The organism is Exiguobacterium sp. RIT341 (assembly GCF_000632205.1).
GTDB lineage: Bacteria > Bacillota > Bacilli > Exiguobacteriales > Exiguobacteriaceae > Exiguobacterium_A.
This window is the reverse complement of sequence record NZ_JFYW01000013.1, coordinates 1-55256: the sequence shown is the minus strand read 5'-3', so window position 1 is coordinate 55256 and position 55256 is coordinate 1. Positions and strand designations below refer to the sequence as shown.

Below are 55256 nucleotides of genomic sequence, written 5' to 3'. Positions count from 1 at the left end.
GACGTGTTTCGATTCCCATCATGTCTGGAACACTAAAGCCGTAGATATCGGCGTCGATCAACCCGACTTTCTTCCCTGCTCGTGCGAGGGCGACTGCTAAGTTAACGGAAACCGTCGATTTCCCGACGCCCCCTTTACCGGAAGCGATCGCGATGAACGTCGTACCCGATTCTGGTTTGAGGATCGACGGTGTCGTCGCTGCTTGAATCCCATGATCACCAAGTGCCTCAAAACGGAGTCCAACCGTCTTGAATCCTTTTTCTTTTAGTTCCTTGACGATTTGCTGTTGGAGCACGAGTTGCTCCCCAGAACCAGATTGAGCTAAAGCGATTTTCAGACTGACATAATCACCTTTAATCCGGACGTCACGAATGCCGTTCGTATCTGCAAGCGGGCGGTCAATCGTCGGATCGACGAGCGTTCCGACTACCTCGCGAATTTCTTGTTCATTCAACATAGTGCCTTCCCCCTGAAAACGTTCGATTTAATCCTTATTAGTATAACAAAAATAAGAGAGCGCTTGCACATTTCGACACCGGAAAGGATGACTTTTCCATGTCCAGTGTCGGTTTTCATCATTTCACTCGATCATTCGCTCGTTTTAGAACATTCGGTTCCATGTACTAGGACCCACGACACCATCGACATCAAGTCCTTGACGTGTTTGATAGGCGCGCACCTTCTGAGCAGTCTCTGCATCAAAGCGCCGAGTCACGGTTGCTTTGACTGCACGCTGAATTCGTTCAATATCCCGCGGACTCATATTGGCTGCACCTTGATACAACGGACGACCTGGATACGGAACGATCGCACGAGAGCGATTCGGCGTTTCTTCAGACACTTCTAGTAATTCAAAGTGTGGATAGTCCTTAAAGCTCGTCCAGTCCCCACCCCAAGAAAAGCCACGTCGTTTCATCGCAGCAACAATCTTTTGAAAGCTTTGATCGTTTCGAAACAGCGCTTGTGTACCGTCTTGGGAATATTGAAAGAGGTCGACGGCAATTCCGCGGTTATGACTCGATTGTCCCCCACGTGCATTCGTTACGATTGGTCCCGGTAGTGTCCGTCCCTGTGCGTACAACCGATTCTGTTCTGCAATGGATCGGTACCCTTGTGCGACGCCCACATAAATCCCTTGCGCATGCATCTCCCGGATGACCTCTTGCGTCCGTTTGGCGACTTCTCGTGAAAGTCCCGAAGCATTCAACTTCCGATTCGCTCGCTCGAGTAACCAGCTGATCGATAATGCCATCTATGCTCACTCCCTTTGTCTCCTGTTCCCGAAAACAAAATCCGCTATACTTATGGAATGCAGAATGATTTTAACTCATATCAAAAGGAGCATCATATGAAAAAACGCATCATTTGGACACTTGGCGTCACCTGTCTCTTACATCTTAGCTTCGTCCTGTATCTGACGCTGCAACCGACCGTAGCTACCAAGACGGAGTTACCGGACAATGCAACCGTCTTGAGTGAAGAAACCTCTTTTACGGGACATGTCGGTCAAGCGACGACACATACACCTATCGCATTCATACAATCTCTCTTTGTTTGGAGCATCCCGCTGACGATCGTCATCCTCTATATTCTTCTGACGATATTGCACCGATTACGCTCCACTCCGTCGTCTTGACTTGAATCGCTGTTCTGACACTTCGTCAGGAGAGCGGTTTTTTAGTGCACAAAAAAACCTCCCACCACGAGGGTGAGAGGGATTCGAAAAGAATTAACGTTTCGAGAATTGTGGTGCACGACGATGTAATTTATTACACTTTATAAGCTAATATTTAAAAATTTAGCTATAGTCGCTAAAGAGGCTACAGTTCCAAGAGAGCTTTTTAAGAACCCAAGAAGCCTTTTAGCCTTTGAAGTATCTTCTTTCTCAATAGCTTCTCTAAGTTCTTCAGCATTATATTCTGCTTGTTCTTTTTTTGCTTGATCTTGAATTTTATTTATTTCGTTAAATAGCTCTTTAAAGGCCTCTTCAGTTTCATTTTGAATAACATTCTGTGATTGAACCACATTATCAGCCTGAATGGCACTGTTCCCACTAAAGTTTGAGTCATTAAAACTTCCTTTAATAATTCTTTGATCCATAGTCCCATCCCCCATATTATTTTGAGTGATTTGAAAGAATTGTTGAATAATACAAGGAGCTGATTGAGCTTTAATTTTTGCTGCCGCATTCTCAGATATACTTACTTCTATCGGAAAAATATCTACTAAAGACTCAGGAGATCCACTATTAATCTCTAAACTAGATTGGTTATCTAATTTAGTCACACTAGACTCTTTCTCACACAACTTTTTTTTTACATGAGCTAATACATATTCTTTATACTCTGAATCGATTTTAAAAACCGGGAAAAAATCGGAAGCATTCAATTCAAATTCTTCTCCACAGTTACAATCGTATTCTTTTAGCGATTGTTTATCTTTAGTTAAATCAAGAGTTCTAGAACAATTTGGACATCTTAATTCCCAAATTAGATGAAGTTCATCTTCTGGACCAGATCTCTCTGATAAATGATTAAACGCCTCAGCAGATGAGATACTCAAATGCTTAGCTAATGCAGAAGGATAAAATCTATCTACCCTGTTAATAGCTAGAGTTTCAATATATAGATTGATAGTATCCCTAATTTCATAAGCTTTTGCCATTTGAGCACCTCCCCTATATTTAAATAAATTCAATTAAATAATAACACGCGACCTTACAAAGTCAATAACGTCCTCCGTTACTTGCGAAACAAATACTACACTTTTAGAATTTATGCCTATTCGTATAGTAAAAGTGTCTTCCACATTTTCGATTACGTAGGGAAACTTAATGAATCCACCTTGATGTTGCAAATACGGATTTAGATAGCTGAATAGAGGAAGTGATCTTATTTCACTACTTCCAGCCATACCTACTGTTTCCATTCCAGACAGCACTAAATTAGCAAAAGGCACTATAGCCTCTCCTTGCATAAAGGAATCACTTGCGTTTTGTAAATGGGTTTCTAAAATTGTAGTATCTTTAGTTTGCATATATTCATCTAAAGCTTTTAATACATTTACAACTGACACCATTTCATCTTCACTAAAGTCCTTAAAGTAAAGTTCCGGTTTGGAAGTAGCTTCAGTTAATTGACCATTTAACTGATCAGCTATAGTTCCCATCTCTTGTTCAAAAGGAGTCTTTATTGGTTCCATCGTAATTTGTAATCTTAACGAATGAGCTACCTTCCTTACCACTTCAGGTGCTTTTCTTGTATCACCACGTATTTCTAGAATCCCCTTATCTGAATCAAAATAAACAGTAGCGATAGCGGTTTTAGTAGCAGTTTTTATAGTGGTCGTAGTGGGTTCATATCTAACTCCACTTTTATAAATATACCTTAGAAACGTTCCATTAGCTGAGAGACCGGTCGATCCGAAAAGCAGTTCTGGTATGGTCGTGACATCATTTTCTTGAATAGGATTCGTTTCTGTAAAAGGATCAAACGAACTAGATTGTCGAATTAGTTGACGAAACTCATCAGTAGTAAGTCCAGAATCTAATTTATACCAAGAAACAGCAGTTGCTTTAGTAGACAAAATTCTATTTTCAATTTTAGAAATGGTTTCTAAATTAAAACGATTTTTTTCAAGATAAATTCTCATTACAAGTTCATGTTTATTTAAGGTAGTATCATCGATATCAAGATCTGTAGCAATGTCTTTTAAAGTAGATATATTCATCTTGAATAGATCTTGAATCAACATAATGTCTTTAATTGTATGCATACCTATCCCCCGTGTAATTATTTTCCATATATAAAGTTTATCTTATAATACACTGAATTGAAAGCATAAATGACAAAAAAACCTCCCACCACGAGGGTGAGAGGGATTCGAAAAGAATTAACGTTTCGAGAATTGTGGTGCACGACGAGCTGCTTTAAGACCGTATTTTTTACGCTCTTTCATACGAGCATCACGAGTCAAGAAGCCTTTCGCTTTGAGTGCGCCGCGGAATTCTGGATCCGCTTGAAGAAGAGCACGTGAGATACCGTGACGGATAGCGCCTGCTTGACCAGTGAAGCCGCCGCCTTTGACCGTTACGATTACATCGTACTTGCCTTCTGTTTCTGTGATTACGAGTGGTTCTTTTGCAGTCATGATCAATGTCTCATAACCGAAGTATTCGCTGATATCGCGACCGTTAACTGTGACTTTACCGTCTCCAGCAACGAGGAAAACGCGCGCTGCCGCGTGTTTCCGGCGACCAGTGCCGTAGTAACGTACATCTGCCATCGTGTAGTTCCTCCTAAATTCGTATTAACCGCGAAGTTCGTAAACTTCTGGTTGTTGTGCTTCGTGCTTGTGTGCAGCTCCAGCGTAGACGTGGAGTTTGTTGAACATTTGACGACCGAGGCTACCTTTTGGAAGCATCCCTTTGATCGCGAGTTCAAGCATGCGCTCAGGTTTGTTAGCAAGCATATCGCGTGCAACAGTCTGCTTTAAGCCGCCTGGATGACCAGAGTGACGGTAGTAGACTTTTTTGTCGAGTTTGTTACCAGTTAAAACGATTTTCTCAACGTTGATGAGGATAACGTTATCCCCACAGTCAACGTGTGGTGTGAACGTAGGCTTGTGCTTACCACGGAGAAGTGATGAAACTTCGCTCGCAAGGCGACCGAGTGTTTTACCTTCAGCGTCGATAAGGAGCCATTTGCGTTCTACATCAGTAGCTTTCGCCATGAAAGTTGTGCGCATGTAAAATACCTCCTAAGGAATTAAAAGTTCTGTTTTTGATTTTTCATTTATTCACTAGGTGAATCTATCATAATCTTAGGTGTACGGGGCTAAGATTGTGGTTTCATAATAAATGAAATGCCAATAAACATTGTATGTTTTTTAATAGCCAATGTCAATTGCCTTTTTTCACTCCGGATAGAAAACTTCCCATAGATAGAGTCCATGGGGAGGCGCTGTCACGCCTGCGACGTTCCGGTCCTTTGCCAGCAACATTTTTTTAATGTCCTCTGGTGCAAAACGACCGCGTCCGACGTCAAGTAACGTCCCGACCATAATCCGGATTTGATTATAGAGAAACCCACTGCCCTGGAACCGAAAGATGAGTTCGTCACCGACTGTCATCAACTCTGCCTCGTAAATCGTCCGGACCCGGTTATCCGTTTCCGTCTTCGCGACACAGAACGAACTGAAGTCGTGCGTACCGACGAGATGTGCCATTCCTTGACGGATGCGCTCGAAATCGAGCGGATACGGGATATGAACCGACAGATTTCGACGAAACGCATTTTCTTCGCGGCGGACAAAATAGCGGTATTCCTTCCCTACGACATCGTAACGTGCTTCAAAGGTCGATTCGACCTCCTCGCAGCTCCGGACACGAATATCCGCTGGTAAGAGCGTATTAAGTGCCTTAACGACGTTCTCCGGGGGAATCGCTAGTTCCGTATCAAAATGAATGACTTGTCCGTAGGCATGCACCCTCGCATCCGTCCGTCCCGACCCGATGACCTTGACGGGATGTTTGTGCATCCGCGCAAGCGTCGTTTCAATCACTTCTTGAATCGTCAAACCGTTTGGTTGCACCTGATACCCGGCGTAGCCGGTTCCATCATATTGAATCGTACATTTTAAACGACGCATTACCCGATCCCTCGCAATCCTACTAAACTGATCGTCAGGAGGACGAGCAAGATCATCAGACCCGTATCCCGCATCGTCCACTTGGACTCCCGTAGACGTGTCCGTCCCTCTCCTCCACGGTATCCCCGCGCTTCCATCGCTGTCGCAAGATCCTCTGCCCGCTTAAAGGCGGAGATGAACAAGGGAATCAATAACGGAATGATCGCCCGTAAACGTTCCTTAATCGGTCCTGCTGACAAATCGACACCACGTGCTTGCTGTGCCTTCATGATTTTCTCTGTCTCCTCTGCTAAGGTTGGTAAGAACCGAAGTGAGATTGATAACATTAAGGCGATCTCATGCGTCGGGACACGGACGACCTTGAACGGCTTCAATAACAATTCAATCGCATCCGTCAATTCGATCGGTGAGGTCGTCAACGTGACGAGTGTCGTGATCGAGACGAGATAGAAGAAACGTAATGAGACGATGATCGCGAGTCGCAGTCCTTCTTCATAGATCCGAAGCCAGCCAAACTCAAAGAGGACAGCCCCTTCGCGCGTGAAGAACAGTTGGATGACGAACGTAAAGACAATCAGGAAAAGAATCGGTCGCAGTCCCTTTAGAACATAACGAAGCGGTAAGCGACTACTCATGAGTGCTAAGAACGTAAAGATGAGTAAAAAGATGTTCGTTGCTGCATTGTTCGCGAGAAAGACGAGCGGAATGAAGCAGAAAGCAAAGATGATCTTAGCGAGTGCTGACGAGCGATGCAAGTACGACTGACCGGGAATATGTTGTCCAACGATCATTCGCTCACCCCCTTCGTCATCAACCACTCGATCAATTCGGTTTCCGTCCGGATGTCCGGACGTTCCAGCCCACGCTGATCGGCGACTTGCCAGGCAAGCGATAAGACGTGCGGGAGATCGAGATGGAATTGCTCGAGCAAAGTCTCTTCTTTAAACAGATCAAGCGGTAGTCCGTCAAACGCCACCTGTGCATCTTCCATGACGATCACGCGCTCGGCATACTCAAGCACCTGATCCATGTCGTGCGTGATTAGGAGCAACGTCATACCGGTTTCTGCATGGAGCCGGGCAAACAGACTCAGCATATGCTTGCGTCCTTGCGGATCGAGTCCTGCCGTCGGCTCATCGACGATCAACACGTCTGGTTGACTAGCGAGTACGCCGGCAATTGCAACACGCCTCATTTGCCCACCAGACAGGTCAAACGGCGAACGACTCCAAAAGACTTCATCGAGTCCGACAGTCCGTAATGCCTCTTTTGCTAATTGCTCAGCCGTCGCACCATCATGACCGAAGTTCATCGGACCGAACATGACATCTTTTAAAACCGTCTCTTCGAACAATTGATATTCCGGATATTGAAAAACAAGCCCGACGCGACGTCTTAATGGCTTGAGGTCCTGTTTTTTCTTCGGTTCGACGATGATGTCATCGACTTGTACCTTCCCCGCTGTCGGCTTGAGCAATCCATTGATGTGCTGCACGAGCGTCGATTTTCCGGATCCGGTGTGCCCTACAAACGCAACAAGCGCCCCTGACGGAATCTCAAGATTCACATCACGTAGCGCGACTCGTTCGAACGGACTATTGAGTTGATACGTATAATTTAATTCCTGGATTAAGATTGGCATAAACGGTTCACCAATTCTCTTTCATCTAGTATCGTCTCCTCGAGTGAGAGACCTTGCGCCCGTAAACGTTCTTGTACCCGAACAACGAATGGAACATCGAGTCCGATGTCTTCTAAGAACGATGCATGACGAAAGACTTCCTGAGGGGATCCTTCTAATACGATTTTCCCGGCATCCATGACGATGACACGACTAGCCCGTAATACTTCGTCTAATTCGTGTGTAATCGCGATGACCGCCATTGGGTGAGTCGCATGGAGTTCTTGAACGGTCGACATGACCTCTTGTCGTGCTAATGGATCAAGCATCGATGTAGCTTCATCGAGCACGAGAACATCAGGGCGCATCGCAAGCGCCGAAGCGATTGCGACACGCTGCTTCTGTCCGCCGGATAGTTGATGGGGTTCCCGATCAACAAAATCCGTAAGGCCAACGCGCGCTAGACTGTCGTCGATACGACGAACCATTTCCTCGCGTGGCACACCCCAGTTTTCTAGAGCAAATGCCACGTCGTCGCGCACGGTCGTGCCAACGAATTGATTATCTGGATTTTGGAAGACGATGCCGATCGCTCGGCGCATCTCCCACAGTTGCTCCGGATTTGCACTTGAAAAGCGCTCAGCAACCGTAACGGTCCCTGTCTCCGGTAACAACAATCCATTAAACAATTTCGTCAGCGTTGATTTTCCAGAGCCGTTGTGACCAACGATAGCAACCCATTCACCTGAACGAATCGTCAGAGAGACCTCTTGTAAGGCTGCTTGTTCCTGTTCCGGATACCGATAGGTGACCTGTTCCAGTTCAATCAGCTTGTCCATGATCTCTCCTCCTTCATCAAATCAATACTTTCATTTTGTAGCAAAAGGGCAGAAGCGGGATACGCACTGCCCTTTTATGGCGAATCATTTAATGAGGATTAAACGAGTTCGATGATGACCATTTCTGCGCCGTCACCACGACGTGGTCCCATTTTCATGATGCGTGTGTAACCACCTTGACGCTCAGCAAAACGTGGAGCCACATCAGCGAATAATTTTTGGATCGCGTCTTGTGCTTTGCCCTCTGCGTTTTGACCAGCAGCTTCACGGCGAACGAACGATGCAACTTGACGACGAGCGTGGAGATCACCGCGTTTACCTAAAGTGATGAGTTTCTCTACGACTGGACGAAGTTCCTTCGCTTTTTGTTCTGTAGTTTGGATACGCTCATTGATGATGAGATCAGTCGCAAGGTCACGCAAAAGTGCCTTACGTTGTGAGCTTGTACGGCCTAATTTCGAGTATGCCATGGATGGATTCCCTCCTTCGTGCAATTAATAGTATTAGTCTTCTTTGCGCAAGCCTAGTCCGAGTTCGTCGAGTTTCGCTTGAACTTCCTCGAGTGATTTACGTCCGAGGTTACGGACTTTCATCATCTCGTCTTCGCTCTTGTTTGCGAGTTCTTGAACCGTGTTGATACCAGCGCGTTTCAAACAGTTGTACGAACGAACTGAGAGATCGAGTTCTTCGATCGTCATTTCGAGTACTTTTTCTTTTTGATCTTCTTCCTTTTCGACCATGATTTCAGCATGGAGCGCTTCGTCTGTAAGACCAACAAAGATGTTTAAGTGTTCTGTCATGATTTTCGCACCGAGTGACACTGCTTCTTCAGGGCGGATTGAACCGTCCGTCCAAACATCAAGCGTCAATTTATCGAAGCTCGCATCTTGACCAACACGTGTTTTTTCAACTTGATAATTTACACGTTGAATTGGCGTGTAAATTGAGTCGATTGGGATGACACCAATTGGCATATCGTCCCGTTTGTTATCTTCAGCCTGAACATACCCACGACCACGGCGTGCTGTAAGACGCATATGAAGTGATGCACCTTCTGCAAGCGTTGCGATGTGAAGTTCTGGGTTGAGGATTTCGACGTCGCTGTCATGCGTAATGTTCGCAGCAGTGACAACACCAGCGCCTTGAATATCGATCTCAAGCGTTTTCTCTTCTTCCGAGTACACTTTGAGGGCGAGTTTCTTAAGGTTCAAGATGATTTGGGTAACGTCTTCTACAACGCCATCAATCGTCGAGAACTCATGAAGAACGCCATCGATTTGGACTGCAGTGACTGCAGCACCCGGAAGTGAAGACAATAGGATACGACGCAATGAGTTACCAAGCGTTGTACCGAATCCACGTTCAAGCGGCTCAACTACGAATTTACCAAACGTAGCGTTCTCGCTTAACTCGATCGTTTCAATCTTCGGTTTTTCGATTTCGATCATCTGAACCCCTCCTTGAATATCGTCATGTTGGCCATCGCGTTCAATCGCCAACCGCCTTGTGTACGTTTCTACTGCCTTGCTTGGTCAAACGATCAACAAAAGTCTACTCGAATCCCCGCTCTGCAGTACAAGACGGGTTACACGCGACGACGTTTTGGAGGGCGGCAACCGTTGTGTGGTACTGGAGTAACGTCACGGATTGCAGTGACTTCGAGACCGATTGCTTGAAGAGCACGGATAGCTGCTTCACGACCTGCACCAGGACCTTTAACGTTAACTTCTACAGTACGCATACCGTTATCCATTGCTGTTTTAGCAGCTGTTTCAGATGCCATTTGTGCAGCGAAAGGAGTCGATTTACGTGAGCCTTTGAAGCCCATGTTACCTGCAGTTGCCCAAGAGATTGCATTCCCTTGCATATCAGTGATCGTAACGATCGTGTTGTTGAATGTTGAACGGATATGCACGATACCAGATTCAATATTCTTTTTGACTTTACGTTTACTACGAACGTTCTGTTTGCGTTTTGCCATCTTAGTTTACCCTCCCTTACTTCTTCTTGTTCGCTACTGTACGGCGTGGGCCTTTACGAGTACGCGAGTTGTTTTTAGTGTTTTGACCACGAACTGGAAGACCACGACGGTGACGAACACCACGGTAGCAACCGATTTCGATCAAACGTTTGATGTTGAGTGAGATTTCACGACGAAGGTCACCCTCAACTTTGATTTTATCTAAACCATCACGAAGTTGGTTCAATTGTTCCTCAGTCAAGTCGCGAGTACGAGTATCTTCAGAGATACCAGTTTCTTTCAAGACTTTTTGAGCAGTCGTTTTACCAACACCATAGATGTAAGTGAGTGAGATGACGATGCGTTTCTCACGTGGAATATCTACACCAGCAATACGTGCCATGTGTGCACCTCCTTGTTTAATTACCCTTGTTTTTGTTTATGCTTAGGGTTTTCGCAAATAACCATTACTTTGCCTTTACGGCGGATAACTTTACATTTTTCACAGATCGGTTTAACCGAAGGTCTTACTTTCATTGTGAATACCTCCTCCTGAAAAAATCGGAGTTTTTATTTGAAACGGTATGTGATCCGTCCGCGAGTCAAGTCGTATGGTGACAACTCAACCGTTACTTTATCTCCTGGCAAGATCCGAATGAAGTGCATCCGAATTTTTCCTGAGACGTGCGCGAGGACCGTGTGGCCGTTTTCTAACTCCACCTTAAACATCGCGTTTGGAAGCGGCTCGATAACCGTACCTTCCACTTCGATTACATCTTGTTTCGCCATCAATTATACCCCTTTCTCTATAAAGTTGATTGGGAGCCCAGACGATTTGTAGCGCTAGGGGCTTTCTACAAGAGCCATTGAGAGATCATCGGTCACAAACACGAGTGGATACTGGCTTATAGAAAGGTGACACCAATAACGCGCACAGCTCACTCTGCATCGACCGTTAAGATCTCGTAGCCGTCGTCTGTGATGGCGATGGTGTGCTCAAAGTGGGCGCACATGCTACCGTCCACCGTCACTACCGTCCAATTGTCGGATAGTGTGCGAACATAGCGTTTCCCGACGTTGACCATTGGCTCAATTGCCAGTGTCATGCCGGTTTTCAGGCGCGGCCCTTTCCCCGGTGGTCCATAATGTGGAATTTGCGGATCTTCATGCAAATTTTGTCCCACGCCGTGGCCCACATATTCGCGGACTACAGAAAAATTCGCTGCTTCAACATGTGACTGAATCGCATGCGAAATATCTGTCAGGTGCACGCCAGCTTTGGCGCGCTCCAATCCTTTATACAGAGATTCTTCAGTTACGTCAAGTAACCGCTTCGTCTCTTCAGAGATTGTACCTACCGGATATGTCCAGGCTGAATCTCCGTGATACCCATTGTACTCTGCTCCGATGTCAATCGAGATGATGTCACCGTCCTGAAGTACACGATCTCCCGGAATACCATGGACAAGCTCTTCGTTCACGGAAGCACAGATGCTACCCGTGAAACCATTATACCCTTTAAACGATGGTGTTGCCCCTTGACTTCGAATATAGCGTTCAGCGATCGCGTCGAGTTGCCCCGTCGTGATACCTGGGCGAATGTGAGCTTGAAGCTCCTTATGCGTCCGGGCGACGATTTGTCCTGCTTTACGCATGATGTCGATTTCACGCGGCGCTTTCGTGATGATCATTACTGATCACCAAGGAGTGCCTGAACATCGGAATATACATCGTTGATTGGACGATCACCGTCCAAATTACGAAGATACCCTTTTTCTGCGTAAAAGTCAATCAAAGGTTGCGCTTGAGCGACGTTGACTTCCAAGCGACGACGTACTGTCTCCTCTTGGTCATCTTCACGTTGTACAAGTGCTGATCCGTCGATATCACAGATCCCCTCCACTTTTGGTGGGTTGTAGAGAACATGATACGTTGCTCCGCAAGTTGGGCAAATCCGGCGACCTGTCAAACGAGGGACAAGTTTCTCCGGGTCTACACCGATGTGGATGACGTGATCAATTTGTTTGCCCAGATCTTCAAGTAATGCTTCAAGAGCATCTGCTTGTTTCACTGTGCGTGGGAAACCGTCAAGGAGAAAACCATTTGCACAGTCTTCTTTGGCGAGACGCTCACGTACGATGCCGATTGTGACTTCGTCCGGAACGAGTTCCCCTTTATCCATGTATGATTTCGCTTCTTGTCCGAGTGGCGTTGAATCTTTGATCGCCGCGCGGAACATGTCGCCTGTCGAGATGTGGGGGATCGCATAGTCTTCGATGATTTTCGCAGCCTGCGTTCCTTTACCAGCACCCGGCAAACCCATCAATACTAGATTCATGTCGGTAGCCTCCACTTCTATAGCTCTATAGACACAACAGAAAGGAAAGGGATGGTCCCCTTCCTCCCGCCTTATCGGATAAAGCCTTTGTAGTGTCGTTTAACCAATTGACTTTCAATCTGTTTCATCGTCTCTAGTCCTACACCGATGACGATCAACAAGCTCGTTCCACCAATCTGCACCGAGTTCGGTAAGCCAGCAAACTTAATGAAGAATGTCGGCGTCACCGCGATGACAGCGAGGAAGAGTGAACCGAAGAATGTCAGACGGTATAGAATCTTTGTGATGTACTGCTCCGTTTGCTTACCAGGACGAATACCAGGAATGTATCCGCCTTGTTTTTGAAGGTTCTCTGCCATTTGTTCCGGGTTAACCTGAACGAATGTGTAGAAGTACGAGAACGCGATGATCAGTGCCACATAGATCGACATACCGATTGGACTCGTATAGTCGAAGATGTCACGGATCTTCGTTGCCGTCTCCGGACTTGCAAAGAAACTCGCAATCGTTGGTGGCGTCACCATGAACGACACCGCGAAGATGACTGGAATAACACCGGCAGCGTTCAATTTGATCGGCAAGTGTGCCGATTGACCGCCAACTGGTGTCCGGTTCACCGTACGCTTAGCGTACTGAATCGGAATCTTACGTGCAGCTTGCTGGACATAGATGACTCCGACGATGACCGCGATGATGATTAAAAGTAAAAGTACGATATAAAGCACGTTTACAAACAAAGCATCCCCTGCATTTTGGAGCTTCGTTTCGTAAATCTGGCGGAATGCATTCGGGAAGCCCGCGACGATCCCAGCGAAGATGATCATTGATATCCCGTTACCAATGCCCTTCTCCGTGATGAGTTCACCGATGAACATCAAGAATGCTGTTCCCGCTGTCAATACGAGTGCAATCATAACGTATGTCCAGGTGCCGAACTGTTCGTCGACAAGACCTGGGTAGATACGGTTAAATCCAAGCGCGATTCCAAACGCTTGGACTAAGCCGAGTACGATCGTTCCATAGCGCGTTACCGTTGCTAACTTCTTACGGCCCGCCTCTCCTTGTTTTGCCCATTCGGCAAACTTTGGAACAACGTCCATCTGTAAGAGTTGGACAACGATCGAGGCCGTGATATACGGCATGATTCCCATCGCAAAGAGTGAGAAATTCTGCAAAGCATTCCCACCGAACGAGTTCAAGAAACCAAGAATACCATTCTGGTCGATCTTGAACACTTCCGTGTTTACCATCGGCACCGGGATATGTGCTCCGATACGGAACACGATGACCAAGGCCAAGGTAAAGAGAATGCGCCGACGAATGTCAGCTACGCGCCACATATTGGAGATCGCTTGAAACATTAGATCACCTCAACCGTACCGCCGGCAGCTTCGATTGCTTGCTTCGCAGCGTCGGAGAACTTATGAGCTTTAACTGTTAGTTTCTTTTCGATCTTACCGTTAGAAAGAATTTTCACGCCGTCTTTCATGCCTTTGACTGCACGAGTCTCGACAAGAAGTTCTGGAGTGACTTCAGTTCCTTCTTCAAAACGGTTGAGTGTGTCAAGGTTAATGACCGCGAACTCTTTACGAGTTGGGTTGTTGAAGCCGCGTTTTGGTAAACGACGGTAAAGTGGGTTTTGTCCACCTTCGAAACCTGGACGAACACCACCGCCTGAACGAGCTTTTTGACCTTTGTGACCACGGCCAGAAGTCTTACCGTTACCAGAAGACATACCGCGACCTACACGGTTGCGTTCTGAACGTGAACCAGCAGCTGGTTTCAATTCATGGAGTTTCATAGTGGGGCACCTCCTCATAAAATTATATCGAACTATTACTCTTGAATTTCTTTTACTGTCACTAAGTGTGACACGTGGTTAATCATCCCACGCATAGCAGCGTTGTCAGGTACGACAACAGTCTGGTGCATCTTACGGAGACCAAGCGTACGAGTAGTAACGCGTTGGTTCTCCGGACGACCGATCATGCTGCGTGTGAGGGTAACTGCGAGTTTCGCCATCTGTTTTCCCTCCCTTTCTTAACCGCGAAGTTCTTCGACGGTTTTACCGCGGAGTTTCGCAACTTCTTCAGCACGTTTGAGTGATGTGAGACCTTCGACAGTCGCACGAACCATGTTGATTGGAGTGCTTGATCCAAGTGATTTTGAAAGAATGTCGTTGATTCCCGCTAATTCGAGAACCGCACGAACTGGACCACCAGCGATGACTCCAGTACCTTCAGAAGCAGGCTTCAAGAAGACGTGACCTGCACCGAATACACCGTTGACTTCGTGTGGAATTGTTGTGTTAACGATTGGAACGTTAACCATGTTTTTCTTAGCATCTTCGATTGCTTTACGGATCGCTTCAGGCACTTCCTGAGCTTTACCCGTACCGAAACCTACGTGACCATTCTTGTCACCAACGACGACGAGGGCAGCAAAACGGAAGCGACGGCCACCTTTTACTACTTTCGCGACGCGGTTTACGGTAACAACGCGTTCTTCGAGTTGATCCATGTTAATTTCTAACTGGCGCATGTAGAGGTTCCCTCCTTTTCTATTAGAATTTGAGACCAGCTTCACGAGCTGCTTCAGCTACAGCTTTGATACGTCCATGATAGAGATATCCTCCACGGTCGAAAACGACTGTTTCGATACCTTTTTCAAGAGCGCGCTCAGCTGCGAGCTTACCAACTGCTGCCGCAGCGTCAGTCGTGTTGCCTTTTTCAAGGTCGAGTGATGATGCAGATGCGAGTGTTGCATGTGTTGCATCGTCAATGACTTGTACGTAAATGTTCTTGTTCGAACGGAATACGTTCATACGTGGACGTGTTGCAGTCCCGATGATTGTACGACGGACACGACCATGACGTTTTTTACGCGTAGCGTTTTTATCTGCCTTTGAGATCATTTATGCCACTCCTTTCCGGTCAATTCGCATGTGCGAATTACTTACCTGTTTTACCTTCTTTACGACGAACGACTTCATCACTGTAACGAATACCTTTACCTTTGTACGGCTCAGGTTGACGGTACGAACGGATCAATGCAGCGACGTGACCAACACGTTCTTTGCTGATTCCGCGAACGATGAGTTGCGTATTCGTAGGAACTTCGACTTCGATGCCTTGTTCCGGAGTGTACTCGATTGGGTGTGAGTAACCGAGGTTGAGTACGATTTTGTTACCTTGCTTTTGTGCACGGTAACCAACACCTTGGATATCGAGTGTCTTAGCGAAACCGTTGCTTACACCTTCGACCATGTTCGCGATAAGCGCACGAGTCGTTCCGTGGATCGTACGGCTTGCTTTCTCGTCGTTCGGACGAGTGACAGTCAATTCATTACCTTCTACGTTGATCGCCATAGCTGGGCTGAACTCGCGTGAGAGTTCCCCTTTAGGACCTTTTACCGTAACCGTGTTGTTTTCAACTGTTACTGTAACGCCTGCTGGGATGACGACTGGCTTTTTACCAATACGTGACATTTAAGACACCTCCGTTCTTTTTATGCGTGTATTACCAGATGTATGCGATCACTTCGCCGCCGACTTTTTGTTGGCGAGCTTCTTTGTCAGTCATTACACCTTTAGATGTTGAAACGATAGCGATTCCGAGACCACCGAGTACTTTCGGGATTTCATCAGCTTTCGCGTAAACGCGAAGACCTGGTTTCGAGATACGTTTGAGTCCAGTGATAACGCGCTCGTTGCTTGCGCCGTATTTAAGGAATACGCGGAGCGTACCTTGTTTGCTGTCCTCGAGATATTCAACATCGCGGATGAAACCTTCACGTTTGAGGATTTCAGCGACTTCACGTTTGATTGTAGAAGCTGGCATTTCCAACTTCTCATGGCGAACCATGTTTGCATTACGAATGCGTGTAAGCATATCTGCAATCGGATCTGTCATAACCATGCGATGTACCTCCTTTCACAACTTTAATGAATTACCAGCTTGCTTTTTTAACACCAGGGATTTGACCTTTATGAGCAAGATCACGGAACTTAATACGGCTGATACCGAATTTACCAATGTAACCGTGTGGACGGCCAGTGATACTACAACGGTTGTGTAAACGAACCGCTGAAGAGTTACGTGGGAGTTTGCTCAAGCCGATGTAGTCGCCTTGTGCTTTCAATTCTGCGCGTTTTTCTGCGAAGCGCTCAACGAGTGCTTGACGTTTTACTTCACGTGCGATCATTGATTTCTTAGCCATGTTGTCGACCTCCCTTATTTTTGGAATGGCATGCCGAGTGCAGTGAGAAGCTCACGTGACTCTTCATCCGTGTTAGCAGTAGTTACGATAACGATGTCCATACCACGGACTTTCGATACGCGATCGTAGTCGATCTCTGGGAAGATCAATTGTTCCTTCACGCCTAGCGTGTAGTTACCACGGCCATCGAAAGATTTTTTCGATACGCCACGGAAGTCACGTACACGTGGAAGTGACACGTTGATCAACTTGTCGAGGAATTCGTACATGCGCTCGCCACGAAGTGTAACCTTCGCACCGATTGGCATACCTTCACGAAGTTTGAAACCAGCGATTGATTTCTTAGCTTTCGTGATGAGTGGCTTCTGACCAGTGAGGAGCTGAAGCTCTTCGACTGCCATGTCAAGTGCCTTAGAGTTCGTAACAGCGTCACCAACACCCATGTTGATTACGATTTTATCGACTTTCGGCGCTTGCATTACAGAACTGTAGTTGAATTTCTCCATCATTACTTTGACGATTTCGTCTTGGTATTTCGCTTTTAAACGGTTCATCAGAAAGTGGACCTCCTTTCTTTAAATCTTCTTATTTATCTAAAGCTTCGCCCGATTTTTTAGCGATACGTACTTTCTTGCCGTCAACCACAGTGAAACCAACGCGTGTTGGGTTACCTGTCTTAGGGTCGATGAGCATAACGTTCGATACGTGAATCGGTGCTTCTTTCTCGACAATTCCGCCTTGCGGGTTGAGTTGAGAAGGCTTTGAGTGTTTTTTGATCATGTTAACGCCTTCGACGATTACGCGATCTTTTTTAGGCATAGCTGTAAGGACAACGCCTTGTTTGCCTTTGTCTTTACCAGTCATAACCTGAACTTTATCACCTTTTTTGACATGCATCGTTAGAGCACCTCCTTGTAGGAATTCTTTGGAATTAAAGTACTTCCGGTGCCAACGAGACGATCTTCATGAAGTCTTTTTCACGAAGTTCGCGTGCGACTGGTCCGAAGATACGTGTGCCACGTGGGCTTTTGTCATCTTTGATGATGACTGCTGCGTTTTCGTCAAAACGGATGTACGAACCGTCTTTACGACGAACGCCACGTTTAGTACGAACGACTACTGCGCGTACAACTTCACCTTTTTTGACAACGCCACCTGGTGTTGCTTGTTTTACTGTACAAACAATAACGTCACCGATGTTAGCAGTTTTACGACCAGAACCACCGAGGACTTTGATCGTCAAGACTTCACGAGCTCCTGAGTTGTCTGCTACTTTTAAGCGAGATTCTTGTTGAATCATACGATTGTACCTCCCTCCGGATGTTTATTCACCCGAACTAATTAGAGTTTAGATGATTACTGCTTCTTCAATGACTTCTACGAGACGGAAACGTTTGTCCTTAGATAATGGACGTGTTTCTTGAATGCGTACAACATCACCGATTTTAGCTGTGTTGTTTTCATCATGCGCTTTGTACTTTTTAGAGTAGTTTACGCGTTTGCCGTAAAGCTTGTGCTTTACTTTTGTTTCAACTGTAACTACGATCGTTTTGTCCATTTTGTCAGAAACGACGCGTCCAGTTAACACTTTGCGGTTGTTAGTGCGTTCCATTGAGTGTTCCTCCTCTCAGAATCCGAGTGAATTATGCGTTGTTGATGCCGAGTTCGCGTTCACGAAGAACGGTTTTCGCGCGTGCAATCGACTTGCGCACTTCACGGATACGAGCAGGGTTCTCAAGCTGACCAGTCGCGAGTTGGAAACGAAGGTTGAACAACTCTTCTTTCCACGAACCGACTTTACCGTTAAGCTCTTCAGTTGTTTGCTGACGGAGATCAGTTGCTTTCATTCGTATCACCACCATTTTCTTCACGTTTTACGAACTTACATTTTACTGGAAGTTTGTGTGATGCAAGACGGAGAGCTTCGCGTGCGATCTCTTCCGATACTCCTGCGATTTCGAACATTACTTTACCCGGTTTGACGACTGCTACCCAGCCCTCCGGAGCACCTTTACCTGAACCCATTCGGACTTCAAGAGGTTTTTTAGTGTATGGCTTGTGTGGGAAGATCTTGATCCACACTTTACCACCACGTTTCATATAACGAGTCATCGCGATACGCGCTGATTCGATTTGACGGCTAGTGATCCAGCTAGCTTCTTGAGCTTGGATACCGAACTCGCCGAAGTGTACTGTAGTACCACGTTTCGCTTTACCACGCATGTTGCCGCGGTGAACACGACGATATTTTACACGTTTTGGTAACAACATGTTGTGTTGCCTCCTTCCCTAGACGGATGTGGATTATTCTTCGTTTGCTGCTGCTTTTTTCGTAGGAAGCACTTCACCGTGGTGGAGCCATACTTTTACGCCAATTTTGCCGTAAGTTGTATCAGCTTCTGCAGTACCGTAATCGATGTCTGCACGGAGTGTATGAAGTGGAACTGTTCCTTCCGAATACTTCTCAGAACGAGCGATATCAGCGCCACCAAGACGACCAGAAACTTCAGTCTTGATTCCTTTGATACCAGAACGCATTGAGCGTTGGATTGATTGCTTCATAGCACGACGGAACGATACGCGACCTTCAAGTTGGCGAGCGATGTTCTCAGCGACGAGCTTAGCAACTGCATCCGGGTTTTTCACTTCAACGACGTTAACGTGAACGCGTTTGCCTTTTGCAAGGTTAGTGATGTCTTTACGAAGTGTTTCGATTTCAGAACCGCCTTTACCGATAACCATACCAGGCTTAGCAGTGTGAAGTGAGATGTTCAAGCGGTTAGCTGCGCGCTCGATTTCTACTTTAGAGACACTAGCGTCTTTAAGACGTTTTTCGATATATTCACGAACTACGTAGTCTTCATGAAGGAGATCAGCATAGTCTTTATCTGCGAACCAACGTGATTCCCAGTCTTTGATGATACCTACGCGAAGACCAGTTGGGTTAATCTTCTGACCCACGGTAATCCCTCCTTATTTTTCAGATACCACGATGTGAACGTGGCTCGTACGTTTGTTGATGCGGCTTGCGCGACCCATTGCACGTGGGCGGAAACGTTTGAGCGTTGGACCTTCGTTTACGTAAGCCTCAGTGACTACGAGGTTTTCGATGTTCATGTCGAAGTTGTGCTCAGCGTTCGCGATTGCCGATTTCAATACTTTCTCAACGATTGGCGTTGCTGCCTTGTTCGTGTAAGCAAGAATCGAAAGTGCTTCGCCGATTTGCTTCCCGCGGATTAAGTCTACTACGAGACGTGCCTTACGAGGAGCAATGCGAACCATATTAGCCGATGCTTTTGATTGCATAATGAGTACCTCCCCTCAGATTAACGTTTCGTTTTCTTATCGTTTCCAGCATGTCCTTTGTAAGAACGTGTTGGAGCGAATTCACCAAGTTTGTGACCGACCATATCTTCTGTCACGTAAACCGGTACGTGTTTACGACCATCGTAGACAGCGATCGTGTGACCGATGAACTCTGGGAAGATTGTCGAGCGGCGTGACCAAGTTTTGATGACATGTTTGTCACCAGCTTCGTTGGCTTTATCAACCTTAGCGAGCAGATGGTGATCTGCGAATGGACCTTTTTTCAAGCTGCGACCCATAGTTGTACCTCCCTTTGGCATGATTCAGGAACGGTTCCTACGAACCGTCCAGAAATCATGTAATTATTTTTTAGAACGACGGACGATATATTTATCGCTCGCTTTGTTTTTCTTACGAGTTTTGTATCCGAGTGCCGGTTTACCCCAAGGAGTAAGTGGGCCTGAACGACCGATTGGAGCACGTCCTTCACCACCACCGTGTGGGTGATCGACTGGGTTCATGACAGAACCACGAACTGTAGGACGTTTTCCGAGCCAGCGTGAACGACCAGCTTTACCGATATTGACGAGCTCGTGCTCTTCATTACCGACAGCGCCGACTGTTGCACGGCAAGTAGCAAGGATCATACGAGTTTCGCCTGATTGAAGACGAACGATCGCGTATTTACCATCTTTACCAAGAAGCTGAGCAGAAGTACCAGCTGCGCGAACGAGCTGACCACCTTTACCTGGCTTAAGTTCGATGTTGTGGATCAACGTACCGACTGGGATGTTTGAAAGTGGAAGAGCATTACCGACTTTAATGTCAGCTTCTGGTCCAGCCATGACTTGCATGTCTACTTTCAAGCCTTTCGGTGCGAGGATGTAGCGTTTTTCACCATCGATGTAGTGGATCAATGCGATGTTAGCAGAGCGGTTTGGATCGTACTCAATTGTAGCGACACGACCAGCGATGCCATCCTTGTTCCGTTTGAAGTCGATGATACGATATTTACGTTTGTGTCCGCCACCTTGGTGACGTACTGTCAAGCGACCTTGGTTGTTACGTCCGCCCTTTTTCGAAAGCTTTTCAGTTAACGATTTTTCAGGACGTGAAGCCGTAATCTCAGCAAAGTCAAGTGCAGTCATATTACGACGACCGTTAGTGGTCGGTTTAAACTTTTTAATTCCCATCGAGAGTTCCCTCCTTTTCTACAGAGTTCCGATTAACCGAGGTAATCGAGTTCTTTGCTATCTGCAGTAAGCGTGACGACCGCTTTTTTGCGGCGTGCTGTGTAACCAGCGTGACGACCTACGCGTTTTGCTTTTGGTTTTGAGATCAATGTGTTGACTTTGTCAACTTTCACTCCGAAGATCGCTTCGACTGCATCTTTGATTTGAGTCTTAGATGCCTTCACGTCTACTTCGAATGTGTACTTTTTCTCAGCCATTTGGTTTACTGAACGTTCAGTAATGACAGGACGTTTGATAATGTCGTGTGTGTGTGCCATTATGCAAGCACCTCCTCTACTCTCGCAACAGCGTCCTTCGTAATGATGACTTTGTCATGAGCGACAAGATCAAGGACGTTTACACCTGCAGCGTCAACGACTGTGACACCTGGGATGTTGCGTGTTGAAAGAACGACTGACTCGTTGTAATCAGCAGTAACGACGAGAACTTTACGTTCGATTGAAAGAGCAGCGAATACTGCGATCATGTCCTTAGTTTTAGGAGCATCGATTGTCAATCCTTCAAGAACGATGAACTCGTTGTTAGCGACTTTCGAAGAAAGTGCTGAACGAAGTGCGAGACGACGAACCTTTTTAGGAAGTTTGTAAGCGTACGAACGTGGTGTTGGACCGAAGACTGTTCCACCGCCAACCCATTGTGGCGAACGGATCGAACCTTGGCGTGCACGACCAGTACCTTTTTGTTTCCATGGTTTACGGCCGCCACCGCGAACTTCCGAGCGACCTTTTGTATCATGTGTACCTTGGCGACGTGAAGCTTGTTGCATGACGATTGCATCGTATACGACTGCTTCATTTGGCTCGATTCCGAAAACGGCATCTGCGAGCTCGATGTCTCCAACTTGTGTACCTGTTTGGTTAAGCAAAGCTACTTTAGGCATTCGTTATTCCTCCTTTCCTTGCAAACGGATTAGTTGCCTTTAACCGCAGTTTTGATGACAACTTGGCTCTTACGTGCGCCTGGGATAGCACCCTTGACGAGGAGTAAGCCGCGTTCTGCATCAACTTTTACGATTTCAAGGTTTTGAACAGTGATTTGCTCTCCACCCATGCGTCCAGGGAGCAATTTCCCTTTGAATACACGGTTAGGAGCAACAGGACCCATTGAACCTGGGCGACGGTGGTAACGCGAACCGTGAGCCATTGGACCACGTGATTGGTTGTGACGCTTGATTGCACCAGCGAAACCTTTACCTTTCGACGTACCTGTTACATCAACCATTTCGCCTGCAGCGAAAGTATCTGCTTTAATCTCTTGACCGATTTCGAAATCTGCTACTGATGTACGGATTTCTTTAATGAAGCGCTTAGGTGTCGCGTTTGCTTTCGCAGCGTGACCTTTTTGCGGTTTGTTTTGACGACCTTCTTTGATATCACCAAAGCCGAGTTGAACTGCTTCGTAACCGTCAACTTCCGTTGTTTTCAATTGAAGAACAACGTTACCTTCGACTGAAACGACAGTAACAGGGACGACTTCGCCTGACTCGTTGAAGATTTGTGTCATACCGAGTTTAGTTCCTAAGATTCCTTTAGCCATGAGATACACCTCCTAATATTGAATGATTTTGATCTTCTGGCTAGTATCAACTATCTATAGAAGAAAAATTAAAGTTTGATTTCGATGTCAACGCCCGATGGAAGTTCGAGACGCATAAGCGCATCAACAGTTTTCGGTGTTGGGTTAACGATGTCGATCAAACGTTTGTGTGTACGCATTTCGAACTGCTCACGAGCATCTTTGTACTTGTGAACGGCACGAAGTACTGTGTAGACCGCTTTCTCCGTTGGGAGTGGGATCGGACCAGATACAGTAGCACCTGAACGTTTTGCTGTGTCGACAATCTTCTCAGCCGATTGATCAAGCACGCGGTGATCGTATGCTTTCAAACGGATCCGAATTTTTTCATTTGCCATGTTATTTCCCTCCTTTTCGCCTATTTCGTAAATAGACATTCTCCGCGGAAATTTCCACACTAGCCATGGCAATGCCGCCTGGTGTGTCATAACCTCCCGCTTCATCGCGTTGTGTTTGTGACCAACATATTCTATCATACTGAATCACCAGCAAGAATGCAAGTACTAATAAAATAGAATATGTATTCAAGTCTCTCACCACTCGCACAAACACTTTCCTCAGTATATAAGATGTCAGACCATGTTGCAAGACTGTTTTCAAAGAAATGAAAAAAGGTCTTCCGCCACGGGAGACGGAAGACCTTTGTCTTAAAAATTACTCAACGATTTCTGTAACTGATCCAGCGCCTACTGTACGGCCACCTTCACGGATTGAGAAACGAGTTTCTTTTTCAAGAGCGATTGGTGCGATGAGTTCAACAGTCATTTCGATGTTGTCCCCAGGCATTACCATTTCAGTACCTTCTGGAAGTTGAACCATACCAGTTACGTCAGTTGTACGGAAGTAGAACTGCGGGCGGTAGTTCGCGAAGAATGGCGTGTGACGGCCACCCTCTTCTTTAGAAAGAACGTAAACTTGCGCTTTGAACTTTTTGTGTGGTGTGATTGTGTTTGGTTTTGCGAGAACTTGTCCACGCTCGATGTCGTCACGTGATACACCACGGAGAAGAGCACCGATGTTGTCGCCAGCTTCAGCATAGTCAAGAAGCTTACGGAACATCTCTACACCAGTACATACTGATTTTTTAGTTTCTTCGTGAAGACCAACGATTTCGATCTCGTCGTTGACTTTAAGAACTCCACGCTCAACGCGGCCAGTAGCAACTGTACCACGACCAGTGATTGAGAAGACATCCTCAACTGGCATCATGAAGTCTTTTTCAGTGTCACGAGTTGGTTCTGGGATGTACTCATCGACAGCTGCCATGAGTTCCATGATTTTTTCTTCCCATTTAGCTTCGCCGTTAAGCGCGCCAAGAGCAGAACCTTGGATAACTGGGAGGTCATCACCTGGGAAGTCATACTCAGAAAGAAGTTCACGGATTTCCATTTCGACGAGCTCAAGAAGCTCTTCGTCGTCAACCATGTCAACTTTGTTCATGAATACTACGATGAAAGGAACACCTACTTGACGTGAAAGCAAGATGTGCTCACGTGTTTGTGGCATTGGACCATCTGTTGCAGAAACAACGAGGATCGCGCCGTCCATTTGTGCAGCACCAGTGATCATGTTTTTAACATAGTCAGCGTGACCTGGGCAGTCAACGTGTGCATAGTGGCGTTTTTCTGTTTCGTACTCGATGTGAGCTGTTGCGATTGTGATACCGCGCTCGCGCTCTTCTGGAGCACCATCGATTTGGTCAAACTTAGTTGCAGCTTTACCTTGTGATTTTGCAAGTACAGCTGAGATAGCTGCTGTCAAAGTTGTTTTACCGTGGTCGACGTGGCCGATTGTACCAACGTTAACGTGCGGTTTAGAACGGTCGAATTTTTCCTTACCCATTCTGAATTCCTCCTCTATGTGTCTAATAATTTTTTATAACTAGGAAGGTGAGTCGTAAGATAACGTACACCTTCCTTAGCTTACACTAATCATAAAAGCGTGACAACCTGTGAAGGATTAGCCGTTTGCTTTTTTGATGATTTCTTCTGCAACTGATTTCGGTACTTCTTCGTAGTGATCGAAGTGCATCGAGTACGTTCCGCGACCTTGTGTGCGTGAACGAAGACCAGTAGCGTATCCGAACATTTCAGAAAGTGGAATCATTGAACGGACAACTTGAGCGTTACCGCGTGCTTCCATACCTTCTACGCGACCACGGCGTGATGTAACATCACCCATGATGTCTCCCATGTATTCGTCTGGGATGACGATTTCAACTTTCATCATTGGCTCAAGGATAACAGCGCCGCTCTTATCTTTAAGTTGTTTGACTGCCATTGAAGCCGCAACTTTAAATGCCATCTCGTTTGAGTCGACATCGTGGTACGATCCGAAGACGAGTGAAGCTTTTACGTCAACGACCGGGTAACCAGCAAGGATACCGTTTTGAAGTGCTTCTTCGATTCCGTTCTCAACCGCTGGGATGTATTCACGTGGAACAACACCACCGACGATTTTGTTGTTGAACTCGAAGCCAGCGCCTTCTTCGTTCGGCTCGAATTCTACGACGACGTGACCATACTGACCACGACCACCAGATTGACGAGCGAACTTCGAATCGATCTTCGCCGCTTGGCGGATCGTTTCACGGTAAGCTACTTGTGGAGCACCAACGTTTGCTTCGACTTTGAACTCGCGACGCATACGGTCAACGATGATGTCGAGGTGAAGCTCACCCATACCTGAGATGATCGTTTGACCAGTCTCTGGGTTTGTTTCAGTGCGGAACGTTGGATCCTCTTCAGCAAGCTTAGCGAGGGCTTGACCCATTTTATCTTGGTCAGCTTTCGTTTTTGGTTCGATAGCGACCGAGATAACTGGTTCTGGGAATGTCATTGATTCGAGAACGACGTTGTCTTTCTCTGCACAAAGCGTATCTCCAGTAGTCGTATCTTTCAAACCTACAGCTGCAGCGATGTCACCCGCGTATACCATCGGGATCTCTTCACGGCTGTTTGCGTGCATTTGAAGGATACGTCCAAGACGCTCACGTTTGCCTTTTGTTGAGTTTTTAACGTACGATCCTGCCGAAGCTGTACCAGAGTACACACGGAAGAATGTCAATTTACCGACGTAAGGGTCAGTCATGACTTTGAACGCGAGTGCAGAGAATGGTGCTTCGTCCGAAGACTCACGCACGATTTCTTCATCCGTATCCATGTCGATACCTGAGATCGCTTTTACGTCGATTGGTGATGGGAGGTAATCGAGAACTGCGTCAAGCATAAGCTGAACACCTTTGTTCTTGAATGCCGAACCTACGAGTACAGGATAGAAGTCAACTGTCAGAGTTGCTTTACGGATAGCCGCTTTCAACTCGTCGATTGTGATTTCTTCACCCTCGAGGTATTTCATCATCAATTCTTCTTCGTAATCCGCAACTGCTTCGATCAATGATCCACGGAGTTCTTCAGCTTGATCAGCGAGATCAGCTGGGAAACCGTCAGTCACTTCGATGTCAGTTCCAAGATCGTTACCGTACATGTATGTTTTCTGTTCGACGAGGTCGATGATTCCTTTGAATTCATCTTCCGCACCGATTGGAATTTGGATCGCGTGTGCGTTCGCTTGGAGGCGTTCGCGAAGCGTTCCGACCGAGTACAAGAAGTCTGCACCGATTTTATCCATTTTGTTAACGAAAACGATACGTGGTACGCCGTAAGTTGTAGCTTGGCGCCATACTGTCTCAGTTTGTGGCTCAACACCAGACTGAGCGTCAAGTACTGCTACCGCACCATCAAGTACGCGAAGTGAACGTTCAACCTCAACTGTGAAGTCTACGTGTCCAGGTGTATCGATGATGTTTACGCGGTTACCTTTCCATTGAGCAGTTGTTGCTGCCGATGTAATCGTGATCCCACGCTCTTGCTCTTGCTCCATCCAGTCCATTTGTGAAGCACCTTCGTGCGTTTCACCAATCTTGTGGATACGACCCGTGTAATACAGGATACGCTCAGTCGTTGTTGTTTTACCAGCATCGATGTGAGCCATGATCCCGATGTTACGAGTGTTCTTAAGGGAGAATTCTCTTGCCATCTTTAAACATTCTCCTTTCGCATTTTAGTTTAGTGGTCGTGTGTTGCCACACGTCATGACTATACCCGAAAGCCACCTCATAATTCCATTAAAAATGGCATGCATGAGGTGGTGATTTTCGGAATTACCAGCGGTAGTGAGCAAACGCTTTGTTCGCTTCCGCCATTTTGTGCATATCTTCGCGCTTCTTAACAGAAGCACCAGTGTTGTTTGCAGCGTCCATGATTTCGTTAGCAAGGCGCGCATCCATAGTTTTTTCGTTACGGAGACGTGAGTAGTTCACGAGGTAACGAAGTGCGAGTGTCGTACGACGCTCTGGGCGAACTTCGACAGGAACTTGATAGTTAGCTCCACCTACACGGCGTGCTTTAACTTCAAGAACTGGCATGATGTTGTTCATCGCTTCTTCAAAGACTTCCATTGCATCGCGACCTGAACGTTCAGCGATAGTTTCGAAAGCTTTGTATAAGATTTGTTGAGCAGTACCTTTTTTACCATCTAACATAAGACGGTTGATAAGGCGGGTAACGAGTTTAGAGTTGTAGATCGGATCAGCCATTACATCACGACGTTCTGCTTGACCTTTACGTGGCATTCCGAGTCCCTCCTTTCATATAGTGAGGTGATATCTTAAGATATCTAGATTATTTTTTAACTTTAGGACGTTTAGTACCGTATTTCGAACGACCTTGCATACGGCCGTCAACACCAGCTGTATCAAGCGCACCACGAACGATGTGGTAACGTACCCCTGGTAAGTCTTTTACACGGCCGCCGCGGATAAGAACAACACTGTGCTCTTGAAGGTTGTGGCCGATACCTGGGATGTAAGCTGTTACTTCCATTGTGTTCGTCAAACGTACACGTGCGTATTTACGAAGAGCCGAGTTCGGTTTCTTCGGAGTCATTGTACCTACACGAGTACAAACACCACGTTTTTGTGGTGAGCTGATGTCAGTACGAGCTTTAATGAAGCTGTTGTACCCTTTGTTCAGCGCTGGCGAATCTGATTTCACAACTTTTGATTGACGTCCTTTACGGACTAATTGGTTGATAGTAGGCATCTTTGAGATCCTCCCTTCCTGAATTCATGACAAATTTCAAAACCACCGAGCCGGGTGGTTCATCGAAAGTCATAATGAAACGTTTTGCGTGGCTCAGGCATTCCATCGCCACACAAAACGCATTATCAAACTTTCTTAATGGCAACAGCTGTTGCTGCGACATCGATTCCACAAGCTTTTCCAAGCTCTTGCTTAGAAGGAACATTCACGACTGGAACGTTAGCTTGTTTCGCCGCATCGAGCAATGCTTGTTTTACGTGTTCATCTGCGTCATCCGCAATGATCACTTCCGACGCCTTGCCAGATCGCAATGCTTTGAGCGTTTGCTTTTGACCGACAAACTTCAAATCTGCGCCGACTACTTTTTTGTAAGACATGAAGATATCCTCCAAAATAACACAGCCGGTTGGCAACACTATATCATAGTAGCACCGCCATACCGGCGTGTCAAGGCGTTTTATTCTACCGGAGAATCGGCTTCTACAGGTGCTTCGCCAGCTACTTCGAGATCGATCTGACGGTAACGTGACATCCCAGTACCAGCTGGAACCAACTTACCGATGATGACGTTCTCTTTCAAGCCGCGAAGGTAGTCGCTCTTCCCTTTAATCGCTGCATCCGTAAGGACACGAGTCGTTTCTTGGAACGACGCAGCCGATAGGAATGAATCTGTTTCAAGTGACGCTTTCGTGATACCGAGAAGAACTGGTTTCGCCGAAGCGAGAGCTTTCCCGTTACGGAGCGCTTCTTTACAAGCTTCCTTGAACGTGCTGATATCGACGAGCGAACCTGGTAAGAGTGAAGTCTCACCAGATTCGATGACACGTACGCGACGGATCATTTGGCGAACCATGACCTCGACGTGTTTGTCACCGATCTCAACCCCTTGCATCCGGTATACTTTTTGAACTTCTTGAAGCAAGTAGTTCTGAACGCCGGATACACCTTTAACGTTCAAGAGTTCTTTCGGATCGATCGAACCTTCCGTGAAGACTTGACCAGCTTTGACCTCGTCCCCGAGCTGAACACGTAGACGTGAACCGAATGGGATCGTGTATGTGCGTGTTTCGCTGAGTCCTTGGACCGTCAATTCACGTTTGTCACGCGATTCCGTGAAGTCGATGACTTGACCATCGATTTCCGAGATGACCGCTTGACCTTTCGGGTTACGCGCTTCGAACAACTCTTGGATACGCGGAAGACCTTGTGTGATATCGTCTCCGGCAACCCCACCTGTGTGGAAGGTACGCATCGTAAGCTGCGTTCCTGGCTCACCGATTGATTGTGCCGCGATGATACCGACAGCTTCGCCGACTTCGACGTCGTTGCCTGTTGCCAAGTTGCGTCCGTAACATTTCTTACAGACACCATGGCTTGTGTTACATGTGAAGGCAGTACGGATCTCAACGTTGTCGACACCAGCGTCAGTGATGACACGCGCGATGTCTTCATCGATGAGTTCGTTCGTCGAAACGAGGACTTCTCCTGTTTCAGGGTGAACGACGTTTTCGAATGCAGTACGGCCGACGAGGCGGTCGTAAAGGCTTTCGATCTCTTCCGTTCCTTCACGGAGTGCTGTGACACGGATACCACGATCCGTTCCACAATCATCTTCACGGATGATGACGTCTTGAGCGACGTCAACGAGACGACGAGTCAGGTAACCTGAGTCAGCCGTTTTCAAGGCTGTATCGGCAAGACCTTTACGCGCACCGTGTGTCGAGATGAAGTATTCCTGTACCGTTAGACCCTCACGGAACGATGATTTGATCGGGAGCTCGATGATCCGTCCACTTGGAGCGGCCATGAGTCCACGCATACCAGCGAGCTGCGTGAAGTTCGACGCGTTACCACGGGCACCGGAGTCACTCATCATGAAGATCGGGTTGAGGCGGTTGAGGGATTTCATCAGACGAGACTGAATTTCATCCTTCGCATCATTCCACGATTTAACGACGCGCTCATAGCGCTCGTCTTCTGTGATGAGACCACGACGGTACGATTTCATGACGCGGTCGACATTGTCCTGCGCTTCAACAAGAATTTCTTGTTTGTCCGGAAGAACGATGATGTCCGCGATCCCTACCGTGATACCGGCACGAGTCGAGTGTTTGAATCCGAGGTTTTTCATGCGGTCGAGCATGCGGCTTGTTTCTGTCGTCTCAAACCGTTTGAAGACTTCCGCGATGACATTTCCAAGGAATCCTTTTTTGAACGGGTCGATGATCGGACGGTTCTTCAGTTCTGCCGCGACATCTGTTCCTTTTTCAAGGAAGTACTTGTCTGGCGTCGCTTCTTGAAGGTTCGTCATCGTTGGTTCGTTCAAGTAAGGGAACGTCGTTGGGAGGATCTCGTTGAAGATCAACTTACCGACTGTTGTAATCAATAATTTCTCGTTTTGCTCTTCCGTGAATGTCGGGTTCTTGAGAACGCCGGCTGGAATCGCAACACGTGTATGGAAGTGCGCATAACCGTTTTGATAAGCGATGAGCGCTTCGTTCACTGTCGAGAAGATTTTACCTTCGCCGATCGCGTTTTCGCGCTCGAGCGTGAGGTAGTAGTTACCGAGGACCATATCCTGCGATGGTGTAACAACAGGTTTACCGTCTTTCGGGTTCAAGATGTTTTGTGCAGCGAGCATGAGAAGACGTGCTTCTGCTTGTGCTTCTGCCGAAAGTGGTACGTGAACCGCCATTTGGTCACCATCGAAATCGGCGTTGTATGCCGTACATACGAGTGGGTGAAGGCGAATCGCGCGTCCTTCGACGAGCGTTGGTTCGAATGCCTGGATACCGAGACGGTGAAGTGTCGGTGCACGGTTCAAGAGAACCGGATGCTCACGGATGACTTCTTCGAGGACATCCCAGATTTCAGGTTGAACGCGCTCGATTTTCCGTTTCGCACTCTTGATGTTCGGTGCGATGCCACGAGAGACGAGTTCTTTCATGACGAACGGTTTGAAGAGTTCAAGGGCCATTTCTTTTGGAAGACCACATTGATACATCTTCAGATTCGGACCAACGACGATAACCGAACGACCAGAGTAGTCGACACGTTTACCGAGCAAGTTTTGACGGAAACGTCCTTGTTTCCCTTTCAACATGTGTGAAAGTGATTTAAGTGGACGGTTACCTGGTCCAGTGACTGGACGACCACGACGACCGTTATCGATCAAAGCATCGACTGCTTCTTGAAGCATCCGTTTTTCATTCTGAACGATGATGTTCGGAGCGCCAAGGTCAAGAAGACGCTTGAGACGGTTGTTACGGTTGATGACGCGGCGGTACAAGTCGTTCAAGTCAGACGTCGCGAAACGTCCGCCATCGAGTTGAACCATCGGACGAAGTTCCGGTGGGATGACTGGAAGTACTTCAAGCACCATCCATTCTGGATTGTTGCCCGAGTTACGGAAAGCATCGAGAACTTCAAGACGTTTGATCGCACGCGTACGACGTTGTCCTTGAATCATACGAAGTTCTTCACGTAATGCAGCGACTTCTTTATCGAGTTCCACGTCACGGAGCAATTTACGAACTGCTTCCGCACCCATTTCAGCAGTAAACGAACGACCGAACTTCTCACGATAGGCACGGTATTCTTTCTCTGAAAGGAGTTGTTTCTTCTCAAGTGTCGATTCGCCTGGATCTGTTACGACGTACGACGCGAAGTAGATGATCTCTTCTAACGCACGTGGTGACATGTCGAGGACGAGTCCCATACGGCTAGGAATTCCTTTGAAGTACCAGATGTGCGAAACCGGTGCTGCGAGCTCGATGTGACCCATGCGCTCCCGACGGACTTTCGACTTCGTGACTTCAACGCCACAGCGATCACAAATGATTCCTTTATAGCGGATCCGTTTGTATTTACCACAGTAACATTCCCAGTCTTTTGTTGGACCAAAGATACGTTCACAGAACAAACCATCTTTCTCCGGTTTGAGTGTACGATAGTTGATCGTCTCCGGCTTTTTCACTTCCCCGAAAGACCATGAACGGATCTTTTCGGGGGAAGCGAGGCCGATTTGCATATATTCAAATCTATTAACATCTACCAAGGGGTGGACCTCCCTTTCGCTTATTCCTCTTCAGTAACAACTGGTGCGACAGGCGCTTGAACTTCTTCGAGTGCTGGAGTCGCGTTCGGGATATTGTCCTCGTCTTCGTCACGCATTTCGATCTCTTCATCATCAGCAGACATCATCTTAACGTCCATACCGAGGGATTGAAGCTCTTTAATGAGGACTCGGAACGATTCCGGTACGCCCGGTTGTGGTACATTCTCACCTTTGACGATTGCTTCGTACGCTTTGACACGACCGATCGTATCATCCGACTTGATTGTAAGGATTTCTTGGAGCGTGTAGGCTGCGCCGTATGCTTCAAGTGCCCATACTTCCATCTCACCGAAACGCTGACCACCGAACTGGGCTTTACCACCGAGCGGTTGTTGTGTAACGAGTGAGTATGGTCCTGTCGAACGTGCGTGAAGTTTATCATCGACCATGTGAGCAAGTTTAATCATATACATGACACCGACAGAGATACGGTTATCGAACGCTTCACCCGAACGACCATCATAAAGGACAGTCTTCGCGTCGCGATCCATACCTGCTTCTTCAATCGTTGCCCAAACATCTTCCTCACGCGCACCATCGAATACTGGTGATGCGACTTTAATGCCGAGTTGACGTGCTGCCATCCCGAGGTGAAGCTCGAGCAACTGCCCGATGTTCATCCGTGATGGAACCCCAAGTGGGTTCAACATGATGTCAATTGGCGTACCGTCTGGCATGTACGGCATGTCTTCTTCTGGAAGGATACGTGAGATAACACCTTTGTTACCGTGACGACCCGCCATTTTATCACCCTCGTGAATCTTACGCTTCTGAACGATGTAAGCACGGATCAACTGGTTGACACCAGGTGAGAGCTCGTCCCCATTATCGCGGTCGAAGATTTTGACGTCGAGAATGATTCCATCACCACCGTGTGGAACACGGAGAGATGTATCACGGACTTCACGTGCTTTTTCACCGAAGATTGCATGAAGAAGACGTTCTTCCGCTGTCAATTCCGTTACACCCTTCGGCGTAACTTTACCGACGAGGATATCGCCGTCCTTGACTTCCGCACCGACGCGAATGATTCCGCGATCGTCGAGGTTTTTCAAGGCATCATCACCGACGTTCGGAATATCACGTGTGATTTCTTCCGGTCCGAGTTTCGTATCACGCGACTCACATTCGTATTCTTCGATGTGGATCGATGTGTAGACGTCGTCTTTGACAAGACGTTCACTCATGATGACAGCATCCTCATAGTTGTAACCATCCCATGTCATGAAACCGACGAGTACGTTACGACCAAGCGCAAGTTCCCCACCGTCCATCGATGGACCATCTGCAAGGATCTCGCCTTTATCGACTGGGTCGCCTGCTTTGATGATTGGTTTTTGGTTATAACACGTTCCTTGGTTAGAACGGATGAATTTTTGAATCTTGTAACGGTCGAGTTCACCTTCAACGATGTTGCCATCGACTTCCGTCGTACGACGGACAAGGATTTCACGCGCCGTGACACGCTCAGCGATCCCTGCGTGCTTCGCAACGACAGCGGCTCCTGAGTCTTTCGCAGACACGTACTCCATTCCTGTACCGACAATCGGAGATTCCGGGTTCAGAAGTGGGACGGCCTGACGTTGCATGTTCGCTCCCATGAGGGCACGGTTCGAGTCATCGTTCTCAAGGAACGGGATACAAGCCGTTGCGGCAGATACGACCTGCTTCGGCGAAACGTCCATGTAATCGACACGTGCTGGTTCGACAGACAAGTTTTGTCCACGGAAACGTGAAAGGACGTGTGAATCTTGGAACGTCTTCTCTTCCGTCAACAACATGTTTGCCTGTGCGACGACGTAGAGATCCTCTTCGTCAGCAGTCATGTAGTGGATTTCATCCGTGACGACGCCCGTTTCCGGATCGACACGACGATATGGTGCTTCGATGAAGCCGTACTCATTGACCTTCGCGTACGAAGACAACGAGTTGATCAAACCGATGTTTGGTCCCTCTGGCGTTTCGATCGGACACATACGGGAATAGTGCGAGTAGTGTACGTCACGAACTTCGAAACCAGCGCGCTCACGTGTCAAACCACCAGGTCCGAGTGCTGAAAGACGACGTTTGTGCGTCAATTCCGCAAGCGGGTTCGTTTGGTCCATGAACTGAGACAACTGCGAGCTACCGAAGAACTCTTTAATCGATGCGATAACTGGACGAATGTTGATCAATGCCTGTGGCGTGATTGCATTCTGATCCTGAATCGACATCCGTTCTTTAACGACACGTTCCATCCGTGAGAGACCGATCCGGAATTGATTCTGGAGCAGCTCACCGACTGAACGGAGACGACGGTTACCGAGGTGATCGATATCGTCTGTCGTACCGACTTCATGCAACAAGTTGAAGAAGTAGTTGATCGCAGCAATCATGTCAGCAGGCGTGATGTGCTTGATGTCACGATCGATGTTACCGTTACCGATGATATTGATGATGCGTTCACCTTCAGCATCGTCCGGTGCGAACACCTTGATTGACTGTAAGTTGAAAGCCTCACCCTGCGTTACGCCGCCTGTAGGCGTCGCTTCGATGTAACCAACGGATCCTTCAAGGAATGGAAGGACTTTATCGAGCATACGACGATCAAGGACCGTTCCTGCTTCCGCGATGACTTCACCTGTCTCTGGGTCAACGAGCGTTTCCGCAAGTTTCTGACCGAAAAGACGGTTCTTAAGATGAAGCTTTTTATTGATTTTATAACGACCAACGTTTGCCAAATCATAACGTTTCGGGTCAAAGAAGCGCGACACGAGTAACGCTTTTGCGTTTTCGACTGTCGGCGGCTCTCCCGGACGTAGACGCTCATAAATCTCGATGAGGGCTTTTTCCGTTGATTCCGTATTATCTTTTTCAAGTGAATTCCGGAGGTACTCATCATCACCGAGAAGATCGATGATTTCCTGATCCGTACCGAAACCAAGAGCACGTAAAAGAACCGTTACTGGAATCTTACGCGTGCGATCAATGCGAACATAAACGATGTCTTTCGCGTCTGTCTCGAGCTCGAGCCATGCACCACGGTTTGGGATGACTGTCGCGGAGAACCCACGCTTACCGTTCTTATCTAACTTATTGTTGTAATAAACACTTGGCGAACGAACAAGCTGCGAAACGATTACGCGTTCCGCTCCATTGATGATGAATGTTCCCGACTCCGTCATAAGCGGGAAGTCACCCATGAAGACTTCTTGTTCTTTCAATTCACCCGTCTCTTTATTTTGAAGACGGACTTTAACGCGTAGTGGTGCCGAATAGGTCACGTCGCGCTCTTTCGATTCATCGATCGAATACTTCGGCTCTCCGAGCGAGTAGTCGATGAATTCTAATACGAGATTCCCTGTGAAATCGGAAATCGGCGAAATGTCATGAAACATTTCACGAAGACCTTCCCGCAGGAACCACTCATACGAATTCGTTTGAATCTCGATTAAGTTTGGAAGTTCCAATACTTCGCTGATACGTGCATAGCTTCTTCTCTGACGGTGACGACCGTACTGAACAAGTTGACCAGTCAACTGATTCACCTCTCAGACCCACTTCTTCTTATAGAGAAGGACGGGTGTAATATCGAACATTGAAGCCATTTTTTGATTGATAAGCGCAAAAAAGCGACGTCTTGTCTACTCAATCATCTGTAGTCGAGAACGCCAGCTGCTTTCAAACATCTTATCCAAAAATCACTCCAATGGCATTTTATAATACTATCATAGACACAACATGAGGTCAACGACAAATCCTTCGATTTGTCAAGACCGAATTGATTTAAATATCGAGTACCCTTTATCACGGGTAACTGTCTCACACATACCGAATACTTCTTCCATCAACTTCTTCGCAGATGGTCCACCTTGTTTCTTTTGAATGACGACCCAAAGTTCGCCGCCAACGATGAGATGATCATATGCTTCTCGGAGAATACGATGAACGACCGTTTTTCCTGCCCGAATCGGTGGATTCGTCACGATCGCTGCGAATGTCGATTCGCCTACCCCATCATACCCGTCACTCACACCGGTCGTCACGGAAACACCGTTCGCGCGCGCATTGTCTGCCGCTAGTTCGAGCGCCCGTTCATTGACATCGATCAAGTGTGCCGGACGTCCTGTCGACTTCGAGAGCGCAATGCCCATCGGTCCATATCCACAGCCGACATCTAAAATGTCTCCAGCTACAGCCGGTTCCGTGAATGCCTCAATCAACAGACGTGAACCAAAATCGATTCCGTTCTTTGAAAAGACACCGTGATCCGATGTAAAGCGGAGCGTTTGACCACGCAGGACATATTCCCACGTCTTCGGATCTCGTTTCGATGAAGGGTCATTCGTATAATAATGATCCGCCATGTTTCCTTCCCCTCTCATGTAAAAGATGAAAACAAAAGAAGCTCGCAATGCGAGCTTCTCTTGTTTCTACGGAAGAAGAAAATTACTTAACTTCTACAGTAGCGCCAGCTTCTTCAAGCTTAGCTTTCATTGCTTCAGCGTCTTCTTTCGAAACGCCTTCTTTAACTGGTGCTGGAGTTCCGTCTACGAGAGCTTTCGCTTCTTTAAGACCGAGGCCTGTCAATTCGCGAACTGCTTTGATGACGTTGATTTTACCAGATCCAGCGTTAGTAAGGATAACGTCGAATTCAGTTTGCTCTTCAGCTGCTGCGCCTGCGCCAGCACCTGCAACTGCTACTGGAGCTGCTGCTGATACGCCGAATTCTTCTTCGATTGTTTTTACGAGTTCGTTAAGTTCAAGAACAGTCATGCCCTTGAGGTCTTCGATAAATTGCTCTTTGTTGAAAGCCATTATGGTTTTCCTCCTTTGATTTAGCCCACGTTGGGGTGTGAAAATTGTGTTGGTTGCCTATCCCGCTAAGCAGAAATTAAGCAGATTGTTCTTCTTTTTGCTCTGCGATTGCGTTCGTTGCCACCGCGAGTCCACGGATTGGCGCTTGAAGCACGCTGAGGAGCATCGAAAGGAGACCTTCGCGTGATGGAAGTTCCGCAAGGGCTTTGACATCTTCTACTGAAGTGACTTTGCCTTCGATGATACCACCTTTAAGTTCGAGAGCCTTGTGCGTTTTAGCGAAGTCGTTCAAGATCTTAGCTGGCGCGATAACGTCTTCATTGCTGAAGGCGATCGCACTAGGACCTGTGAAGACTTCATCAAGACCTTCGAGGTTGCTTTGAACTGCCGCGCGGCGGAGGAGACCGTTTTTGTAAACTTTGAATTCAACGCCCGCTTCGCGGAGTTGTTTACGAAGTTCAGTGACTTCTTCTACTGTGAGACCACGGTAGTCGACGACAACTGTTCCTGCGCTCGCTTGGAGTTTCTCAGCGATCTCAGATACGAGATCCGCTTTGACAGCGATAACTTTTTCGTTTGCCATTTCTGTTGCACCTCCTGGTAGATGAAATGTACCGGTGCGAGGGGCTGCTCGATTTCAAATAAAAAGCCTCCGTCTGCAAAGCAGAGGAGGCGTAATCGTCAAAAAGGATACCTGAACAAACAGGCTCTCTGAGCAAGAACACCTCGGAAGGATTTATGCCCATGTGAGCACCTTCTGTCTACGGTATGTCGAAATATATCAACGTTTTATACTGTAACAGCGTTCTTAGAACGTTGTCAAGTTCGTTTTAGACGAAATTATTTCGCGAAGTCAGCTGAAGATACTTTTACACCAGGACCCATTGTAGAAGCGATCGCGATGTTCTTAAGGTATACACCTTTAGCAGTAGCAGGCTTAACTTTTACGAGAGTTTCGATAACTGTGTTGATGTTCTCAACGAGTTTCTCGTTATCGAATGATTTTTTACCGACAGGAACGTGGATGTTACCTGATTTGTCGACACGGTACTCAACTTTACCAGCTTTGATATCGTTGATTGCTTTTGTGACGTCAAATGTAACTGTACCTGTTTTCGGGTTTGGCATGAGGCCTTTTGGTCCGAGAACGCGACCAAGTTTACCAACTTCACCCATCATGTCTGGTGTCGCAACGATAACATCGAAGTCGAACCATCCTTGTTGGATTTTGTTGATGTACTCAGCATCACCAGCGTAATCTGCTCCAGCAGCTTCCGCTTCTTTAAGTTTCTCACCTTTCGCGAAGACGAGAACTTTTTGTGTTTTACCAGTACCGTGTGGCAATACGACTGCTCCACGGATTTGTTGGTCTGCTTTCTTCGGATCTACTCCGAGACGAACAGCCAATTCGATAGTCTCATCGAATTTCGCAGTTGCAGATTTTTTAGTCAAATCTACAGCTTCTGCGAGTTCGTATGAAACCGTACGATCGATAAGCTTAGCAGCTTCTTTGTACTTCTTACCCATTTTAGGTTCCTCCTTTGTGGTTGTGCGGAAAATCCTCCCACATAATGAAAGGGTAGCAGGCTTCAAGAAACTATCCGCCTGCGACCCTCATCGTTGTTCATGGTAATCAAAAAGACATTAGTCTTCGATTACGATACCCATAGAACGTGCAGTACCTTCAACCATCAACATTGCTGTTTCAACAGATGATGCGTTAAGGTCTGGCATTTTTGTTTCAGCGATTTCACGAACTTTGTCACGTTTGACTGTCGCTACTTTCTTACGGTTCGGTTCACCTGAACCACTCTCAATTCCAGCTGCTTTCTTCAAGAGAACTGCTGCTGGAGGAGTTTTAGTGATGAATGTGAATGAACGATCTTCAAAAACCGTGATGACTACAGGGATAATCAAGCCGGCTTGGTCTTGTGTACGAGCGTTGAACTCTTTACAGAAGCCCATGATGTTCACACCTGCTTGACCGAGTGCCGGTCCAACTGGTGGAGCTGGGTTTGCTTTGCCCGCAGGAATTTGAAGTTTTACGAGTTTCATAACCTTCTTCGCCACGAGACACACCTCCTTAATTCTTTAATGTGGTTTAATTGGACGTTGCGCGTCCTCCCACTCATTCTATTCGACGAGTTATTTATCGAAATAAGCACAACATCAAACACGAAAAATTGTATCATTAAAACAAAACATTCGCAATAGGAAACTTAATCGATTTTATCGACCTGTGCGAAATCAAGCTCGACCTTCGTTTCGCGACCGAACATATCAACAGAGACTTTCATTTTCTCAGCATCTGTATCAAGCTCCTCGATCGTACCTTCGAGATTTTCGAAAGCTCCTTCTTTGATTCGGACGATTTGTCCGAGTGAGAAGTCGTAACGGCTCTTCAGATCGACAAGACCCATTGATCCAAGGATATTTTCTGCTTCTTCCGGAAGAAGTGGGGTTGGTTTTGAACCGCCGCCGACTGATCCGAGGAAGCCTGTGACGTTCGGAGTATTCCGGACGACATACCAGGAATCATCCGTCATGACCATCTCAACGAGGACATACCCCGGGAAGATCTTGACTTCACGTTCCTTGATTTTCGTTTCTCCCTTTTTGTTCGTTACTTCTTCTTGTACCGTTTCAATCGGAACGAGTACACGGAAGATTTTTTCGTCCATGTTCATGGATTCAATTCGACGTTCAAGGTTCGCCTTGACGTTATTTTCGAATCCGGAATACGTTTGGACGACAAACCATTGTTTCTCCATGGTAGGCCACCTCTTCTTTTTACTTAATCAACCAGCTCATCAATGCGCTAAGCCCTGAATCGACGCCGAAGATGAAGACACCCATGAAGATCACCATACCGATGACCGTCAATGTGTATTTCGTCAGCTCTTTCCGTTTTGGCCAGCTCGTCTTTTTCAATTCATTCCATACGTCACGCAAAAATTTCATCGTACTTTCCCTCCAGGATGTAATAAATCGGGACAGATGAAGCTTTATTTCGCTTCTTTATGAATCGTATGCGCGTTACAACGACGGCAGAATTTCTTCAATTCCAAGCGGACAGTGACGTCCTCTTTTTTCATCGTCGTATAGTCGCGGGCACCGCAATTATCACAAGCAAGGCCTACTTTCTTCGCCATCTCAAAGTCCTCCTTCTTTGCCACTCTTCTCTTCTGTTGAGGTACTTTCCTTCCGAAAAAGAGCGTAAAAAAAAACGCCTATGAGCGGCGTCTCGCTAGTAAGGCGCTAGTTATACAGTAGCATAGGAAGGGATTACGGTCAATCTACCTCTCTGTTAGACCGTCATCTTTCGTGCTTCGAGATAACGCTCAAGCTTGCGCTTGACGCGTTGCAAGGCATTGTCGATCGATTTGACATGACGATCGAGGTCGTCAGAGATTTCCTGATACGTCCGTCCGTCAAGATAGAGCGCGAGGACTTTGCGTTCAAGGTCGCTTAAAATTTCATCCATCTTCGATTCAATGTCTGCATATTCTTCCCGGTTGACGATCAAGATTTGTGGATCAGAAGGTGCTGTCGACGTAATGATATCGAGTAACGTCCGCTCCGATTCATCGTCATAGATCGGTTTATCGAGTGAGATGTAAGAGTTCAACGGGATATGTTTCTGACGTGTCGCCGTCTTGATCGCAGTGATCATCTGTCTCGTAATGCATAATTCGGCAAATCCTTTAAACGAGGCAAGCTTATCCGTTCGGTAATCTCGTACTGCTTTATAGAGACCAATCATTCCTTCTTGAATGATATCTTCTCGGTCTGCCCCGATCAAAAAATAAGAACGGGCTTTGGCGCGCACGAAATTTCGATACCGCTCGATCAAAAATTCGAGCGCATCGCTGTTGTCGAACTCTTTCGCTTGTTCTACAAGCGCTTCATCGGTCATGCACCCAAACTGGTCGAACGAAACCAAACTCATCTTGTATCCCTCCAAGCATCATTGACGAATAGTTCAATTGTTTTTAATTATACAATAATTACCTGTCGCACGACAATGAAAATTGGCATGACCTCTTTTGTTGTATCCAAAATGTATCTTTTCATAAAAAACACCGTTCTTCCAAAGTAGGAAAAACGGTGATCTGCTCATGCGAATGGTTTATATCATGTATCTGAATTCTTTCGACGACGGATCGCTTCTAAACGTGCGACGACGTCTTCTGGTAAATCAATCTTCGAGCGCGGTTGAGCCGTCGTCTTCGCAGACGTCGTCTGTTGTTTGATGACAGCGACTGCCGCTTTCCACTCTCGCCGGAGCTCTTGCGCCGATATACGGAGTGCTCCGAGCGTGAAGATGACCCACTGCTCCGTATAATCATTCGTCGCTACCGTTAACTTGACTCGGATATCTTGTAGCCAATCAGCAGCTGTCTTTTCAATCCATTCATCTGCCGTTTCGTTCTCCCGTGTGTAGACGATATCAATCCCGCTTTTTTGCATCCGGGATTCACGTCCCGGTTGAAGATAGGCATCGAAGACGATCGTAACGCTGAGACCTGTGACAGCTTGATATTCCGCCATCGCATGAATCAGCCGTTCCCGTGCCAATTCAAAATCTTGCTCCCGCAACGTCCGAAATTCTGGCCATGCGCCAATGATATTATAGCCATCTACGATGAGACGATCATATTTCATCGCGCATACGGCTTTCTAGTCCGGTAGACTTCATATAGTAATAACGAAGCAGCAACCGATGCGTTGAGCGATGTGACATGTCCCGCCATCGGGAGGTGGACGAGGAAATCACATTTCTCACGGACGAGCCGGCTCATTCCTTTTCCTTCACTTCCAATGACGATTCCGAGTGGCATCGTCCCATCAAGTGTCCGGTAGTCATCACTTTCGCGCGCATCCGTTCCGACGAACCAGATGCCTTGTTTCTTTAGATCCTCCATCGTCCGCGCAAGGTTCGTCACGCGAACGACAGGAATATGTTCGATCGCGCCTGTTGATGCTTTTGCGACGACTTGCGTCAATCCGACTGATCGACGCTTCGGAATGATGATCCCGTGTGCCCCGACAGCATCTGCTGTCCGCAAGATTGATCCGAGATTATGCGGATCCTCGAGTTCATCGAGTAGGATCAAGAGCGGTGTTTCGTCCTTTTGACGCGCGAGCTCAAAGATGTCTTCCATCTCGGCGTACTCATACGCCGCTACCGCTGCGACGACACCTTGGTGATTTTCCGTTCCGGCTAAACCCGTTAACCGTGAGCGAGGTACGAGCTGGATTTGAATCCCTGCTTCCTGCGCCATCGCGTGGATGACGGCAAGTGGTCCTTTTTGTTGTCCTTCCTGCAGAAACAGCTTGTTCATCTCTCGTCCGCTCCGTAATGCTTCTAGAACCGGATTTCGACCCGACAAGAAATCTTGTCCTTCTTCGAGCGGTTCGATCGCGACTGGCTGTTCCTTGACCGGAGCGGCTTTTCGTTTCTCTTGTGCTGGACGCTGTGCCTTCGTTTTTGGCTTCGCGCTTGTAGCCTTAGGATTCGTCTGTTTTTTCGGCTTCGAGTAATTCGAACGCTTGTCCGATGAGTTCTTCAAGGCGATCCCCTCCTTCTGAAAGATAAATATAACCGAGTAATGCTTCAAATGCTGTCGCGTAGCGATACGTGTGGACGTCTGTACTCTTCGGGATGGAACCGGATTTTGCGTTCTTCCCGCGCCGGACGACCGCTGCCTCTTCTTCCGTTAACGCATCCGTGTTCAACCAGTGCGTCACGACTGTCGCTTGTGCTTGTGCCCGAACGTACCGGACAGCTGCTTTATGCAACTCACCCGGCTTCACGTAGCCTTGTTCAAGCAATCGCTCGCGCACACGAATCTCATAGACGACGTCGCCCATGTACGCTAACGCGAGTGCGTTCAGTTGTTTGTAGTTCTTCATCCGCGCTTCCACCGCATCCCTTGTGCTGTATCTTCGAGCAGAATGCCTTGGTCACGTAGTTGGTCGCGAATTGCATCTGCTCGTGCAAAGTCACGATTTTGACGTGCTGTGTTCCGCTCTTCGATCAACTGTTCGACTTCTTCATCGAGTAAGCCTTTGTCGACTGTCAACGTCACACCAAGGACGCCTGATAATTCCGAGAAGAGTGCGAGGAACTGTTCGAGCACCTGTTTCGACACATGTGCTTCTCCGAGGTATAGATTGGCTTCTTTCGAGAGATCAAATAAATCCGTCACAGCGTTCGCTGTATTAAAATCATCATCCATCGATGTGATGAAGTGTTCCTTGATCGCCGCTAGACGATTCAACCACTTCTCGTCACCTGTTCCGAGATCAGCCGTCATGTCAAGACGATGTTCGATGTTTGCGACCGACTCCCGAATCCGTGCGAGACCATTCGCTGCTTGATCGATCAGTTCACGACTGTAGTTGATCGGGTGACGATACTGAACCGATAACATGAAGAAACGTAACACCATCGGATCAACCGCTTGGATTGCTTCATGAACCGTCAAGAAGTTACCGAGCGACTTCGACATCTTCTCATTTTCGATGTTCAAGAACCCATTATGCATCCAGTAGTTTGCGAACTTCTGTGAGTTGCATGCTTCTGACTGGGCGATCTCATTCTCATGGTGTGGGAATTTCAAGTCTTGTCCACCGGCATGGATATCGATCGTCTCTCCGAGGTATTTCTTTGCCATCGCCGAGCACTCGATGTGCCAGCCTGGTCGTCCTTCGCCCCATGGACTCGTCCATGCCGGCTCACCTGGTTTTGCTGCTTTCCAGAGCACGAAATCAAGCGGATCTTCTTTTTTCTCTCCGACTTCAATTCGTGCGCCTGCGCGCAATTCATCGATCGACTGTTGGCTCAATTGACCATAATCCTTGAAACTACGCGTCCGGAAGTAGACATCCCCACTCGATGCGTAGGCATTGCCTTTTTCAACAAGTACTTCGATGAAGGCGATGATATCGTCCATCGTTTCCGTGACGAGTGGATGGATATCCGCTTTTTGGACATTTAAAGCACCCGTATCCGCGTGATACGCTTCAATGAAACGTTTCGTCAACGCATGATAATCTTCTCCGAGTTCGTTTGCTGTCCGGATGATCTTATCGTCGACGTCCGTGAAGTTCGAGACGTATTTGACCTCATATCCGCGGTATGTGAAGTAGCGACGGACTGTATCGAAGACGATTGCTGGACGTGCATTGCCGATATGAATGTAGTTGTACACAGTTGGACCACAGACATACATCTTGACCTTTCCTTCTTCTAATGGTTTAAATGGTTCCTTTTTTCCGGTCATGCTGTTGTACAGTTGAATCATGACGTCGCCCTCCTTTAATCCGTTCAATTTCTTGTTTTAATACTTCTAGTTCCATTTCAATCCGCTCTTGGCATTCGCTGACCGGATCCGGGAAACGATGATCAAGTGGTGCTTCGACCTTCATGCCGTCTTGAATGACGACACGTCCCGGAATGCCGACGACGGTCGCATTTGGAGGAACGTGTTTTAAGACGACGGAACTGGCACCGATTTTTGAGTATGCCCCGATCGTGATATCACCTAGGACACGAGCACCGGCAGAGACAAGTACGCCGTCTTCAATCGTCGGATGACGCTTTCCTGTTTCTTTCCCCGTTCCGCCGAGTGTCACGCCTTGAAACAACGTGACGTCATCGCCAATGATCGTCGTCTCACCAATGACGACACCCATCCCATGGTCAATAAAGAATCGGCGTCCAATCGTCGCTCCTGGATGAATCTCGATGCCTGTCAAAAAGCGACTGAATTGCGAAATCAATCGACCGAGCAAGCGAAACTTCGCGTTCCAGAGCCGATGGGCCAGGCGATGCATCCAAATCGCATGTAAGCCCGGGTATGTCAAAATGACTTCTAACGTGCTGCGGGCAGCTGGATCTTGCTCAAACACATTGCGGATATCTTCTCGCATCCGTGTCATATACGTTCTCCTTTCCATAAGAAAAAGCGCCTCTATGCATTGCTGCACAGAGACGCTAACGAAGCGCGGTCCCACTCTGTTTGGACGATTGACTCGTCCCTCTCGACGTCCGTTAACGCCGGAGATACGTCTGCGCCTACTCTCACGGATTTCGGGCAGCACTCAGAGGGGCATTTCATGATTCGCTTCTTCAAGCCCTCGCACCATTCGAGCTTGTCTCTGGAGAAGAAGACGCATCGTTACTTTCCTCGTCTACGCTTTCGTTATTCTGCTTCAAGCCGTGCAAGCACACGGTCTTTTCCTAGTAATTGAATCGTGTTCGGGAGTTCTGGACCATGCGTCTGTCCTGTCGTCGCGACACGAATTGGCATGAACAAGTTTTTTCCTTTTTGACCAGTCGCTTTTTGCGTCGCTTTGATCGATGCTTTGATTGCTTCTGGTGTCCACTCTTCGAGAGCGCGTAACTGGTTCGCGAATTCTGCAAGTACAGTCGGAACCGTCTCGCCACTCAAGACAGTGTTTGCCTCTTCATCATACACCACTTCATCCTCAAAGAACATCTCTGAAAGCTTGACGATTTCCGCGCCATGCGTCATCTGTTCGCGGTATAGCGCGACAAGATCACGTGCCCAAGCGAGCTCTTCTTCTGAAGGTGACGCTTCGACGCGACCTACTTCTTGTAGGAACGGAAGACTTGCTTCGAATACTTCTTCGAACGATTGATGTTTCATATACTGACTGTTGATCCAAGCCAATTTGTTTTGGTCAAAGACAGCCGGACTCTTCGAGAGACGATCCGCGTCAAAGATCTTGATTAACTCTTCTTTTGTGAAGATTTCCTCTTCGCCGACAGGTGACCAGCCGAGAAGCGTGATGAAGTTGAGTAATGCTTCCGGGAGATAACCGAGCTCTTTATACTGCTCGATGTACTGAATGATCGAGTGATCACGCTTCGAGAGTTTCTTGTGTGCTTCATTGACAATCAATGTCATGTGACCAAACGTCGGGTATTCCCAACCGAACGCATCATAGATCATCATCTGTTTCGGTGTGTTCGAAATATGATCATCTCCACGAAGAACGTGACTGATCGCCATCAAGTGATCGTCGATGACGACAGCAAAGTTATATGTCGGAATGCCGTCTTTTTTAACGATGACCCAGTCACCGAAGTCTTTTGATTCGAACGAGACGTCGTCTTTGACGATATCATTCCATGTATACGTGACATCTTCCGGTACACGAATCCGAATCGATGGCGTGCGACCTTCTGCGCGGAACGCTTCTTCTTGTTCTGCTGTCAGGTTACGGTGTGCCCCTGAATAGCGTGGTGCTTCTCCGCGTGCGATTTGCGCTTCGCGTTCTGCTTCGAGCTCTTCCGATGTCATGTAGCAACGGTAAGCGAGTCCCTTATCAAGTAACTCATTCGTATACTTTTGATAGATATCAAGACGCTCCATTTGTGAATAAGGACCGTACTCACCACCGCGACCTGGACCTTCGTCCCAATCGACACCGAGCCACTCGAGATTCTTCATTTGACTCTCGACACCACCTGCGATGTTCCGCTTTTGGTCCGTATCCTCGATTCGTAATACCATTTTGCCGCCTAAATGGCGTGCAAACAGATAGTTAAATAATGCAGTCCGGGCATTCCCGATATGCAAGTGTCCTGTTGGACTTGGGGCATAACGTACTCGTACTTCTGCCATTGCTAATCACTCCTTCGACTAAAATTCGCTTATCTAGTATACCTTATTCTTCGATTCGTTTCAGTAGAATCACTGCTTGACAAGCGATTCCCTCTTCTCGTCCCGTAAAACCTAACCATTCCGTTGTCGTTGCCTTGACATTGATCTGTTCAATGTCCGCTTCGAGTAATTCTGCGATCCGAGCGCGCATCGTGTCGATGTACGGACGAAGCTTTGGTGCCTGTGCGATGACTGTCGCATCTAGGTTGCCAAGCTCATACCCTTGTTGTTTAACGAGCGCGTAGACATGCTGCAGTAATTTTGCTGAATCCGCATCCTTGAATTCCGGATCCGTATCCGGAAAATGTTTTCCGATATCCCCCGCTGCAATCGCACCAAGTGCTGCGTCGGCAATCGTATGTAACAAGACGTCTGCATCCGAATGACCGAGCAACCCTTTCGTATGTGGAATCTCGATGCCGCCTAAAATCAATTTCCGATCCTCTGCAAAGGCATGTACATCAAAACCTTGTCCAATTCGAATCATCGTCATTTCCCTCGTTTCATTAGAATTGCTTCACCGAACCATAGATCGTCCGGTGTCGTCATCTTGATATTTTCGTAGTGACCGTGGACGATCGTTACTTTTCCTCCGTCCCATTCTATCAAACTTGCATCATCGGTTCCTAGGTATTTTGTTGCCGCTTTTTCATGAACCGTGCGAATCGTTGCAAGATCAAATGCTTGTGGTGTCTGGGCTGCCATCAAGTGTTCTCGCGGAACGGTCTCACTGATGTGATTCGCTTCGATCCGTTTGACGGTGTCTTTGATCGGTACGGCGAGAATCGCTGCTTGATCCAACACTGCCGCCTGGACGACCGCATGAATCGCTTCTTGTGAAATGAACGGTCGAGCCCCATCATGAATCAAGACGATCCCTTCGCCTTCTAATGCCTCAAGACCACGGAGAACACTTTCTTGACGTTCGGCACCACCCGCAACCAGTTTGATGGCTGTCGCATAGGACGAAGTGACATGCGTAAACCAGTCTTTCTCCATTGGATTGATCGCAAGAACGATTTCCGCACATGCCGGGTCCGCCTCGAAGACATCTAGTGTCCAAGCGATGATTGGACGGTCTCTTAGTTCAAGCATCAATTTATTACGATCTGCGCCCATCCGCTTACCGGCACCGGCAGCGGGGATGACGACGCGATATGTGGCTGTAGACATCTCATTCCCTCTTTTCTCTCTCACTGATCATCGTGATCCATTCCATCACACCGAAAACGGACTCGATCATGAAATCGAATCCGTTGCGGGTCTATCTGAATGCCTCTCGATATCTCTCTAGGCATAGTGTCTCATTTTTCCTGTGGTTTCGCAAAAATCATTCGTCCAGCTGACGTCTGTAAGACACTCGTGACGACGACGCCAATCGTTTTCGAAATGAGATGTTTGCCTCCTTCGACGACGACCATCGTTCCATCTTCGAGATAGGCGATTCCTTGCTTTTGTTCTTTCCCTTCCTTGATGACAAGGACGGTCATTTCTTCTCCTGGAATGACGACTTGTTTGACCGCATTCGCCAGGTCATTGATGTTAAGGACAGGAACATGTCGGACTTCACAGACTTTGTTTAAGTTATAGTCGTTCGTGACGACGATTCCTTTAACGAGTTCCGCAAGTTTGATCAATTTGATGTCGACTTCCGGTACATCCTCGAAGTCGCCATCATAAATTTCGACCTCGACTCCAGGGATCTCTTGTAATTCTTTTAAGACATCGAGCCCGCGGCGTCCACGGTTTCGTTTCAACGTATCAGAAGAATCCGCGATGTACTGCAACTCACCGATGACGAATTGCGGAACGATCAGTTTCCCTTCGACGAAGCCTGTTTTCGTGATATCTGTGATTCGTCCGTCGATGATGACGCTCGTATCGAGCACTTTACTATTCGACTTTGCTGGAACGACGACTTCAGATGCCGTCTTTTTTTCACTTTGGTTGCTACGTAAGAAGATTTTCGTCAATTCATGACGTTTTCGATACCCGACCGTAAAGCCGAGATATCCGAATAACGCGGTCACGAAGATTGTTAAGACATTACTGAGGACAGGAATCCCAACTAAGTCGATTAACGTACTGACGAGAAATGCTAATACTAATCCGATCAACAAACCAAACGTACCAAAAAATAGATCTGCTACTGGGGCTTTGACGAGTCGTTCTTCTAAAAATCGGAGAAGTCGAATTACCGAATCCGTAATGAATAATCCAATTAATAAGAATATGAGTGCACCAATCGTTCCAGTTACGTATTCGCTCATCAACCATGCCGGGAAAGTCGTACTTGTCGCTGTTTCAATCAATTGGAAAAACTGAGGAAGCAACAAGATCCCAAGGGCAAGTCCGAGTAATGCAAAAAATACCCGTATGACGATTTTCAATCTCCTCACCTCCTTTGCCTATTTTAAGTTCATTGTAACATGTACTGAATTGAACTACCTACGCCGGAAGGAGGGGAAACTGTTTACATATCCATTACAGTTCCCCCATTTTTTACGTCATTCCAGCTTAAAACGGAATGGTTTCGCGTAATGCTTCGTCCACGCTCTCTACACCGACGACCGTAATCCCGTCCGGATACGTCCAGCCTCCTAAGTTATTTTTCGGAATGATCGCTCGTGTAAAACCGAGTTTGGCTGCTTCTGCTACACGTTGCTCAATGCGCGATACACGACGAACTTCTCCCGTCAACCCGACCTCACCAATCACGACATCCGTCGGACGCGTCGGCTTGTCACGGAAACTAGAGGCAATGGCAACACAGACGGCTAAGTCGATCGCTGGTTCATCGAGCTTCACACCACCCGCTGCCTTGAGATAGGCATCTTGTGTTTGTAAGAGAAGACCCGATCGTTTCTCAAGAACGGCCATCAATAACGCTACTTTATTTTGATCGATTCCGGTCGCCATCCGTCTAGGATTCCCAAATGACGTCGGTGAAATCAATGCTTGCAGTTCGACGAGGACGGTCCGTGTCCCTTCCATTGAAGCAACGATCGTTGAACCGGATACGCCGGATGTCCGCTCTTCGAGGAAAATTTCTGATGGATTTAAGACCTCTTCAAGGCCAGACTCCCGCATCTCAAAAATTCCGATCTCATTCGTTGAACCAAATCGGTTTTTAACAGCACGCAGAATCCGAAACGTATGGTGACGTTCGCCTTCGAAATACAAGACAGCATCCACCATGTGCTCAAGTAAACGTGGTCCAGCAATCGAACCCTGTTTTGTAACGTGACCAACGATGAAGATTGCAATACCACGACTCTTTGCAATTTTCATCAGCATCGCCGTACATTCACGTACCTGTGTCACACTCCCGGGTGCGGACTGGATGTCATCAATGTAGACGGTTTGAATCGAGTCGATGATTAAAAACCGTGGCTGTTCTTCATCAACGACACGTTCAATCATGTTCATGTCCGTTTCACTGAGGACGAACAAATCCTGTGTCGGCAATCCAAGCCGTTCCGCGCGCAATTTGGTTTGTTTAAGCGATTCTTCCCCTGAGATGTAGAGCACTTTTTCACCACGTTGGGCAAGCCGTGCACTCGTCTGCAGTAAGATCGTCGACTTCCCGATCCCCGGGTCTCCTCCAACAAGCACCATCGAACCTGGAACGATGCCACCTCCGAGGACACGATCGAATTCACCACTTCCGGTAAAGACACGACTCTCTTCTTGCGAGACGATATTCGCGAGGCGCTCTGGCTTTAATTGTTTTGTCGTCGTATGAACAAAAGCGGCACCGCGCCGTCCTTTTTTTTCTTCGACGACTTCTTCGACCATCGTGTTCCATTCTCCGCATCCAGAACAACGTCCCATCCATTTCGGTGATTCAGTTCCACAGCTTTGGCAAACGAATTTTGTTTTTAACTTAGCCAATCGATTCATCCTTTCTGTTTCAAAAAAAGACCAGCTTCGCTCAGAAAGTGCGAAAGCTGGCCCTGTGCTCAGTGCTTATTCCGTTGCGGCAGAACTCACGTGATTCCGGCGAACGATGAATTCGTTCTCTTCGACATCAAGCGCAACATGCTCTCCTTTTTGAATATCACCTGCGAGCAATGCTTCTGACAACCGGTCTTCCGCTTCCCGTTGAAGGGCACGACGGATTGGACGTGCGCCGTACTCTGGATCGTATCCGATATCGGCGATCTTCGAGAGGGCAGCTGGTGTCAATTCGAAATGAATTTCCTGTTCAGCCAAACGTTTTTCAAGGGTTTTCGCCATCAACTTCACGATCTCTTCGATATGTTGTTTCTCGAGTGAATGGAAGACGATCGTTTCATCAATCCGGTTCAAGAACTCTGGACGGAAGGCCCGTTTGAGTTCTTCCATGACTTTATCTTTCATGTCTTTGTATTCGCGATCCGTATCTTCAGAAACAGCGAAGCCGACATATTTATTACGTTTAAGGGCACTTGCACCGACGTTCGATGTCATGACGATGATCGTGTTACGGAAATCAACCGTCCGACCTTTCGAGTCTGTTAAGCGTCCATCATCAAGTACTTGCAAGAGAATGTTGAAGACTTCCGGGTGCGCCTTCTCGATTTCATCAAGTAAGATGACCGAGTACGGTTTCCGGCGAACTTTTTCAGTCAATTGACCGCCTTCTTCGTAACCGACATATCCTGGAGGTGAACCGACGAGACGGCTCGTTGCATGTTTCTCCATGTACTCTGACATGTCGATCCGGATGATTGCATCCTCATCTCCGAACATCGCTTCGGCAACCGCACGGGCGAGTTCTGTTTTACCAACCCCAGTAGGACCGAGGAAGATGAATGAACCGATCGGACGTTTTGGATCTTTCAGTCCAGCACGTGCCCGACGGATCGCTTTTGAAATCGATTTAACGGCTTCGTTTTGACCGATGACACGATCGTGAAGGATTTCTTCGAGGCGAAGGAGACGATCCGTCTCTTCTTCCGCGATCTTCGTGACCGGTACACCTGTCCAGTTGGCAACGACTTGTGCGATGTCATCTTTTGTGACTTCAAGTTTTTCGTTGCCTTGTTTATTCTGCCATTCCTCTTTCAAACGCTCAAGCTCATCGCGTAATTTTTGTTCCGTGTCGCGGAGGCTTGCTGCTTTTTCGAACTCTTGGCTTTGGACAGCTTCGTCCTTGTCCTTACGGATACCTTCGAGTTTCGCTTCGACTTCTTTTAAGTTCGGTGGTGCTGTGTATGAACGCAACCGAACTTTCGATGCCGCTTCATCGATCAAATCGATCGCTTTATCCGGAAGGAAACGATCCGAAATGTATCGATCCGACAATGTGACGGCTTCTTGAATCGCTTCGTCTGTGATCGTCACACGGTGGTGTGCTTCATAACGATCGCGAAGACCAAATAGGATTTGTGTTGCTTCATCCGTTGTTGGCTCTGCGACTTGAATCGGTTGGAAACGACGTTCGAGTGCCGCATCTTTTTCGATGTATTTCCGGTACTCATCAAGAGTCGTTGCTCCGATACACTGGAGTTCACCTCGTGCGAGCGATGGTTTAAGGATGTTCGATGCATCGATCGCACCTTCTGCTCCACCCGCTCCAATCAATGTATGCAACTCATCGATGAAGAGAATGATGTTCCCCGCTTGACGAATCTCATCCATGACCTTTTTCAAACGATCTTCGAATTCACCACGGTATTTCGTACCGGCAACGAGTGTTCCCATGTCGAGTACCATGACGCGTTTATTGCGTAACGTCTCCGGTACTTCATTGTTGATGATTTGTTGAGCGAGACCTTCGACGACAGCCGTTTTACCGACCCCTGGTTCCCCGATCAAGACTGGGTTATTTTTCGTCCGGCGGCTCAAGACTTCGATGACGCGTTGAATTTCTTTCGCACGACCAATGACTGGATCAAGACGTGTTTCACGCGCTTGTTGTGTCAAATCACGAGCAAGACCATCAAGTGTTGGTGTTGCAACACCTGAACCTGCTTGCGACGCGTTTGCTGTTGTTTCACTGTTCCCGAGCAACTGGAGTACTTGCTGCCGGGCTTTTGAAAGACTGATGCCTAAGTTATTTAAGACACGAGCAGCAACGCCCTCTCCTTCTCGGATCAATCCGAGCAAGAGGTGTTCTGTCCCAACGTAAGAATGACCAAGTTTACGTGCCTCATCCATTGATAACTCAATGACCTTTTTCGCACGTGGTGTATAGTGAATCGTCGTTGCACCATCTTGTCCGCGACCGATCAATGCTTCGACTTCCATTTGAATTTTATCTGAACTGAGACCGAGTGCTGTTAATGCTTTCGCAGCGATTCCGTCTCCTTCACGTACAAGTCCGAGTAAAATGTGTTCTGTTCCGATATTGTGGTGCCCCAACCGTACTGCCTCTTCTTGAGCAAGTGCCAATACACGTTGTGCACGTTCTGTGAATCGTCCAAACATCATTATGCAAAACCTCCTTGTGTGTGATCCCTGTTTGTTTGTTCGGTTAACATCGCCCGGATTCGTTTCGCCCGTTCGATGTCCCGTTCTCTAGATGTTAATTGTTTCCCGAAATGCTTTTGTAGAAAACCTGTTTGTAGCGAGACGAGCAGTTGGTGAAAAAGATTTGGAGGAAGATTGACTTCTAGTCCCAGACTGTCCGCTAAGCGAACATCCGATAACCGTTCCGTTGCTTCCCGCGCTGTAATCAGTCGAGCTGATGTCAGGATGCCATAGGAACGATATAGTCTGTCCTCTAGTTCTTCTTGATACATCTCCAATAATCCTTTTCGTGCTGCCTGTTCTGCTTCAATTAATGCTTCGACCGCAAATTGATAGTCCGTGATCAGCATATCCTCACTTGCTCCAAGCGTCCGTTGGTTCGAAAGTTGGAACATGCGACCAGAAGCATCGCTTCCCTCGCCGTAACGCCCACGAATCGCGAATCCGAGCTGTCGTAAGTGTTTGATATAGCCTTGAATCTGATTCGTCAGGACCAGTCCCGGTAAGTGCAACATCACGGAAGCACGAAGACCTGTTCCGACGTTACTCGGACACGTCGTTAAATAACCAAGTGTATCATCAAAAGCAATCTTAAAGCGTTCACTGATCAAGCGATCGACTTGTTTTGCGATCCGAAACGCTTCTTCAAGCTGTAGCCCAGGAAATAATGTCTGGATTCGAAAATGATCTTCTTCGTTTACCATGACACTGATCTGCTCATCCTCACTAATGAAGAGTCCTGTCCGTGGATGACTGGCTAACGCTGGACTGATCAGATGCTTTTCTACTAAAGCGGTTCGAGTCAGGACATCTGCTTGATCGACGCGACCAAACCGGAACCCTTTCATCCCGTTTAGTTGACGTTCGGTCTCTTCAATGAGCGCATTAGCTTGTGCTTCTGACAACATCGTTGAGAACGGATAACGTGTCGTATTACGTGCCAATCGGATCCGTGTCGAAACGACGATGTCGTCAAAGGGAGAAGATTGATTCATCGATTCGCTTAAAGGGTGTTGAAGCAACTCTTCAAACATGACGCAAATCCTCCTCGACACTCTCAATCTGTTGTTTTATGACTTCTGCTTCTTCATAATCTTCTGCTAAGATTTTGCGGTTGAGTTGTTCTTTGAGTCGACTAAGTTGCTGGTTTAATCGTTTCTCCACGGATTCCTCATCAGGGCGTGAACCATAATGTTGCGTATGACCGTGTTGGAACTGACGAACCATGCCGTCGACTTCGTCTTTGAAAAATGAATAACAAGTCGGGCAACCGACTTTACGAAGATGAAGCAATTGTTGACGGGTCATACCACAAGACGGACATGCCGTCCCTTGATATTCACGTGCTAACTCCCGTACACAAACCGAGCATAAGAACTTCTCATCGGTTTCTGACTCTTGTGGGAGTTTGACACGGACGATTGCTTCTCGTTCGCCACATCGTTGACAACGCATCGTGCATTCCTCCAATGTCCGACGACTAGAGTCGCTTCATGGTTTGAAGAAGCGTCCGCATCAAGTGGGCACGCATCCGGTGTTGATCTTCGACCGCCATTGGCAAACTCTCTTTTTGCAACAGCGATTGAATCAAAATAGCTTCCCGCCGCGTCAGTAATTGTTCGTTCATCAAACGAATCAAATAATCTTCTGCAGCTTGTTCCGTCAAATGATCACCGATCCATGAACTGACTTCGTCTAATAGATCGTGACTATCGAGCACAACGATTTTTTGAATCCGAATGTATCCACCGCCGCCCCGCTTACTTTCAACAAAATAACCCTTTTCGACCGTAAAACGAGTATTAATGACGTAATTGATTTGTGATGGAACACAGTCAAAACGTTGTGCAATTTCTTGACGTTTGATTTCAATCGTCTTTTCGTCGTGTAAAATTTGCTTTAAATAGGCTTCGATGATATCTGTGATGTTTTGCATTGGCACCACCTCTCTGACCATCTTTGACTATTGTTTGATTTAATAGTAATCATCTAAAAAAAGAAATGCAACTGATAAGGCTTTTTAGAAAACACAAAAAGACCGACCTGCAATCTGCAGATCGGTCAAGTGCCTGGCAACGTCCTATCCTCACAGGGGGAAGCCCCCAACTACTTTCGGCGTTCAAGTGCTTAACTTCCGTGTTCGGCATGGGAACGGGTGTGACCACTTGGCTATCGTCACCAGACGACGGGCTCGCGCCCTCAAAACTGAAGTCATCAACAATGCATCTGCTAGAACAAGGCCTCGACCGATTAGTATCACTCAGCTCCACATGTCGCCATGCTTCCACCCGTGACCTATCTACCTCATCGTCTCTGAGGGGTCTTT

Annotated in this window: 71 protein-coding genes, 2 rRNA genes and 2 other annotated features (1 of these 75 running past the window's edge); of the genes, 1 reads left to right on the top strand and 72 read right to left on the bottom strand. The window is 47.3% G+C overall.

What is annotated here, in order from left to right:
- A protein-coding gene (locus tag BW42_RS15695) for an Mrp/NBP35 family ATP-binding protein (protein ID WP_035413182.1) crosses the window boundary here: on the bottom strand, positions 1 to 457 show its 5' portion. The gene continues 575 nt to the left of window position 1, outside the view; only the first 457 of its 1032 coding nucleotides appear in the window; its start codon is at positions 455 to 457; the stop codon falls past the left edge of the window.
- 144 nt (positions 458 to 601) lie between these two features.
- A complete protein-coding gene (locus BW42_RS15690) occupies positions 602 to 1252 on the bottom strand; it encodes a M15 family metallopeptidase (RefSeq protein WP_035413180.1) in 651 nt (216 codons plus the stop codon).
- A 96-nt stretch (positions 1253 to 1348) separates the two neighbouring features.
- On the opposite strand from BW42_RS15690, the gene BW42_RS15685 reads away from it, so the two are divergent.
- On the top strand, positions 1349 to 1636 hold the full coding sequence (locus tag BW42_RS15685) for a hypothetical protein (protein WP_035413177.1): 288 nt from the start codon (positions 1349 to 1351) through the stop codon (positions 1634 to 1636).
- A 140-nt stretch (positions 1637 to 1776) separates the two neighbouring features.
- Here the strand turns inward: BW42_RS15685 and BW42_RS15680 are convergent, their stop codons facing one another.
- The 70 genes from BW42_RS15680 to BW42_RS15335 all read right to left on the bottom strand — a co-directional run.
- Positions 1777 to 2664: a hypothetical protein gene (locus tag BW42_RS15680; RefSeq protein ID WP_035413174.1), complete on the bottom strand. Its 888-nt coding sequence runs from the start codon at positions 2662 to 2664 to the stop codon at positions 1777 to 1779.
- A gap of 33 nt (positions 2665 to 2697) precedes the next feature.
- Positions 2698 to 3774, bottom strand: coding sequence for a hypothetical protein (locus tag BW42_RS15675; RefSeq protein ID WP_035413171.1), 1077 nt, complete (start codon positions 3772 to 3774; stop codon positions 2698 to 2700).
- Between the two features lie 117 nt (positions 3775 to 3891).
- A complete protein-coding gene (rpsI, locus tag BW42_RS15670; RefSeq protein WP_023466655.1) occupies positions 3892 to 4284 on the bottom strand; it encodes a 30S ribosomal protein S9 in 393 nt (130 codons plus the stop codon).
- A gap of 24 nt (positions 4285 to 4308) precedes the next feature.
- Positions 4309 to 4746: a 50S ribosomal protein L13 gene (gene rplM, locus BW42_RS15665; RefSeq protein ID WP_023466654.1), complete on the bottom strand. Its 438-nt coding sequence runs from the start codon at positions 4744 to 4746 to the stop codon at positions 4309 to 4311.
- A gap of 168 nt (positions 4747 to 4914) precedes the next feature.
- Positions 4915 to 5649 (bottom strand): tRNA pseudouridine(38-40) synthase TruA, encoded by a 735-nt coding sequence (gene truA / locus BW42_RS15660; protein WP_035413168.1) that lies wholly within the window; start codon positions 5647 to 5649, stop codon positions 4915 to 4917.
- A complete protein-coding gene (locus BW42_RS15655) occupies positions 5649 to 6440 on the bottom strand; it encodes an energy-coupling factor transporter transmembrane protein EcfT (RefSeq protein ID WP_029343097.1) in 792 nt (263 codons plus the stop codon). Before BW42_RS15655 ends, truA begins: the two co-directional genes overlap by 1 nt.
- On the bottom strand, positions 6437 to 7291 hold the full coding sequence (locus tag BW42_RS15650; protein WP_035413165.1) for an energy-coupling factor transporter ATPase: 855 nt from the start codon (positions 7289 to 7291) through the stop codon (positions 6437 to 6439). Before BW42_RS15650 ends, BW42_RS15655 begins: the two co-directional genes overlap by 4 nt.
- A complete protein-coding gene (locus BW42_RS15645) occupies positions 7279 to 8109 on the bottom strand; it encodes an energy-coupling factor ABC transporter ATP-binding protein (RefSeq protein WP_023466650.1) in 831 nt (276 codons plus the stop codon). The genes BW42_RS15650 and BW42_RS15645 overlap by 13 nt, the downstream gene beginning before the upstream one ends.
- Positions 8110 to 8207: 98 nt before the next feature.
- The gene (gene rplQ, locus BW42_RS15640; protein WP_023466649.1) at positions 8208 to 8579 is read right to left on the bottom strand and encodes a 50S ribosomal protein L17; all 372 of its coding nucleotides are present in this window, start codon (positions 8577 to 8579) and stop codon (positions 8208 to 8210) included.
- Positions 8580 to 8612: 33 nt separating this feature from the next.
- A complete protein-coding gene (locus tag BW42_RS15635; RefSeq protein ID WP_023466648.1) occupies positions 8613 to 9557 on the bottom strand; it encodes a DNA-directed RNA polymerase subunit alpha in 945 nt (314 codons plus the stop codon).
- A 137-nt stretch (positions 9558 to 9694) separates the two neighbouring features.
- On the bottom strand, positions 9695 to 10090 hold the full coding sequence (gene rpsK, locus BW42_RS15630; protein WP_023466647.1) for a 30S ribosomal protein S11: 396 nt from the start codon (positions 10088 to 10090) through the stop codon (positions 9695 to 9697).
- 16 nt (positions 10091 to 10106) lie between these two features.
- Positions 10107 to 10472, bottom strand: coding sequence for a 30S ribosomal protein S13 (gene rpsM / locus BW42_RS15625; protein ID WP_023466646.1), 366 nt, complete (start codon positions 10470 to 10472; stop codon positions 10107 to 10109).
- A 20-nt stretch (positions 10473 to 10492) separates the two neighbouring features.
- On the bottom strand, positions 10493 to 10606 hold the full coding sequence (rpmJ, locus tag BW42_RS15620) for a 50S ribosomal protein L36 (RefSeq protein ID WP_003156543.1): 114 nt from the start codon (positions 10604 to 10606) through the stop codon (positions 10493 to 10495).
- 33 nt (positions 10607 to 10639) lie between these two features.
- Positions 10640 to 10858 carry a translation initiation factor IF-1 gene (infA, locus tag BW42_RS15615; RefSeq protein WP_012369032.1) on the bottom strand — a complete coding sequence of 73 codons (219 nt, stop codon included), beginning with the start codon at positions 10856 to 10858 and terminating at the stop codon, positions 10640 to 10642.
- A 149-nt stretch (positions 10859 to 11007) separates the two neighbouring features.
- Positions 11008 to 11760, bottom strand: a complete 753-nt coding sequence (map, locus tag BW42_RS15610) for a type I methionyl aminopeptidase (protein ID WP_023466644.1) — start codon at positions 11758 to 11760, stop codon at positions 11008 to 11010.
- Complete coding sequence (locus BW42_RS15605; RefSeq protein WP_023466643.1) at positions 11760 to 12407, bottom strand: adenylate kinase; 648 nt, start codon at positions 12405 to 12407, stop codon at positions 11760 to 11762. The genes map and BW42_RS15605 overlap by 1 nt, the downstream gene beginning before the upstream one ends.
- 71 nt (positions 12408 to 12478) lie before the next feature.
- The gene (gene secY, locus BW42_RS15600) at positions 12479 to 13768 is read right to left on the bottom strand and encodes a preprotein translocase subunit SecY (protein WP_023466642.1); all 1290 of its coding nucleotides are present in this window, start codon (positions 13766 to 13768) and stop codon (positions 12479 to 12481) included.
- Positions 13768 to 14208, bottom strand: a complete 441-nt coding sequence (rplO, locus tag BW42_RS15595; RefSeq protein ID WP_035399353.1) for a 50S ribosomal protein L15 — start codon at positions 14206 to 14208, stop codon at positions 13768 to 13770. Before rplO ends, secY begins: the two co-directional genes overlap by 1 nt.
- Positions 14209 to 14243: 35 nt before the next feature.
- Positions 14244 to 14429: a 50S ribosomal protein L30 gene (gene rpmD, locus BW42_RS15590; RefSeq protein WP_023466640.1), complete on the bottom strand. Its 186-nt coding sequence runs from the start codon at positions 14427 to 14429 to the stop codon at positions 14244 to 14246.
- Positions 14430 to 14447: 18 nt separating this feature from the next.
- Positions 14448 to 14948 (bottom strand): 30S ribosomal protein S5, encoded by a 501-nt coding sequence (gene rpsE / locus BW42_RS15585; RefSeq protein ID WP_023466639.1) that lies wholly within the window; start codon positions 14946 to 14948, stop codon positions 14448 to 14450.
- Between the two features lie 22 nt (positions 14949 to 14970).
- Positions 14971 to 15321: a 50S ribosomal protein L18 gene (gene rplR / locus BW42_RS15580; RefSeq protein WP_023466638.1), complete on the bottom strand. Its 351-nt coding sequence runs from the start codon at positions 15319 to 15321 to the stop codon at positions 14971 to 14973.
- A gap of 37 nt (positions 15322 to 15358) precedes the next feature.
- Positions 15359 to 15895 (bottom strand): 50S ribosomal protein L6, encoded by a 537-nt coding sequence (rplF, locus tag BW42_RS15575; protein ID WP_023466637.1) that lies wholly within the window; start codon positions 15893 to 15895, stop codon positions 15359 to 15361.
- Between the two features lie 31 nt (positions 15896 to 15926).
- Complete coding sequence (rpsH, locus tag BW42_RS15570) at positions 15927 to 16325, bottom strand: 30S ribosomal protein S8 (protein WP_012369023.1); 399 nt, start codon at positions 16323 to 16325, stop codon at positions 15927 to 15929.
- Between the two features lie 31 nt (positions 16326 to 16356).
- Complete coding sequence (gene rpsN, locus BW42_RS15565; protein ID WP_035413163.1) at positions 16357 to 16626, bottom strand: 30S ribosomal protein S14; 270 nt, start codon at positions 16624 to 16626, stop codon at positions 16357 to 16359.
- Between the two features lie 14 nt (positions 16627 to 16640).
- The gene (gene rplE, locus BW42_RS15560; RefSeq protein ID WP_023466635.1) at positions 16641 to 17180 is read right to left on the bottom strand and encodes a 50S ribosomal protein L5; all 540 of its coding nucleotides are present in this window, start codon (positions 17178 to 17180) and stop codon (positions 16641 to 16643) included.
- Between the two features lie 31 nt (positions 17181 to 17211).
- Entirely contained in the window at positions 17212 to 17523 is a 312-nt protein-coding gene (rplX, locus tag BW42_RS15555) for a 50S ribosomal protein L24 (protein ID WP_012369020.1), read from the bottom strand.
- 34 nt (positions 17524 to 17557) lie between these two features.
- Positions 17558 to 17926 (bottom strand): 50S ribosomal protein L14, encoded by a 369-nt coding sequence (gene rplN / locus BW42_RS15550; protein WP_012369019.1) that lies wholly within the window; start codon positions 17924 to 17926, stop codon positions 17558 to 17560.
- Between the two features lie 48 nt (positions 17927 to 17974).
- Positions 17975 to 18238 (bottom strand): 30S ribosomal protein S17, encoded by a 264-nt coding sequence (gene rpsQ, locus BW42_RS15545; RefSeq protein WP_023466634.1) that lies wholly within the window; start codon positions 18236 to 18238, stop codon positions 17975 to 17977.
- Positions 18239 to 18269: 31 nt separating this feature from the next.
- Positions 18270 to 18473 (bottom strand): 50S ribosomal protein L29, encoded by a 204-nt coding sequence (rpmC, locus tag BW42_RS15540; protein ID WP_012369017.1) that lies wholly within the window; start codon positions 18471 to 18473, stop codon positions 18270 to 18272.
- Positions 18460 to 18897, bottom strand: coding sequence for a 50S ribosomal protein L16 (rplP, locus tag BW42_RS15535; protein WP_012369016.1), 438 nt, complete (start codon positions 18895 to 18897; stop codon positions 18460 to 18462). Before rplP ends, rpmC begins: the two co-directional genes overlap by 14 nt.
- A 33-nt stretch (positions 18898 to 18930) precedes the next feature.
- On the bottom strand, positions 18931 to 19587 hold the full coding sequence (rpsC, locus tag BW42_RS15530) for a 30S ribosomal protein S3 (protein WP_023466633.1): 657 nt from the start codon (positions 19585 to 19587) through the stop codon (positions 18931 to 18933).
- Positions 19588 to 19599: 12 nt separating this feature from the next.
- Complete coding sequence (gene rplV / locus BW42_RS15525; protein ID WP_012369014.1) at positions 19600 to 19932, bottom strand: 50S ribosomal protein L22; 333 nt, start codon at positions 19930 to 19932, stop codon at positions 19600 to 19602.
- Between the two features lie 20 nt (positions 19933 to 19952).
- The gene (gene rpsS / locus BW42_RS15520) at positions 19953 to 20231 is read right to left on the bottom strand and encodes a 30S ribosomal protein S19 (RefSeq protein ID WP_012369013.1); all 279 of its coding nucleotides are present in this window, start codon (positions 20229 to 20231) and stop codon (positions 19953 to 19955) included.
- Positions 20232 to 20294: 63 nt separating this feature from the next.
- Positions 20295 to 21125, bottom strand: a complete 831-nt coding sequence (gene rplB / locus BW42_RS15515) for a 50S ribosomal protein L2 (RefSeq protein ID WP_023466632.1) — start codon at positions 21123 to 21125, stop codon at positions 20295 to 20297.
- 32 nt (positions 21126 to 21157) lie between these two features.
- A complete protein-coding gene (gene rplW / locus BW42_RS15510) occupies positions 21158 to 21442 on the bottom strand; it encodes a 50S ribosomal protein L23 (protein WP_023466631.1) in 285 nt (94 codons plus the stop codon).
- Entirely contained in the window at positions 21442 to 22065 is a 624-nt protein-coding gene (gene rplD / locus BW42_RS15505) for a 50S ribosomal protein L4 (RefSeq protein ID WP_023466630.1), read from the bottom strand. Before rplD ends, rplW begins: the two co-directional genes overlap by 1 nt.
- 29 nt (positions 22066 to 22094) lie before the next feature.
- The gene (gene rplC, locus BW42_RS15500) at positions 22095 to 22721 is read right to left on the bottom strand and encodes a 50S ribosomal protein L3 (protein ID WP_023466629.1); all 627 of its coding nucleotides are present in this window, start codon (positions 22719 to 22721) and stop codon (positions 22095 to 22097) included.
- A gap of 68 nt (positions 22722 to 22789) precedes the next feature.
- Positions 22790 to 23098, bottom strand: coding sequence for a 30S ribosomal protein S10 (gene rpsJ / locus BW42_RS15495; protein ID WP_029343090.1), 309 nt, complete (start codon positions 23096 to 23098; stop codon positions 22790 to 22792).
- Positions 23099 to 23414: 316 nt separating this feature from the next.
- On the bottom strand, positions 23415 to 24602 hold the full coding sequence (tuf, locus tag BW42_RS15490; RefSeq protein WP_035413159.1) for an elongation factor Tu: 1188 nt from the start codon (positions 24600 to 24602) through the stop codon (positions 23415 to 23417).
- Between the two features lie 117 nt (positions 24603 to 24719).
- The gene (fusA, locus tag BW42_RS15485; RefSeq protein WP_035413156.1) at positions 24720 to 26798 is read right to left on the bottom strand and encodes an elongation factor G; all 2079 of its coding nucleotides are present in this window, start codon (positions 26796 to 26798) and stop codon (positions 24720 to 24722) included.
- A 124-nt stretch (positions 26799 to 26922) separates the two neighbouring features.
- Positions 26923 to 27393 carry a 30S ribosomal protein S7 gene (gene rpsG, locus BW42_RS15480; RefSeq protein ID WP_023466623.1) on the bottom strand — a complete coding sequence of 157 codons (471 nt, stop codon included), beginning with the start codon at positions 27391 to 27393 and terminating at the stop codon, positions 26923 to 26925.
- A 49-nt stretch (positions 27394 to 27442) separates the two neighbouring features.
- Entirely contained in the window at positions 27443 to 27862 is a 420-nt protein-coding gene (rpsL, locus tag BW42_RS15475; protein WP_023466621.1) for a 30S ribosomal protein S12, read from the bottom strand.
- A 125-nt stretch (positions 27863 to 27987) separates the two neighbouring features.
- On the bottom strand, positions 27988 to 28239 hold the full coding sequence (locus BW42_RS15470) for a ribosomal L7Ae/L30e/S12e/Gadd45 family protein (RefSeq protein ID WP_023466620.1): 252 nt from the start codon (positions 28237 to 28239) through the stop codon (positions 27988 to 27990).
- Between the two features lie 80 nt (positions 28240 to 28319).
- Positions 28320 to 31919: a DNA-directed RNA polymerase subunit beta' gene (gene rpoC / locus BW42_RS15465; RefSeq protein ID WP_035413153.1), complete on the bottom strand. Its 3600-nt coding sequence runs from the start codon at positions 31917 to 31919 to the stop codon at positions 28320 to 28322.
- Positions 31920 to 31939: 20 nt separating this feature from the next.
- Positions 31940 to 35497, bottom strand: coding sequence for a DNA-directed RNA polymerase subunit beta (gene rpoB, locus BW42_RS15460; protein ID WP_035399374.1), 3558 nt, complete (start codon positions 35495 to 35497; stop codon positions 31940 to 31942).
- 231 nt (positions 35498 to 35728) lie between these two features.
- Positions 35729 to 36325 carry a class I SAM-dependent methyltransferase gene (locus tag BW42_RS15455; RefSeq protein WP_035413150.1) on the bottom strand — a complete coding sequence of 199 codons (597 nt, stop codon included), beginning with the start codon at positions 36323 to 36325 and terminating at the stop codon, positions 35729 to 35731.
- Positions 36326 to 36407: 82 nt separating this feature from the next.
- Positions 36408 to 36776: a 50S ribosomal protein L7/L12 gene (rplL, locus tag BW42_RS15450; protein WP_023466613.1), complete on the bottom strand. Its 369-nt coding sequence runs from the start codon at positions 36774 to 36776 to the stop codon at positions 36408 to 36410.
- A 76-nt stretch (positions 36777 to 36852) separates the two neighbouring features.
- Positions 36853 to 37359 carry a 50S ribosomal protein L10 gene (gene rplJ, locus BW42_RS15445; protein WP_023466611.1) on the bottom strand — a complete coding sequence of 169 codons (507 nt, stop codon included), beginning with the start codon at positions 37357 to 37359 and terminating at the stop codon, positions 36853 to 36855.
- A 50-nt stretch (positions 37360 to 37409) separates the two neighbouring features.
- Positions 37410 to 37561: a sequence feature (ribosomal protein L10 leader region), on the bottom strand.
- Between the two features lie 55 nt (positions 37562 to 37616).
- Positions 37617 to 38303 carry a 50S ribosomal protein L1 gene (gene rplA, locus BW42_RS15440; RefSeq protein ID WP_023466610.1) on the bottom strand — a complete coding sequence of 229 codons (687 nt, stop codon included), beginning with the start codon at positions 38301 to 38303 and terminating at the stop codon, positions 37617 to 37619.
- Positions 38304 to 38420: 117 nt separating this feature from the next.
- Positions 38421 to 38846, bottom strand: coding sequence for a 50S ribosomal protein L11 (gene rplK / locus BW42_RS15435; protein ID WP_023466609.1), 426 nt, complete (start codon positions 38844 to 38846; stop codon positions 38421 to 38423).
- A 149-nt stretch (positions 38847 to 38995) separates the two neighbouring features.
- Entirely contained in the window at positions 38996 to 39547 is a 552-nt protein-coding gene (gene nusG, locus BW42_RS15430) for a transcription termination/antitermination protein NusG (RefSeq protein WP_023466607.1), read from the bottom strand.
- A 19-nt stretch (positions 39548 to 39566) separates the two neighbouring features.
- Complete coding sequence (gene secE, locus BW42_RS15425; protein WP_023466605.1) at positions 39567 to 39737, bottom strand: preprotein translocase subunit SecE; 171 nt, start codon at positions 39735 to 39737, stop codon at positions 39567 to 39569.
- Between the two features lie 44 nt (positions 39738 to 39781).
- Positions 39782 to 39928 carry a 50S ribosomal protein L33 gene (rpmG, locus tag BW42_RS15420; RefSeq protein ID WP_023466603.1) on the bottom strand — a complete coding sequence of 49 codons (147 nt, stop codon included), beginning with the start codon at positions 39926 to 39928 and terminating at the stop codon, positions 39782 to 39784.
- 155 nt (positions 39929 to 40083) lie between these two features.
- The gene (sigH, locus tag BW42_RS15415; RefSeq protein ID WP_035413147.1) at positions 40084 to 40725 is read right to left on the bottom strand and encodes an RNA polymerase sporulation sigma factor SigH; all 642 of its coding nucleotides are present in this window, start codon (positions 40723 to 40725) and stop codon (positions 40084 to 40086) included.
- A 185-nt stretch (positions 40726 to 40910) separates the two neighbouring features.
- Positions 40911 to 41441 (bottom strand): NYN domain-containing protein, encoded by a 531-nt coding sequence (locus BW42_RS15410; RefSeq protein ID WP_035413144.1) that lies wholly within the window; start codon positions 41439 to 41441, stop codon positions 40911 to 40913.
- Entirely contained in the window at positions 41438 to 42121 is a 684-nt protein-coding gene (gene rlmB / locus BW42_RS15405) for a 23S rRNA (guanosine(2251)-2'-O)-methyltransferase RlmB (RefSeq protein WP_369792041.1), read from the bottom strand. The genes BW42_RS15410 and rlmB overlap by 4 nt, the downstream gene beginning before the upstream one ends.
- Before the next feature lie 166 nt (positions 42122 to 42287).
- A complete protein-coding gene (locus tag BW42_RS15400) occupies positions 42288 to 42692 on the bottom strand; it encodes a Mini-ribonuclease 3 (RefSeq protein WP_035413140.1) in 405 nt (134 codons plus the stop codon).
- The gene (gene cysS, locus BW42_RS15395) at positions 42689 to 44086 is read right to left on the bottom strand and encodes a cysteine--tRNA ligase (protein ID WP_035413137.1); all 1398 of its coding nucleotides are present in this window, start codon (positions 44084 to 44086) and stop codon (positions 42689 to 42691) included. Before cysS ends, BW42_RS15400 begins: the two co-directional genes overlap by 4 nt.
- Positions 44040 to 44759: a serine O-acetyltransferase EpsC gene (gene epsC, locus BW42_RS15390; protein WP_255344377.1), complete on the bottom strand. Its 720-nt coding sequence runs from the start codon at positions 44757 to 44759 to the stop codon at positions 44040 to 44042. Before epsC ends, cysS begins: the two co-directional genes overlap by 47 nt.
- 9 nt (positions 44760 to 44768) lie before the next feature.
- Positions 44769 to 44987, bottom strand: a binding site (T-box leader).
- Complete coding sequence (gene gltX / locus BW42_RS15385; protein ID WP_035413131.1) at positions 44987 to 46435, bottom strand: glutamate--tRNA ligase; 1449 nt, start codon at positions 46433 to 46435, stop codon at positions 44987 to 44989. (Overlaps the previous feature by 1 nt.)
- 43 nt (positions 46436 to 46478) lie before the next feature.
- Positions 46479 to 46961, bottom strand: a complete 483-nt coding sequence (ispF, locus tag BW42_RS15380; protein WP_029343079.1) for a 2-C-methyl-D-erythritol 2,4-cyclodiphosphate synthase — start codon at positions 46959 to 46961, stop codon at positions 46479 to 46481.
- 2 nt (positions 46962 to 46963) lie between these two features.
- A complete protein-coding gene (gene ispD, locus BW42_RS15375) occupies positions 46964 to 47647 on the bottom strand; it encodes a 2-C-methyl-D-erythritol 4-phosphate cytidylyltransferase (RefSeq protein WP_035413128.1) in 684 nt (227 codons plus the stop codon).
- Positions 47648 to 47778: 131 nt separating this feature from the next.
- A complete protein-coding gene (locus BW42_RS15370) occupies positions 47779 to 48864 on the bottom strand; it encodes a PIN/TRAM domain-containing protein (protein WP_035413125.1) in 1086 nt (361 codons plus the stop codon).
- A 127-nt stretch (positions 48865 to 48991) separates the two neighbouring features.
- A complete protein-coding gene (gene radA / locus BW42_RS15365) occupies positions 48992 to 50368 on the bottom strand; it encodes a DNA repair protein RadA (RefSeq protein WP_231496929.1) in 1377 nt (458 codons plus the stop codon).
- Between the two features lie 75 nt (positions 50369 to 50443).
- Positions 50444 to 52891 (bottom strand): ATP-dependent protease ATP-binding subunit ClpC, encoded by a 2448-nt coding sequence (gene clpC, locus BW42_RS15360; protein ID WP_035413120.1) that lies wholly within the window; start codon positions 52889 to 52891, stop codon positions 50444 to 50446.
- Positions 52891 to 53964 carry an ATP--guanido phosphotransferase gene (locus BW42_RS15355; protein WP_035413118.1) on the bottom strand — a complete coding sequence of 358 codons (1074 nt, stop codon included), beginning with the start codon at positions 53962 to 53964 and terminating at the stop codon, positions 52891 to 52893. Before BW42_RS15355 ends, clpC begins: the two co-directional genes overlap by 1 nt.
- Positions 53957 to 54385 carry a hypothetical protein gene (locus BW42_RS15350; RefSeq protein ID WP_023466580.1) on the bottom strand — a complete coding sequence of 143 codons (429 nt, stop codon included), beginning with the start codon at positions 54383 to 54385 and terminating at the stop codon, positions 53957 to 53959. The genes BW42_RS15355 and BW42_RS15350 overlap by 8 nt, the downstream gene beginning before the upstream one ends.
- A gap of 25 nt (positions 54386 to 54410) precedes the next feature.
- Positions 54411 to 54866, bottom strand: a complete 456-nt coding sequence (locus BW42_RS15345; protein ID WP_023466578.1) for a CtsR family transcriptional regulator — start codon at positions 54864 to 54866, stop codon at positions 54411 to 54413.
- A 131-nt stretch (positions 54867 to 54997) separates the two neighbouring features.
- Positions 54998 to 55113: ribosomal RNA gene (gene rrf / locus BW42_RS15340) — 5S ribosomal RNA — on the bottom strand.
- A gap of 47 nt (positions 55114 to 55160) precedes the next feature.
- Positions 55161 to 55256 (bottom strand): 23S ribosomal RNA (locus BW42_RS15335); the annotation flags it as partial.

Coding starts and splice junctions, on each gene's coding strand:
- tuf (WP_035413159.1), bottom strand. CDS start 24,602: ATGGGTAAGGAAAAATTCGACCGTTCTAAACCGCACGTTAACGTTGGT.
- rpsM (WP_023466646.1), bottom strand. CDS start 10,472: ATGGCACGTATTGCTGGTGTAGATATTCCACGTGAGAAACGCATCGTC.
- BW42_RS15470 (WP_023466620.1), bottom strand. CDS start 28,239: ATGTCTTACAAAAAAGTAGTCGGCGCAGATTTGAAGTTTGTCGGTCAA.
- rplD (WP_023466630.1), bottom strand. CDS start 22,065: ATGCCTAAAGTAGCTTTGCTTAACCAAACAGGTACACAAGTTGGAGAC.
- rpmJ (WP_003156543.1), bottom strand. CDS start 10,606: ATGAAAGTAAGACCTTCGGTTAAACCGATCTGTGAAAAATGTAAAGTT.
- rpmC (WP_012369017.1), bottom strand. CDS start 18,473: ATGAAAGCAACTGATCTCCGTCAGCAAACAACTGAAGAGCTTAACGGT.
- rplR (WP_023466638.1), bottom strand. CDS start 15,321: ATGATCTCAAAGGCAGATAAAAACGCTACGCGTAAAAAACGTCATGGT.
- rplC (WP_023466629.1), bottom strand. CDS start 22,721: ATGGCTAAAGGAATCTTAGGAACTAAACTCGGTATGACACAAATCTTC.
- gltX (WP_035413131.1), bottom strand. CDS start 46,435: ATGGCAGAAGTACGAGTACGTTATGCCCCAAGTCCAACAGGACACTTG.
- rplX (WP_012369020.1), bottom strand. CDS start 17,523: ATGCATGTCAAAAAAGGTGATAAAGTTCAGGTTATGACTGGTAAAGAC.
- rpsG (WP_023466623.1), bottom strand. CDS start 27,393: ATGCCACGTAAAGGTCAAGCAGAACGTCGTGATGTAATGGCTGATCCG.
- BW42_RS15650 (WP_035413165.1), bottom strand. CDS start 7,291: ATGCCAATCTTAATCCAGGAATTAAATTATACGTATCAACTCAATAGT.
- rpsN (WP_035413163.1), bottom strand. CDS start 16,626: ATGGCTAAGAAATCAATGATCGCACGTGAAGTAAAACGTCAAGCACTC.
- BW42_RS15685 (WP_035413177.1), top strand. CDS start 1,349: ATGAAAAAACGCATCATTTGGACACTTGGCGTCACCTGTCTCTTACAT.
- BW42_RS15605 (WP_023466643.1), bottom strand. CDS start 12,407: ATGAATCTAGTATTGATGGGTTTGCCGGGTGCTGGTAAAGGAACGCAG.
- BW42_RS15675 (WP_035413171.1), bottom strand. CDS start 3,774: ATGCATACAATTAAAGACATTATGTTGATTCAAGATCTATTCAAGATG.
- map (WP_023466644.1), bottom strand. CDS start 11,760: ATGATCATCACGAAAGCGCCGCGTGAAATCGACATCATGCGTAAAGCA.
- BW42_RS15655 (WP_029343097.1), bottom strand. CDS start 6,440: ATGATCGTTGGACAACATATTCCCGGTCAGTCGTACTTGCATCGCTCG.
- rpsL (WP_023466621.1), bottom strand. CDS start 27,862: ATGCCTACTATCAACCAATTAGTCCGTAAAGGACGTCAATCAAAAGTT.
- clpC (WP_035413120.1), bottom strand. CDS start 52,891: ATGATGTTTGGACGATTCACAGAACGTGCACAACGTGTATTGGCACTT.
- rplL (WP_023466613.1), bottom strand. CDS start 36,776: ATGGCTTTCAACAAAGAGCAATTTATCGAAGACCTCAAGGGCATGACT.
- rplJ (WP_023466611.1), bottom strand. CDS start 37,359: ATGGCAAACGAAAAAGTTATCGCTGTCAAAGCGGATCTCGTATCTGAG.
- rpsH (WP_012369023.1), bottom strand. CDS start 16,325: ATGGTTATGACAGATCCGATTGCAGATATGCTTACACGCATTCGTAAT.
- rpmG (WP_023466603.1), bottom strand. CDS start 39,928: ATGGCGAAGAAAGTAGGCCTTGCTTGTGATAATTGCGGTGCCCGCGAC.
- rpsS (WP_012369013.1), bottom strand. CDS start 20,231: ATGGGTCGCAGCTTGAAAAAAGGTCCATTCGCAGATCACCATCTGCTC.
- rplE (WP_023466635.1), bottom strand. CDS start 17,180: ATGAACCGTTTAAAAGCGAAATACCAAGACGAAATCGTCAAAGTAATG.
- rplP (WP_012369016.1), bottom strand. CDS start 18,897: ATGTTGTTACCAAAACGTGTAAAATATCGTCGTGTTCACCGCGGCAAC.
- infA (WP_012369032.1), bottom strand. CDS start 10,858: ATGGCGAAACAAGATGTAATCGAAGTGGAAGGTACGGTTATCGAGCCG.
- rpsI (WP_023466655.1), bottom strand. CDS start 4,284: ATGGCAGATGTACGTTACTACGGCACTGGTCGCCGGAAACACGCGGCA.
- rplF (WP_023466637.1), bottom strand. CDS start 15,895: ATGTCACGTATTGGTAAAAAGCCAGTCGTCATCCCAGCAGGCGTTACA.
- BW42_RS15350 (WP_023466580.1), bottom strand. CDS start 54,385: ATGCGTTGTCAACGATGTGGCGAACGAGAAGCAATCGTCCGTGTCAAA.
- sigH (WP_035413147.1), bottom strand. CDS start 40,725: ATGAGTTTGGTTTCGTTCGACCAGTTTGGGTGCATGACCGATGAAGCG.
- rplW (WP_023466631.1), bottom strand. CDS start 21,442: ATGGCACACACACACGACATTATCAAACGTCCTGTCATTACTGAACGT.
- rplQ (WP_023466649.1), bottom strand. CDS start 8,579: ATGGCATACTCGAAATTAGGCCGTACAAGCTCACAACGTAAGGCACTT.
- ispD (WP_035413128.1), bottom strand. CDS start 47,647: ATGTCTACAGCCACATATCGCGTCGTCATCCCCGCTGCCGGTGCCGGT.
- BW42_RS15680 (WP_035413174.1), bottom strand. CDS start 2,664: ATGGCAAAAGCTTATGAAATTAGGGATACTATCAATCTATATATTGAA.
- rplB (WP_023466632.1), bottom strand. CDS start 21,125: ATGGGAATTAAAAAGTTTAAACCGACCACTAACGGTCGTCGTAATATG.
- BW42_RS15410 (WP_035413144.1), bottom strand. CDS start 41,441: ATGAAATATGATCGTCTCATCGTAGATGGCTATAATATCATTGGCGCA.
- rpsE (WP_023466639.1), bottom strand. CDS start 14,948: ATGCGCCAGTTAGAAATTAACATGGATCAACTCGAAGAACGCGTTGTT.
- rplA (WP_023466610.1), bottom strand. CDS start 38,303: ATGGGTAAGAAGTACAAAGAAGCTGCTAAGCTTATCGATCGTACGGTT.
- cysS (WP_035413137.1), bottom strand. CDS start 44,086: ATGATTCAACTGTACAACAGCATGACCGGAAAAAAGGAACCATTTAAA.
- rplM (WP_023466654.1), bottom strand. CDS start 4,746: ATGCGCACAACTTTCATGGCGAAAGCTACTGATGTAGAACGCAAATGG.
- BW42_RS15455 (WP_035413150.1), bottom strand. CDS start 36,325: ATGGCGGATCATTATTATACGAATGACCCTTCATCGAAACGAGATCCG.
- BW42_RS15690 (WP_035413180.1), bottom strand. CDS start 1,252: ATGGCATTATCGATCAGCTGGTTACTCGAGCGAGCGAATCGGAAGTTG.
- nusG (WP_023466607.1), bottom strand. CDS start 39,547: ATGGAGAAACAATGGTTTGTCGTCCAAACGTATTCCGGATTCGAAAAT.
- rpmD (WP_023466640.1), bottom strand. CDS start 14,429: ATGGCGAAACTCGCAGTTACCCTCACACGCAGCATGATCGGTCGTCCG.
- rpsJ (WP_029343090.1), bottom strand. CDS start 23,098: ATGGCAAATGAAAAAATTCGGATCCGTTTGAAAGCATACGATCACCGC.
- BW42_RS15635 (WP_023466648.1), bottom strand. CDS start 9,557: ATGATCGAAATCGAAAAACCGAAGATTGAAACGATCGAGTTAAGCGAG.
- truA (WP_035413168.1), bottom strand. CDS start 5,649: ATGCGTCGTTTAAAATGTACGATTCAATATGATGGAACCGGCTACGCC.
- BW42_RS15400 (WP_035413140.1), bottom strand. CDS start 42,692: ATGAAGAACTACAAACAACTGAACGCACTCGCGTTAGCGTACATGGGC.
- fusA (WP_035413156.1), bottom strand. CDS start 26,798: ATGGCAAGAGAATTCTCCCTTAAGAACACTCGTAACATCGGGATCATG.
- BW42_RS15355 (WP_035413118.1), bottom strand. CDS start 53,964: ATGTTTGAAGAGTTGCTTCAACACCCTTTAAGCGAATCGATGAATCAA.
- rplV (WP_012369014.1), bottom strand. CDS start 19,932: ATGCAATCAAAAGCATCGGCTAATATGGTTCGCATTGCTCCTCGTAAG.
- rplO (WP_035399353.1), bottom strand. CDS start 14,208: ATGAAACTCCATGAATTGAAACCAGCTGCTGGTTCACGTTCAGAACGC.
- BW42_RS15645 (WP_023466650.1), bottom strand. CDS start 8,109: ATGGACAAGCTGATTGAACTGGAACAGGTCACCTATCGGTATCCGGAA.
- rpsK (WP_023466647.1), bottom strand. CDS start 10,090: ATGGCAAAACGCAAACAGAACGTTCGTAGTAAACGTAAAGTCAAAAAG.
- secE (WP_023466605.1), bottom strand. CDS start 39,737: ATGAAATTTTTGCGTGACGTATGGAATGAATTGAAAAAGACGAGCTGG.
- rlmB (WP_369792041.1), bottom strand. CDS start 42,121: ATGAACAAGCTGTTTCTGCAGGAAGGACAACAAAAAGGACCACTTGCC.
- secY (WP_023466642.1), bottom strand. CDS start 13,768: ATGTTTCAAGCGATCTCCAATATGTGGCGCGTAGCTGACATTCGTCGG.
- rplN (WP_012369019.1), bottom strand. CDS start 17,926: ATGATTCAACAAGAATCTCGCTTAAAAGTAGCAGACAACTCAGGAGCT.
- ispF (WP_029343079.1), bottom strand. CDS start 46,961: ATGATTCGAATTGGACAAGGTTTTGATGTACATGCCTTTGCAGAGGAT.
- rpsQ (WP_023466634.1), bottom strand. CDS start 18,238: ATGGAACGCACTAACAACCGCAAAGTGTTAACTGGACGCGTCGTTTCT.
- BW42_RS15345 (WP_023466578.1), bottom strand. CDS start 54,866: ATGCAAAACATCACAGATATCATCGAAGCCTATTTAAAGCAAATTTTA.